Origin of the sequence: Segetibacter sp. 3557_3, from assembly GCF_004354985.1 — a bacterium.
Classification (GTDB): domain Bacteria; phylum Bacteroidota; class Bacteroidia; order Chitinophagales; family Chitinophagaceae; genus Segetibacter.
This window is the reverse complement of record NZ_SMSK01000007.1, coordinates 115,343-173,013: the sequence shown is the minus strand read 5'-3', so window position 1 is coordinate 173,013 and position 57,671 is coordinate 115,343. Positions and strand designations below refer to the sequence as shown.

The 57,671-nt window shown below is 45.5% G+C and carries 53 protein-coding genes and 1 pseudogene (2 of these 54 running past the window's edge); 23 read left to right on the top strand and 31 right to left on the bottom strand.

The window, feature by feature from the left end; all coding sequences use genetic code 11:
* From EXU57_RS12980 to EXU57_RS12945, 8 genes are all read right to left on the bottom strand, one after another.
* Window positions 1-502: the 5' portion of a PhzF family phenazine biosynthesis protein gene (locus EXU57_RS12980; RefSeq protein WP_133268645.1), read on the bottom strand. 281 nt of this gene lie to the left of the window's left edge; 502 of the gene's 783 nt are visible here — the first part of the coding sequence; the start codon lies at window positions 500-502; its stop codon lies beyond the left edge, outside the window.
* 39 nt (window positions 503-541) lie between these two features.
* A complete protein-coding gene (locus tag EXU57_RS12975) occupies window positions 542-1,258 on the bottom strand; it encodes a YiiX/YebB-like N1pC/P60 family cysteine hydrolase (RefSeq protein ID WP_133268644.1) in 717 nt (238 codons plus the stop codon).
* 74 nt (window positions 1,259-1,332) lie between these two features.
* Window positions 1,333-2,157 carry a choice-of-anchor J domain-containing protein gene (locus EXU57_RS12970; RefSeq protein WP_133268643.1) on the bottom strand — a complete coding sequence of 275 codons (825 nt, stop codon included), beginning with the start codon at window positions 2,155-2,157 and terminating at the stop codon, window positions 1,333-1,335.
* Window positions 2,158-2,181: 24 nt separating this feature from the next.
* Complete coding sequence (locus tag EXU57_RS12965; protein ID WP_133268642.1) at window positions 2,182-2,916, bottom strand: choice-of-anchor J domain-containing protein; 735 nt, start codon at window positions 2,914-2,916, stop codon at window positions 2,182-2,184.
* A gap of 103 nt (window positions 2,917-3,019) precedes the next feature.
* Window positions 3,020-4,648, bottom strand: coding sequence for an acyl-CoA carboxylase subunit beta (locus tag EXU57_RS12960; RefSeq protein ID WP_133268641.1), 1,629 nt, complete (start codon window positions 4,646-4,648; stop codon window positions 3,020-3,022).
* 280 nt (window positions 4,649-4,928) lie between these two features.
* A complete protein-coding gene (locus tag EXU57_RS12955; protein ID WP_133268640.1) occupies window positions 4,929-5,681 on the bottom strand; it encodes an NYN domain-containing protein in 753 nt (250 codons plus the stop codon).
* A gap of 2 nt (window positions 5,682-5,683) precedes the next feature.
* Window positions 5,684-6,415: an EcsC family protein gene (locus tag EXU57_RS12950; protein ID WP_133268639.1), complete on the bottom strand. Its 732-nt coding sequence runs from the start codon at window positions 6,413-6,415 to the stop codon at window positions 5,684-5,686.
* A gap of 36 nt (window positions 6,416-6,451) precedes the next feature.
* Entirely contained in the window at window positions 6,452-7,195 is a 744-nt protein-coding gene (locus tag EXU57_RS12945) for a M15 family metallopeptidase (RefSeq protein WP_133268638.1), read from the bottom strand.
* Window positions 7,196-7,227: 32 nt separating this feature from the next.
* Between EXU57_RS12945 and EXU57_RS12940 the strand changes: the two genes are divergently transcribed.
* Entirely contained in the window at window positions 7,228-7,620 is a 393-nt protein-coding gene (locus tag EXU57_RS12940) for a septal ring lytic transglycosylase RlpA family protein (protein ID WP_165958130.1), read from the top strand.
* Window positions 7,621-7,689: 69 nt separating this feature from the next.
* Window positions 7,690-8,283, top strand: coding sequence for a hypothetical protein (locus EXU57_RS12935; protein WP_133268636.1), 594 nt, complete (start codon window positions 7,690-7,692; stop codon window positions 8,281-8,283).
* Between the two features lie 103 nt (window positions 8,284-8,386).
* Here the strand turns inward: EXU57_RS12935 and EXU57_RS12930 are convergent, their stop codons facing one another.
* From EXU57_RS12930 to EXU57_RS12920, 3 genes are all read right to left on the bottom strand, one after another.
* Window positions 8,387-9,028, bottom strand: a complete 642-nt coding sequence (locus EXU57_RS12930) for a DUF72 domain-containing protein (protein WP_207955473.1) — start codon at window positions 9,026-9,028, stop codon at window positions 8,387-8,389.
* A 209-nt stretch (window positions 9,029-9,237) separates the two neighbouring features.
* Window positions 9,238-11,772 (bottom strand): transglycosylase domain-containing protein, encoded by a 2,535-nt coding sequence (locus EXU57_RS12925; protein WP_243745587.1) that lies wholly within the window; start codon window positions 11,770-11,772, stop codon window positions 9,238-9,240.
* 137 nt (window positions 11,773-11,909) lie between these two features.
* On the bottom strand, window positions 11,910-15,026 hold the full coding sequence (locus EXU57_RS12920) for a tetratricopeptide repeat protein (RefSeq protein ID WP_165958129.1): 3,117 nt from the start codon (window positions 15,024-15,026) through the stop codon (window positions 11,910-11,912).
* A 107-nt stretch (window positions 15,027-15,133) separates the two neighbouring features.
* On the opposite strand from EXU57_RS12920, the gene EXU57_RS12915 reads away from it, so the two are divergent.
* The 4 genes from EXU57_RS12915 to EXU57_RS12905 all read left to right on the top strand — a co-directional run bounded on the left by EXU57_RS12915 (window position 15,134) and on the right by EXU57_RS12905 (window position 16,840).
* A complete protein-coding gene (locus EXU57_RS12915) occupies window positions 15,134-15,529 on the top strand; it encodes a hypothetical protein (protein ID WP_133268634.1) in 396 nt (131 codons plus the stop codon).
* A gap of 81 nt (window positions 15,530-15,610) precedes the next feature.
* Window positions 15,611-15,832: an AtpZ/AtpI family protein gene (locus tag EXU57_RS25890; protein ID WP_410528412.1), complete on the top strand. Its 222-nt coding sequence runs from the start codon at window positions 15,611-15,613 to the stop codon at window positions 15,830-15,832.
* Complete coding sequence (locus EXU57_RS12910) at window positions 15,832-16,230, top strand: hypothetical protein (RefSeq protein ID WP_133268633.1); 399 nt, start codon at window positions 15,832-15,834, stop codon at window positions 16,228-16,230. The genes EXU57_RS25890 and EXU57_RS12910 overlap by 1 nt, the downstream gene beginning before the upstream one ends.
* Window positions 16,217-16,840: a SprT-like domain-containing protein gene (locus EXU57_RS12905; protein ID WP_133268632.1), complete on the top strand. Its 624-nt coding sequence runs from the start codon at window positions 16,217-16,219 to the stop codon at window positions 16,838-16,840. Before EXU57_RS12910 ends, EXU57_RS12905 begins: the two co-directional genes overlap by 14 nt.
* Before the next feature lie 705 nt (window positions 16,841-17,545).
* Here the strand turns inward: EXU57_RS12905 and EXU57_RS12900 are convergent.
* On the bottom strand, window positions 17,546-18,052 hold the full coding sequence (locus tag EXU57_RS12900) for a GNAT family N-acetyltransferase (protein WP_133268631.1): 507 nt from the start codon (window positions 18,050-18,052) through the stop codon (window positions 17,546-17,548).
* 227 nt (window positions 18,053-18,279) lie between these two features.
* Window positions 18,280-19,491: an ADP-forming succinate--CoA ligase subunit beta gene (sucC, locus tag EXU57_RS12895; RefSeq protein WP_133268630.1), complete on the bottom strand. Its 1,212-nt coding sequence runs from the start codon at window positions 19,489-19,491 to the stop codon at window positions 18,280-18,282.
* A 242-nt stretch (window positions 19,492-19,733) separates the two neighbouring features.
* On the opposite strand from sucC, the gene EXU57_RS12890 reads away from it, so the two are divergent.
* The 6 genes and pseudogenes from EXU57_RS12890 (at window position 19,734) to EXU57_RS12860 (ending at window position 27,108) form a co-directional block, all read left to right on the top strand.
* Entirely contained in the window at window positions 19,734-20,315 is a 582-nt protein-coding gene (locus EXU57_RS12890) for a YceI family protein (protein ID WP_165958128.1), read from the top strand.
* Window positions 20,316-20,512: 197 nt separating this feature from the next.
* The gene (locus EXU57_RS12885) at window positions 20,513-21,331 is read left to right on the top strand and encodes a purine-nucleoside phosphorylase (RefSeq protein WP_133268628.1); all 819 of its coding nucleotides are present in this window, start codon (window positions 20,513-20,515) and stop codon (window positions 21,329-21,331) included.
* Between the two features lie 128 nt (window positions 21,332-21,459).
* Complete coding sequence (locus EXU57_RS12880; protein WP_133268627.1) at window positions 21,460-23,526, top strand: putative porin; 2,067 nt, start codon at window positions 21,460-21,462, stop codon at window positions 23,524-23,526.
* A 636-nt stretch (window positions 23,527-24,162) separates the two neighbouring features.
* Complete coding sequence (locus EXU57_RS12875; RefSeq protein WP_133268626.1) at window positions 24,163-24,618, top strand: DUF1801 domain-containing protein; 456 nt, start codon at window positions 24,163-24,165, stop codon at window positions 24,616-24,618.
* A 221-nt stretch (window positions 24,619-24,839) separates the two neighbouring features.
* Window positions 24,840-26,246, top strand: a pseudogene (locus tag EXU57_RS12865) (chloride channel protein).
* Between the two features lie 73 nt (window positions 26,247-26,319).
* Complete coding sequence (locus EXU57_RS12860) at window positions 26,320-27,108, top strand: mechanosensitive ion channel family protein (RefSeq protein WP_133268623.1); 789 nt, start codon at window positions 26,320-26,322, stop codon at window positions 27,106-27,108.
* A gap of 150 nt (window positions 27,109-27,258) precedes the next feature.
* On the opposite strand, the gene EXU57_RS12855 is transcribed toward EXU57_RS12860, so the two are convergent.
* The 5 genes from EXU57_RS12855 to EXU57_RS12835 form a co-directional block, all read right to left on the bottom strand.
* Complete coding sequence (locus EXU57_RS12855) at window positions 27,259-28,302, bottom strand: nucleoid-associated protein (protein ID WP_133268622.1); 1,044 nt, start codon at window positions 28,300-28,302, stop codon at window positions 27,259-27,261.
* 252 nt (window positions 28,303-28,554) lie between these two features.
* Complete coding sequence (locus EXU57_RS12850) at window positions 28,555-29,544, bottom strand: Gfo/Idh/MocA family protein (protein WP_133268621.1); 990 nt, start codon at window positions 29,542-29,544, stop codon at window positions 28,555-28,557.
* A gap of 471 nt (window positions 29,545-30,015) precedes the next feature.
* Window positions 30,016-31,137, bottom strand: coding sequence for a M42 family metallopeptidase (locus tag EXU57_RS12845; protein ID WP_133268620.1), 1,122 nt, complete (start codon window positions 31,135-31,137; stop codon window positions 30,016-30,018).
* Window positions 31,138-31,144: 7 nt separating this feature from the next.
* The gene (locus tag EXU57_RS12840) at window positions 31,145-32,041 is read right to left on the bottom strand and encodes a UbiA family prenyltransferase (RefSeq protein WP_165958127.1); all 897 of its coding nucleotides are present in this window, start codon (window positions 32,039-32,041) and stop codon (window positions 31,145-31,147) included.
* Between the two features lie 5 nt (window positions 32,042-32,046).
* Window positions 32,047-32,508, bottom strand: coding sequence for a hypothetical protein (locus tag EXU57_RS12835; protein ID WP_133268618.1), 462 nt, complete (start codon window positions 32,506-32,508; stop codon window positions 32,047-32,049).
* 49 nt (window positions 32,509-32,557) lie between these two features.
* On the opposite strand from EXU57_RS12835, the gene EXU57_RS12830 reads away from it, so the two are divergent.
* The 5 genes from EXU57_RS12830 to pyrF all read left to right on the top strand — a co-directional run bounded on the left by EXU57_RS12830 (window position 32,558) and on the right by pyrF (window position 36,875).
* Window positions 32,558-33,538 (top strand): acyl transferase, encoded by a 981-nt coding sequence (locus EXU57_RS12830; protein WP_207955472.1) that lies wholly within the window; start codon window positions 32,558-32,560, stop codon window positions 33,536-33,538.
* 382 nt (window positions 33,539-33,920) lie between these two features.
* On the top strand, window positions 33,921-34,217 hold the full coding sequence (locus EXU57_RS12825) for a hypothetical protein (RefSeq protein ID WP_133268617.1): 297 nt from the start codon (window positions 33,921-33,923) through the stop codon (window positions 34,215-34,217).
* Between the two features lie 62 nt (window positions 34,218-34,279).
* Complete coding sequence (locus tag EXU57_RS12820; RefSeq protein WP_133268616.1) at window positions 34,280-34,918, top strand: FMN-binding negative transcriptional regulator; 639 nt, start codon at window positions 34,280-34,282, stop codon at window positions 34,916-34,918.
* A gap of 350 nt (window positions 34,919-35,268) precedes the next feature.
* Window positions 35,269-36,054 carry an SDR family oxidoreductase gene (locus EXU57_RS12815; RefSeq protein ID WP_133268615.1) on the top strand — a complete coding sequence of 262 codons (786 nt, stop codon included), beginning with the start codon at window positions 35,269-35,271 and terminating at the stop codon, window positions 36,052-36,054.
* A gap of 11 nt (window positions 36,055-36,065) precedes the next feature.
* Entirely contained in the window at window positions 36,066-36,875 is an 810-nt protein-coding gene (pyrF, locus tag EXU57_RS12810) for an orotidine-5'-phosphate decarboxylase (RefSeq protein ID WP_133268614.1), read from the top strand.
* Here the strand turns inward: pyrF and EXU57_RS12805 are convergent.
* Both EXU57_RS12805 and kynU read right to left on the bottom strand, forming a co-directional pair.
* Entirely contained in the window at window positions 36,872-37,483 is a 612-nt protein-coding gene (locus tag EXU57_RS12805; protein ID WP_165958126.1) for an SGNH/GDSL hydrolase family protein, read from the bottom strand. The genes pyrF and EXU57_RS12805 overlap by 4 nt on opposite strands.
* A gap of 226 nt (window positions 37,484-37,709) precedes the next feature.
* On the bottom strand, window positions 37,710-38,975 hold the full coding sequence (gene kynU / locus EXU57_RS12800) for a kynureninase (protein ID WP_133268612.1): 1,266 nt from the start codon (window positions 38,973-38,975) through the stop codon (window positions 37,710-37,712).
* Between the two features lie 107 nt (window positions 38,976-39,082).
* On the opposite strand from kynU, the gene EXU57_RS12795 reads away from it, so the two are divergent.
* A complete protein-coding gene (locus EXU57_RS12795) occupies window positions 39,083-41,563 on the top strand; it encodes a S9 family peptidase (protein WP_133268611.1) in 2,481 nt (826 codons plus the stop codon).
* A gap of 195 nt (window positions 41,564-41,758) precedes the next feature.
* A complete protein-coding gene (locus EXU57_RS12790; protein WP_133268610.1) occupies window positions 41,759-42,004 on the top strand; it encodes a hypothetical protein in 246 nt (81 codons plus the stop codon).
* A 246-nt stretch (window positions 42,005-42,250) separates the two neighbouring features.
* Here EXU57_RS12790 and EXU57_RS12785 read toward each other — a convergent pair whose 3' ends face one another.
* Window positions 42,251-44,518, bottom strand: coding sequence for an aconitate hydratase (locus EXU57_RS12785; RefSeq protein ID WP_133268609.1), 2,268 nt, complete (start codon window positions 44,516-44,518; stop codon window positions 42,251-42,253).
* Window positions 44,519-44,910: 392 nt separating this feature from the next.
* Between EXU57_RS12785 and EXU57_RS12775 the strand changes: the two genes are divergently transcribed.
* Together EXU57_RS12775 and EXU57_RS12770 are read left to right on the top strand one after the other, a co-directional pair.
* Complete coding sequence (locus EXU57_RS12775; protein ID WP_133268607.1) at window positions 44,911-45,918, top strand: helix-turn-helix transcriptional regulator; 1,008 nt, start codon at window positions 44,911-44,913, stop codon at window positions 45,916-45,918.
* Between the two features lie 37 nt (window positions 45,919-45,955).
* Window positions 45,956-46,966 carry a helix-turn-helix domain-containing protein gene (locus EXU57_RS12770; protein WP_133268606.1) on the top strand — a complete coding sequence of 337 codons (1,011 nt, stop codon included), beginning with the start codon at window positions 45,956-45,958 and terminating at the stop codon, window positions 46,964-46,966.
* A 1-nt stretch (window position 46,967) separates the two neighbouring features.
* On the opposite strand, the gene kdsA is transcribed toward EXU57_RS12770, so the two are convergent.
* Window positions 46,968-47,792 carry a 3-deoxy-8-phosphooctulonate synthase gene (gene kdsA, locus EXU57_RS12765; RefSeq protein WP_133268605.1) on the bottom strand — a complete coding sequence of 275 codons (825 nt, stop codon included), beginning with the start codon at window positions 47,790-47,792 and terminating at the stop codon, window positions 46,968-46,970.
* 223 nt (window positions 47,793-48,015) lie between these two features.
* Here kdsA and EXU57_RS12760 point away from each other — a divergent pair, with 223 nt between their 5' ends.
* Window positions 48,016-48,957, top strand: a complete 942-nt coding sequence (locus EXU57_RS12760) for an NAD-dependent epimerase/dehydratase family protein (protein ID WP_133268604.1) — start codon at window positions 48,016-48,018, stop codon at window positions 48,955-48,957.
* A gap of 213 nt (window positions 48,958-49,170) precedes the next feature.
* Here the strand turns inward: EXU57_RS12760 and dapB are convergent, their stop codons facing one another.
* The 5 genes from dapB to EXU57_RS12735 form a co-directional block, all read right to left on the bottom strand.
* Complete coding sequence (gene dapB / locus EXU57_RS12755) at window positions 49,171-49,890, bottom strand: 4-hydroxy-tetrahydrodipicolinate reductase (protein WP_133268603.1); 720 nt, start codon at window positions 49,888-49,890, stop codon at window positions 49,171-49,173.
* A gap of 34 nt (window positions 49,891-49,924) precedes the next feature.
* Window positions 49,925-50,572 carry a DUF5683 domain-containing protein gene (locus EXU57_RS12750; protein ID WP_133268602.1) on the bottom strand — a complete coding sequence of 216 codons (648 nt, stop codon included), beginning with the start codon at window positions 50,570-50,572 and terminating at the stop codon, window positions 49,925-49,927.
* 5 nt (window positions 50,573-50,577) lie between these two features.
* Entirely contained in the window at window positions 50,578-51,492 is a 915-nt protein-coding gene (locus EXU57_RS12745) for a ParB/RepB/Spo0J family partition protein (RefSeq protein WP_133268601.1), read from the bottom strand.
* 82 nt (window positions 51,493-51,574) lie between these two features.
* On the bottom strand, window positions 51,575-52,390 hold the full coding sequence (locus tag EXU57_RS12740; protein ID WP_133268600.1) for a ParA family protein: 816 nt from the start codon (window positions 52,388-52,390) through the stop codon (window positions 51,575-51,577).
* A gap of 29 nt (window positions 52,391-52,419) precedes the next feature.
* Complete coding sequence (locus tag EXU57_RS12735) at window positions 52,420-53,100, bottom strand: metal-dependent hydrolase (protein ID WP_133268599.1); 681 nt, start codon at window positions 53,098-53,100, stop codon at window positions 52,420-52,422.
* A gap of 392 nt (window positions 53,101-53,492) precedes the next feature.
* Between EXU57_RS12735 and EXU57_RS12730 the strand changes: the two genes are divergently transcribed.
* Window positions 53,493-54,134: a hypothetical protein gene (locus EXU57_RS12730; RefSeq protein ID WP_133268598.1), complete on the top strand. Its 642-nt coding sequence runs from the start codon at window positions 53,493-53,495 to the stop codon at window positions 54,132-54,134.
* Window positions 54,135-54,205: 71 nt separating this feature from the next.
* On the opposite strand, the gene EXU57_RS12725 is transcribed toward EXU57_RS12730, so the two are convergent.
* The 4 genes from EXU57_RS12725 to EXU57_RS12710 form a co-directional block, all read right to left on the bottom strand.
* Complete coding sequence (locus tag EXU57_RS12725) at window positions 54,206-55,210, bottom strand: hypothetical protein (RefSeq protein WP_133268597.1); 1,005 nt, start codon at window positions 55,208-55,210, stop codon at window positions 54,206-54,208.
* Between the two features lie 120 nt (window positions 55,211-55,330).
* Window positions 55,331-56,353 carry a hypothetical protein gene (locus tag EXU57_RS12720; protein WP_133268596.1) on the bottom strand — a complete coding sequence of 341 codons (1,023 nt, stop codon included), beginning with the start codon at window positions 56,351-56,353 and terminating at the stop codon, window positions 55,331-55,333.
* Between the two features lie 20 nt (window positions 56,354-56,373).
* Entirely contained in the window at window positions 56,374-57,099 is a 726-nt protein-coding gene (locus EXU57_RS12715) for a hypothetical protein (protein ID WP_133268595.1), read from the bottom strand.
* Between the two features lie 421 nt (window positions 57,100-57,520).
* On the bottom strand, window positions 57,521-57,671 hold the end of the coding sequence (locus EXU57_RS12710; protein ID WP_133268594.1) for a c-type cytochrome. It continues 1,220 nt past the right edge of the window; only the last 151 of its 1,371 coding nucleotides appear in the window; the start codon falls outside the window, past its right edge; its stop codon occupies window positions 57,521-57,523.

Below are 57,671 nucleotides of genomic sequence, written 5' to 3'. Positions count from 1 at the left end.
TCAGGTAAGTAAAGTCGGGCCTGAAGTCGGCCACCTCGCTTTGTTGATTATACACCAGGAAATAGTCCCTTGATTTTAGGATTTGGGCAGGTTGGATATTAATTCCTTTAAGGAGGGCTTCAGGTGCTTCCGCCTGGGCCGGGATGCGGGTTGGAAAGTCTAATTGAATGAGCCCATCTTTCCTGGTTACTTCCAGTAGCCCGCTTTTACAGCTGAAACGGATGGTATCACCTTCATAGCCCAGGTGTTCAAACAGGACAAAAGCGGTTGCAAGGGTTGCATGACCGCAAAGGTCAATTTCGTATTCAGGGGTAAACCACCGAACGTGATAACCGCCTTCTTCTTTAATGAAAAAAGCTGTTTCGCTCAGGTTGTTTTCAGCAGCAAGGCGCTGCATGGTATCTTCAGGTAACCATGTCTCCAGTGGGCACACTACTGCAGGATTGCCACCGAACAGCTGATCGGTGAAGGCGTCTACGTGAAAAAGCGGGTACGATTGCATGTTAGTTTAGTCTAAAGTTTTGTTTCGCAATTCCACGGGCTATTGTTGACCTGGGAGTTGCTTAAGCGTAAATTTTGCCAGCAAGGTACATTCCGGCATTGAATAAAGGTTGTCGAGGGTAAGGATCTTTGTATCAGCCACGAGTTGGGGGCTGATTTTTTCGGCCTTTAAAAATCCGGCAACCATTACCTGCATGCGTTTTGGAACATGAACCTGCCTAAAATGTACCATTGAATCACTAGCCCGGGTAATGGCTTTAGCGATCATTTCGGAACAGTACATTAGCTGGTCTGTTTCCATACTGTATCTTCTGTCGAAACGGACACCACCTCGTTTATAGCTTTCCACTATTTTGCTTACTTCTGCTCTTTGCTCAGTTAAAAGATTATAGCGGTACAAACCGCAGCTTAAATTATGAACAGGGTTAAGGAAAGAGTCGATTGAAACAACCTGGATTGTGTCGTTGTGATTGCCATCCGGGCTGATGTGAAATACCTGCTTTTCGCCGTTGACTTCTATAATGATTCCCGCATGGGAATAAGCGTAGTCTTTCTCATTCAGGTATTTAATTCGTTCACTGATCAAGTCATCACCAAGCCGGACAACCAGGTCGCCGGTTATAGCCGTAGCGCTGAGTGCAGCTAACTTGTCTTGTAGTGTTTTTTCTTCGGGAACTACATCAGTTGAGGTGTCTGCGTTACTACACGACGAGACCACCAGAACCATTATGTAAACCATCGTCAATAATCCTTTCATGCCCGGAAACTTAAACGGTAAAAATAAAAAAGGCCGTCCGGATCAGACAGCCTTTTTTGTTTATCAACAATCGCTTAATTATGAATAAAAGCAAGGCTGTCCAAACCTACAACGGTAGGGTAGTTGCCCGATGAGCCACCAAACAAGCCCGCGTCCGCTGCCAGGTATCGAAAGGCGAACCTTGCTGCAGGTACAGCACCTGTACCCGGTATGCCAGTGATGTTTATCGTGTATTTCGTCCAATCCTGCGGGTACCCGGGCGCAGCAGGTGTATTGCCTGCAGGATCATTGTTCAGATATTGAGGGTTGATATCGAGCAACAGTGTATTGAAGTTGCCGACTGAGGTCGGCGAGCCCCCGACGTTTACCGTTCCGTTACTGAAATTAGCCCGAACCTGCATACGGTCTTTTGTATATATCGGGTAATTGGCGTCGTTTACTGCCCGGGTATAAAAAATGATCTGGTCACCATTTTTGATTGGCACCATGGGAGAAATCAACCATGCGCTAATGTCCCCGGTTCCGGTTGCCGCGTCGTTTACGGCAGAGGCGTCGCAACTAATAAAATCGTTTGGTGTAGTACTTGCCGAGTATGCCGGAAAGCCGATAAAGGGCACCGGCGCCAGGAATTTGTATTGGGCCATTGAAGCCGATTCGTACCTGCCTTGTCTCCACCCGGTTGTTCCAATCGGGTAGCTGTTGTTTTTAAAAACCCAACCCTTCCGCGTTAGGGTTCCGGCAGAGTCGAACTCCTCAACAAATGATGCGGGTGGAGCAGGTGGAAATACAGGGGTAACTAACCGCTGTGTTGGTGCTTCCTCTTTGTTACAGGAGACTACAACTATGCTTGCAGCAAAGGATAACAATAAAGCACAGGTGACCAGGTTTAGTTTTTTCATAAAATCTCCATTTAGTTGTGCGGCTTATTGTTGGCGTTTGCTTTTGTAAGTAACCAAATCTACTCCCACCCCGCTGCCAATGCCATTTGAACCTGCACCTTCAACAAAGTAACGAAACGCAAAGCGGCCCCGAACCGGTTCTTGCAGTCCAAACAAGGTAACCTGGAAACGTGTCCAACGGTAGGGGAATGCTGTTGCTATTGGATTAAGTAAACTAAATGCCTCAAGGTTTGGATTGATATCGATCAGGCCGCGGGTAAAGTCGCCAGGGTCGGCGGCGCTGCCTACGTTAGTACTTTCGCCATTGGTGCTCAGCCGCAGTTGAAGCCGGTTGGCATAATCAGTGGAGTCGCCCGCACCATCAGCATAAATGACAGCCCGGGTATAGAAGCTAATGGTATCACCATTTTGCAATGTTACCACGGGAGACACGAGCCAGTTGCTGATAATAGCAGCAGCAGCGGAAGTAGAGGTATAGTCGGCACCGATAAATCCAACATTGGATCCATGCGATGAATAAGCTTCGAACCATGGTGTAACTGCACCGGCCTGTTGCCAGATGTTTGGCCCTTTGGACTCGCTGACGTTGAGAAATTTCCAGCCACGATTTGAAGCAGCTGACACCGTATCAAATTCTTCCACAAACGACTGGTCAGCAACGGGAGGAGGAGCAATAAGGTATTTATCGTTTACACAAGAGGAAAATAGGAGAGCAGGTATACCTGCCCACAGGAAAAGTTTGGGCAACATTTTTTTCATGATACGGATTATTCAGGTATTCCGGTGGTTTTTAAGGAACATGTGGCTTGTGAAATTAACAAATTTTGGCCAACAGAAAACAGGGGATCAAACGTATTAAGACTTATACCTGGAAGACACCGGTTTTAAATTCAGGCATTTGCGTTGAACTATTCGCCGCGGTAAGCCCTTCTGAAATAACTCTCCTCGTGTCTGCAGGTTTGATCAGGCCATCGACCCAAAGCCTGGCTGCTGCGTAGAACGGGCTGGTTTGTTTTTCGTATCGATCTTTGATCTCGTCGAGCAGCCTCTTTTCCTCAACAGGATCAATGACCTGCCCTTTGGCTTTTAGACCCGCCACTTGTATCTGCATGAGGGTTTTTGCTGCCTGGTCGCCGCCCATAACAGCAATCTTTGCGCTTGGCCACGCATAGATAAACCTGGGATCATATGCCTTGCCACACATCGCGTAATTTCCCGCGCCATAACTGTTGCCAATGATGATGGTAATTTTTGGGACCACTGAATTTGCAACCGCATTAACGAGCTTAGCACCGTCTTTGATTATTCCGGCGTGTTCACTCCTGCTGCCAACCATAAAACCGGTAACATCCTGCAAGAAAATCAATGGTATCTTCTTTTGATTACAGTTCATGATAAAACGGGCAGCCTTATCCGCGCTGTCGTTATAAATTACCCCACCAAGTTGCATCTCGCCTTTTTTGGTTTTTGTAATCAAACGCTGATTGGCTACTATCCCCACTGCCCAGCCATCAATGCGTGCATAGCCGCAAAGCATAGTTTTACCATAGTCGGCTTTAAACTGCTCAAAGGCACTGTCGTCGATAATCCTTTCGATAATTTCAAGCATATCGTAAGGCTTCAGGTTTCCTGCAGGCAGAATACCATTAAGTTCAGCGGGATCTTTCTTGGGTGGAACAGGTGTTGCGCGGTTTAACAGGCCGGGCGCATTATTGCCAAGTTTACTGATGATCTTTTTAACCTGGTCGAGACATTCCTGTTCGGTTTTAAACTTGTAATCAGCTATCCCGCTGATCTCGGTATGGGTAACCGCACCACCCAATGATTCATTGTCGATGTCTTCACCGATGGCTGCTTTAACAAGGTATGGACCAGCAAGGTAAATACTGCCATTGCCTTCCACCATCAGCGTTTCGTCGCTCATGATCGGCAGGTAGGCACCTCCTGCAACGCATGCACCCATCACCGCCGCAATCTGGGTAATTCCCATAGCACTCATCTTTGCATTGTTTCGGAAAACACGACCGAAATGTTCTTTGTCGGGAAAGATTTCGTCCTGCAAGGGCAGAAATACGCCCGCACTGTCGACAAGGTAGATGATAGGCAAATTGTTTTCCATTGAGATTTCCTGCATGCGAAGGTTTTTCTTGCCCGTAATGGGAAACCATGCCCCGGCTTTAACCGTTTGATCGTTTGCCACGATTACGCACTGCCTTCCACTAATGTAGCCTAAGCCCGCAACTGTTCCTCCGGCAGGGCAGCCGCCATATTCTTCATACATTTCGAAGCCGGCAAAAGCACCAAGCTCCAGGAAGGTGGAGTCTTTATCGACGAGGTAGTCGATCCTTTCTCTTGCCGTTAACTTGTTTTTCTCGTGCTGTTTTTCAATGGCCTTTTTTCCGCCACCGAGCTGAATTTTTTCGAGGTGATTTCGCATTTTGCTGATGGCCTGCTTCATTTCATCCTCGTTTCGATTGAATTCGATATTCATAGGGGTGGGTTTATAACAAAGATAAGGTAGGGTTGAGCTCAGAAATTGGTGATCGGCAATACACAATTTGATAAGGCTTTCTTTTACAGGGCAGAATAGACTCCGCCGTATCTCTGTAGCTTTAGGATGGAACCCGAAAATTTTGAAGGATCGGGATCGGCCGCATATAGAACAAACAGTAAAAGTGAGTGACACCCGTCCGAGCCGGTTCATCCGGGCGGGCAACGATGTTGGGTTCGGAACGAATGCCGGCTACCAAAAAAATCCATCGTAGGAGGGGTTATACCCTTTTTAGCAAAGGATGATTTAGTCCGTTGATCATATTGTCGATCAGTACAAAGCCCTTAAGGTTTTTAAAGAGCGTTGTAAGGGTTTTGTAGCCATAGGTGCGGCAATCAAAACTTGGATCGAGCTTTCGAAGATTAAAGCCGATAGTAGAGATGTACACCTCGTCGCTTTCGTTTGCAGACATGTCGAAGGCTTTATTGATGAGTTTCATATCAAGCGCCTGCTTTTCCTCTTTTTTTTCCGCCTTTTTTGTCGTTGGCTTTTCTACCCTTGTCTCAGTTTGCTCCAGGTTTTCCACGAGCGTGAAGATCTCACATGACTTGATAAAAGCATTAGGCGTTTTCTTTTCACCTATACCCATTACGAAAATGCCCTCTTCCCTGATGCGCTTTGCAAGGCCTGTATAATCGCTATCACTCGAAACAATGCAAAAACCATCAACCAGTTCGTCGTGCAGGATATCCATCGCGTCGATGATCAGTGCACTATCGGTGGAATTTTTGCCACTTGTATAGGAAAACTTTTGGATAGGGTTAAATGCAAGTTCATTGAGTATCCCCTTCCAGGTATTCATGTGCTGGGTGGTCCAGTCGCCATAGATTCTTCTGATGGTTACTTTGCCATATTTAGATGCTTCTTCAAGGATCAGCATGAGTAGCTTGGCAGGGGCGTTGTCGCCGTCAACCAATAAAGCTATGCGGTTAGACTTTTCCCTGCTTAGGTTCGTTTCGATGCTTTTTGCCATAATTATCCGATTTGTTTTGTTTCGAGCCGGCGCATTCTATAAGCATTCATTGCAGTCGCGCCTAATTTCTTTAGGAGCTGGTAATTTACAACTACGCCAACTACGGCACCAACCCCTGGTATCAATTGTGCAAGTTTTGCAAGATCGATATAGTCCCTGTATTCCTGTTGAAAGGACCGCCAGTCGAAGTCGTGTACATCGGCTGGCATCTCATTAAGCTTAGCCTTCCAATTAGTGATTTGTTCGAAAACCTTTTGCCGGTGCTGCTGGCTGGAAAAAGCAAGCTGGAAAATATGAAGGATGTACACCCGCTCGCGGTAATCGTTTACATCAAAGCCGTACAAGGCAGCAATATCAAACAACATCTTTATTTTAATGGCAAGTAATACGGGAAAGTCTGCTACGGCAAGCAGGAATCCCCCCGCACCCGCTATTCCGCCTTCAGCAGCAGCGGTATGCTTGTAAAACTTAATACGGTCCTGAACCCTTTGTTCAATTTCTTCAATGCCGATGTTTCCCGGAGGATTAAGGGTGGTGTGTTTTGCACCAAACAATACGCCGCGGACCATTTCTTTTATGGTACGGGTAATTGCGGCGTGCACTTTCTCGGGAATGATGCGATTAATACGGTCCTGCACTTTTTTAGCGACTGCATTTAAAACCGAGGGTCGCCGCTGCATTTGCTTTTGCCACGTGGCTAACTCCGACATAATCTGATCGTGGTATGCGTACATTCCGGGTTGATGGTTTATGTTACTTCATCCATTTTCTTACAACCGACACTTTTTGCGCACAACTCGCTTCATCTGCCTGAAATTTAGATCAAGTAAGTCATACTTCCGACTGGCTTCAGGTAAAAAGTAGTGCCACCACTCCGTATCGAGCGCCAGGAAGCCATGTTTCTCCATGGTCGTTCTGAGTAGTTTGCGGTTCTGTATAATGTTCTCCGGTAAGTTAAGGTAGTTATGGTGCGCTTTTTCGCTAAAGTCGTCAAACAGGGTAGGCATTGCAAGCTCTTTCCCGGTTTTGAGATCGACCAATGTGAGGTCCACGGCTGCCCCCCGGTTGTGCCCGCTACCTTTTGCAGGGTTGGCGGCATAACGGTCGTCGGGTACAACCCGCCACATTTCTATGGTAACGCTGTAAGGGCGATAGGCATCATAAATTAATAGTCCGATCCCCTGGGGTTTCAGCTCACTTTGTACCGCAGCCAGGGCCATGGCGGCGGGAAGTCGCAAGTAAGCACCCGGGTTTTGATATAGAACTTTATGGGTGAAGTTGTCGGAAGTTGCATATTTGAAGTCGGTTTTAATGTCCGGAACATACGATTTCACCTTAACCATACGTTTATTGTTATCTGTTTGGAGGGTAAGACAATAAGATTTACCTTCGCCGGCCACCTGCAAGCCGAATTCATTGGGTAAAACCTTATTTGGCCTGGGGGAGCAAGAGAGTATAAAGCCAGACATCAAACAGTAAATAGGTAGCAACAATTTATTTTTTTGATCGATCATGGCTTTTATTATTTCATCTAAAATCAGTTCTTTTGGCTAAAACGTATTTGATTCTGTTATTCCTTTTGCCCCTGAGGGTATTATCACAGGGCAAACTTAAGACAGCAGCCGTTCACGCAGAAGGTACTGCAAGTTTTTACAACGACAACTTCGAAGGATCTCCAACCGCCAGTGGAGAGTCGTTTCAAACCAGGTTACTTACCGCAGCAAGCAATTCTTTTAAGCTTCATACCTGGGTTCGGGTTACCAATCTTCAAAACAACATATCTGTAATTGTAAGGATCATCGATCGCATGCACCCCCGCATGGCAAAAAGAGGCAGAATAGTTGATCTGAGTAAAAAGGCGGCGAGAAAGATCAGAATGATTAGCGATGGACTGGCAAAAGTAAAAGTAGAAGTGGTTCCTGCCGGTACTGAGCATTAATGCATCAGCATTAACTTAAATTTACGATATTGCGGCGGTGTCGAATTAAGCCGACCGAAAAAAACTGTTATGAGGAAGATCTCCCTTGTTGTAATTATTTCGATGCTCGCCGGGTCGGTTAATAGCCAGGAAATATCGTATAAAAAGAAACCAACTTTATCGGTAAACTTCATACTAAACGACTTTCGTACTGCCGACCTTATCAGGGCTAATACATTAGCGGGAGTGCTGAAAAACAAGCAATGGAGCAAGTTTAGTGAAATGGGACCTGGCCTGGCTGTTAATTACTACCAGGGGATTACAGAGTATGTTGATTTTATGGCTACGATGGGTGCTTCGATTGTAGATTATACTTTCAAAAATCGCCAAAGCTTAGGCTCCGACAACTTCCTTCTTGAGACTGATGCCAATGTACTGGTGAAGTTGCTTTCTGATAAATACCGGGTCACCCCTTACCTGAGTGCAGGCGCAGGGGTGTCGATGTATAAGGTTTACTGGGGTGCCTATATCCCTTTTGGCTTTGGGTTACAGGTTAAACTTGCTGAAAATACTTTTCTTCATACCCAGGTTCAGTACAGAACCGGTATAACAGAACTGGCAAATAACCACTTCAACTATTCGCTCGGCTTCGGAACCCCCATCGGCAACGGCGGTAAGAAATAAGTTGTTCCGCCTCACGACCTGGTTTCAAAATAAGCCTGCAATTGCCTGGCATTGCCAATGGCTGATGCATCTATGTCGTTATTGAAGTAGAAATAGGCTTCTTTTACTTTTCCCAAATCCTCCGTTTGTTCTGCGATCCGGTAGAGTTCCTCTCTGTATAGGCCGACTTATATAACAGGGGAACACCGTGAAAGCGGTAGTAGGCCGTTCCCGTGGTAGCGATAAGGTTGTCGGGGTACTCCGGGTGGCTCATTCCGCAAAAGCCTACATTATGCTTCGACATGGTAGCAAAAACATCAGCATCCCACCAGCTGTTATGCCTGAATTCCAAAACGTTGTTAAAGGCAAGATCCAGGCTGTTGATAATTTTATCAAGTCGTTCCGGGGTATACTTTGTTCTTGGTGGCAATTGAAACAGTACGCATCCCAATTTTTCTTTTAATCCTTCCTTTATGGTTCCGTAAAAGTCTGCTATCATTCCGGCAGTGTCGTTAAACTGCTTGTAATGGGTTATGGCTTTATTCATCTTCACCGAAAATTTAAATTCGGCCGGGCTCTTTTCGTAGCAATTCTCCATTAGTGCCGGTCGGGGAAACCGGTAAAAGGTAACATTCAGTTCCAGGGTATTAAAGTGTTGCAGGTAGAACTCAAACCAATTCTTTTGTGGAACCCCTTTTGGATAGAACAAGCCGCGCCAATGCTTATAATGAAACCCGGAACAACCCACCCAGTACCTCGTCGTCATTTGAAATGATTATGCTCACCAGGTGCAAATATGGAACCACCTGTTTTGTTCTCCGTGTACAAGTAAGTGGTAGCCGGCAAAGCAGGAAAGGTGCACATTCCTGATTTGCCCGGGCTCACCGTGCTATAAACCCGTTCAGCACTTTGCTCAGGCTATGGTACAAAAAAAGCCGCCTTGTTTAGGGGCAGCTTCGAAAAATAGATTGTTGTTTAGCGTTGTCGGGGCATTACCGCTTTTGGTGTGGTGGCAGGTGCCTCATCATTTTCTTTTTCGCGGCGCTCCTGCCTTTTTTTCTTCCGCCTTTCTCTTGGAGAAAGGTTTTCATCGTCTTCTTCTTCAGGCTTTACAACATTAGTTTTCTCCTCTTTTTTCACGGCTGGATCGTCCACCGGTTTTGGTTGGGTACCCGGCTTGGTTTTCTCAGCGGGAATATCGCTTTCTGCGCCAATTTCCTGCGGAGGCGCAACAGGAATATCATAATCGTCCGAATTACCATTGCCGACGTCTTCACCCTCAGCACCAAACTGCTGGTTATTAGCAGGCAAACGGTTTAGGTAATCGAAGATGACATCGTTGTCCATTACTTCAGGTTTCGAAAACTTGGCATTTCTGTCGAGCGCCAGGCTTTTATCGTTCAATGCTTTGTTGTAAAAATAAGCCCAGATTGGAAGTGCAGCTGAGGAGCCCTGGCCAACGTCGGTACTGTTGAAACGGATAAAACGGTCGTCGCAGCCTACCCACGCGCCCGCAAGTAGTTGCGGTGTATAGCCCATAAACCATGCGTCGCTGTTATCGTTTGTTGTACCTGTTTTACCTGCAATCTCACCCGATACCCCATAGCTGTTCATTCTTCGGCCTGTACCAAACTGGATTACGCCCTGCATCATCAGCGCCATTTCATAAGCAGTCACTTCACTGATCACTTCTTTTCTGCGCGCAGGCAAAAAGTTCTCAAGCACGTTGCCATTTCTGTCCTCAATCCGTGCGATCATCAGTGGCTTTGAATTGAAACCTCTACCCGGGAACATGCTGTATCCCTGCATCATTTCGTATAAGGATATTTCGCAACTTCCCAACGCGATTGCAGGGTAAGGTTCAATCTTGGTTTGCAGGTTACAGTTTTTCAGGAACTCAACAAAACGTTTAGGTCCGTCGTTGCCGTTATTGCCCAACTGTTTCATAATGTATGCTGATGCACAGTTCCGCGAAAATGCAAGTGCCTGCGACATCGGCATTGACCGGCCGGTACAGGTACCTGTAGTTGCAGGCACCTGGCCATAGGTACCAAAGTTTTGCTGCATATCAGTTACAGTCGTATTTGGATTGAAGCCTGCCTCTTCAATTGCAAGTGCATACAACAGGGGTTTTATGGTTGAACCTACCTGCCGCTTGGTGTTTACATTAACGTGGTCGAACTTAAAGGTTTTAAAATCAATGCCGCCAACCCAGGCCTTAATTTCTCCGCTAAGCGGATCCATTACCATAAAGCCAGCCTGCAGCATTTGCCGGTGGTATTTGATCGAGTCGTATGGAGTCATAGTGGTATCCGCCTCACGTTTGTTGTTCCAGGCGAATATCTTCATCCTTGTTTTTTTATGGAAGGTCTTTTTGAGATCGGCATCTGCTACACCGTCGCGCTTACCGTTTTTCCACCGATCACTGTTGCGCATGGCCGTTTCAAGTACATTTTCAAAACCCTTCCAAACAGTGCCCTTTCTGACATTTGATTGGGAGTTCAATATCTTCTGCATGTAGCTTACATGCTTCGAAACAGCCTCCTCAGCGTACACCTGCATTCTTGGATTGATCGTGGTGTAAATCTTTAAACCATCGCGATATAGGTTATACTGATCACCATTGGGTTTGGTATGTTCCTTACACCACTTCTTCATTTCTTCGCCCAATACCATCCTGAAATATGGACCGAGACCGGCTGTCTCGTTCATCTTTTTGTAGTTCAGTTCTATAGGCTGTTTTTTCAGGCGTTCAGCTTCAGAATCACCAATAAATTTGTTTCTGACCATTTGGTCAAGAACGGTATTTCGGCGATCGAGGGCAAGTTTGGGATTAACTCTTGGGTTATATAGCGTTGAACCTTTAAGCATACCAATCAGAACAGCTGCTTCCTCTATGGTAACCACATCAGGATCCTTTTGAAAGAATGTGCGGGAGGCATTCCGAATACCATAAACATTGTCGCCAAATGGTACGGTGTTCAGGTACAGGGCAAGTATTTCGTCTTTAGTAAAGTTCCGCTCAAGTTTAATGGCAATGATCCATTCTTTCAACTTCTGCATCGCCCTGGAAAAGGGGTTCCGTGCCCGGTTGCCGTTAAAAAGATTAAAAGCAAGCTGCTGCGAAATTGTACTGGCGCCACCATCCCGGCCAAGCTTAAAGATGGCCCTGCCTACAGAACGTGCATCAATACCGCTATGGCTGTAAAAGCGCTCATCTTCGGTAGCGATCAGTGCGTTAACAATGTGCTTGTTAATGTCTTTGAATTCGGCATTGCTCCTGTCCTGCAACAGGTACTTTCCCATCACCGTTCCATCGTCTGCAATTACCTCGCTCGCAAGCGAGGCAGAGGGATTTTCAAGGTCTTCGATCGAAGGCATCTTTCCAAACATTCCCCAATTGGCGAGCAGTAATACCAAAATGAATGATGCGAAGCCAATCAGCACCACTCTCCAGAATATCTTAACAGAGGTGCGCATACCAGATTTCCTGGCTACTTTTTTTGCCATTTGTAAGTTTTTAAGATCCAGGCCTGTGAAAATCAGTTGAATTCATGGGCCTGGATGAAGCCGTTTGAGCACTAGAGCCGGGTTACAGATAAGGGCTGTAAAGCTATAAAAGTACTTACAGATTGCGGCGGTAATCGTTAAAATTTACCGGGGAAAGCCTGTTGAAGTAATTGCCTGTAAGCAGCCATGTCTTTGTTCGCTTTTAGTAGTTCCAGGTTTGCAGCACTGATTAGTAAAAACGTATACTTGTCCCTGCTTAACCACGGAACAATACGGCTTCCGGCAATTGGTTGTACGTTGTCGATGTAGGTCATTGCCGTTGTGGCATCTGTTAACGGACCCTGCAGTACCATATGATAACGAGGATCAAGTTGCAACCCGGTGATGTCAATTTTTTGATTACCCAGGTTTTGACGGTTGTACCTGTTGAAGGCATTCCTCGCCTCACTTGCATAAACCTCATCAACCTTGTCAAGCAGCACCACTACGTAGTGTGCATCCGAAGGAACAAAAGTAAAGTTCTTGTTTACGACTGGCGGCCGGGCAACGCTATCCTTTTTTACAGGCGTGGTTACGGGAGGATTAGTTGGTGTTGTGGTTGGTGGGGTGGTAACGGTGGCCGGGGGTTTCGTTGTAACAACCGGCGGGTTGTTGGTAACCGGCTGGTTGTTGGTAACTGGCTGGTTTTTTGTAACCGGCGGATTGTTGGTGACCGGCGGGTTCGTAATGGTTTGTGCAGGCTTTGTAGCCGGTGGGAGGGTGGTTGTCTTCGCTACAGAGTCTCTGGCAGGTATTTTGATTTCCGGGATAATCGAAACCGGTGGGTTGGTATTGCCTACAGCCACAGCCGGCCGTTCTTCAGCTCGGGTAACATCCAGCTTGGTTAAATAGTCTTCAATGTACAGGCGGCGACCCAGTACATCAATCATCGTAAATGCCTTATCTGCCATGGGTGTTCCGCGATACATACTTGTTAGGCTTCGCAGCGACTTAAGTGCTGTGCTATCTTCCCGCTGTTTTATGTAGTAAATCGCCTCTATGTACAACAATTGTGGTGTCCAGTAGTTTTTGCCATAGATACTGTCGGCAGTCCGCTTCTCGTTTTTGGCCCTTTCAAAAGAACCTTCAAGAAACAGGTTATAGATTTCTTCGTACTTTTTAGTTGCGGGATTTGTGGCCAGTTCAGTTTTTGTGGATGCAGGATTTTTTAGCATTTGCGACCACTTTCCTGTGGGATCGGTAGCAAGCAATTGTTTTGCATAAGCATCCGATCTTTCAACATTGCCCATTTTCCGGTAACAGTAAACCAGGCTAAATAATGATTCGCTGGTATAATCCGAGTCGGGGAACCGGCGTAACAGTTCTTCGTAAGCTTCGATTGCTGATGGAAAATCTTCAAGCTTAAGGTGAAAGGTTTGTGCAGTGCTGAAAAGCGCATCACGTACGCTTTTGTTACTAACTGAAAGCTTTTCTTCGGTAAGCGGCACAGCACCTGCCAGGCCTTCGTAAGAAATGTCCTGTTGTGCGCCCGCCCCGGGAGTGATGTTCGGGCTCAGAATGTCGGGCACGCTGGTCATCTGGTTAGCCTGAACCCTAACTGCCGATTGCCTTCTCCAGTTATCTACATTCGGCCGTTGACCCCAACGACTCTTGAACTCGCTAAAGCCCCGCGCCTTTGAAGAAGCATTATAAAAGTAGAAGTCTGTTGACTTTGAATCATCTGCAAACAGGTTCGCAGCGGTTTCACGAACAACCGCGCTATTCTGTGTTTGTGTATCGTCCTCCTTAAGGCCGCTTTCGCGGCGAAGCTGCCGGCTCTTTTTGCGGATAATCGCTTCGCGTTGTTCGGCGGGCAACTTCGCCAGGGCTTGCAGGCTATCCTGGGTGTAAACCGCAAGAATGTTATCGCTGATGGTTTTCAATGGCGGCTTACGAAGGGTTGCCCGCTGCTTATCTTCTTCAAGGGCCAACATGCCTACAACGGTACTGTCATAGTAGTTATAAGCATTGGTATAGTTTTTCCGGTCATAATTAATGTCGGCAAGTAGCAGGAACGACTCACTGCGTTGTACCGGGTTGTTGTTGGTATACTTAACACTCTTCAGCAAATGCTCTTCTGCAGCTGCAAAACCTTTTCGCTCCAACTCCATTTTTGCCGCAGCATAATAGATGATGTCGCGGTAATTTTCATATTTGTCTTTTTTCGCCAGCTTGAGCAATTCCGATATGTTCTCCTGCAGTACGTCTTTTTTGTCGTTGTCGCGATGAATGCGGATAGCGTTGAGCCGGGCATAAACATCCATCACCGGGTCATTGGTGTGTTTTATACAGCGTGCGTAGTAGTCGATTGCTTGTTCCGGCATGTTGGCCAGCTGGTACATTTGTCCTATAAGGAACTCCCACCGGGCATACTCCTGGCGGTTGCCCGCCTCGTTAAGTGCTTTGGAAAGGTAATAAGCCGAACTGTCGTAAACCTGCTGCTTATAAAACCAGTACGACATTACCTCGTTAAGGTCAGTGTCCAGGCGTTTCGGAAAGTTGGGGTCAGTCCGCAAAATTTCGATGATTCCAGCAGCCTCGGCAAGTTCATTAAGTTCAATGTGGTTGCGGATCTGCCAGATAAAGCTCTCATTCCGGCTAGGTGGCCGGCTGATTGCCCTTTTAAAGATGTTTCCTTTCTCCTTTGTCGCAATACTAAATTCACCCGACTCATTGCTCGAATTACTTCCAATTGGAATGTCGTAACCGCCGTCTTCTTTTGGAGCAAAAGCAAAATTCAGGTACTGCAGGGTCAAAGCTGCTGAATCGAAATCCTTTTTGTAGAAGTATGCTTTTGCAAGTATCAGGTACATATTATCGATCCAGTCGTTTCGCAGATCGTGTAACAGAATGCCGGCAGTCGACTTATAGATTACGGAGTCAAGTTCGGGAGCTTCTTCTTTGGTTGCTTCAAGTGAATAATTGTAAAAAGGTAACAGGTGGGCGTAATCGTCTTTGTTTGCAGCTTTTGCCCGCTCCAAAACTTCGTTCAGCCGCAGGTTTGCATTAAAATAATAGTTGTAATGGGTAAAGGTATTTTGGGCAATCCTTCTTGGTAGGGTAAACTTTTTCTCGCCGGTTTTCTCAGAACGTAATTTGCGGTTTTCGTACTTCTGTGGCTTTTGTAATTCAACATCGGTACCCACCTGGGCGGTAGCCGGAAGGCATAAAGCAGCCAGCAAAATCAAGAGAAAACAACACCTGATATCCTTCATGAACTGACTCAGATTTAGCAAATAGAACAGCATAGAAATAATTTAAAAGTAAGGTTATTTTTCGGTTCGGCTGTACATTCCAGTACCTTTAACCTTTGCAAAACACTATGGCAAAACCCCAGGCGCACAGTACACTTAAACGGTTGCGAAACCGCTACCGGCTCGTTATCATGAACGATGATACCTATGAAGAAGTTGTGACGTTTAAACTTTCCCGTTTCAGTGTTTATGCCATGTTTAGCAGCATATTTGTTATCCTGGTTGGTTTTACCGTTGCAATAATTGTATTTACCCCTCTCAAACAGTATGTTCCCGGCTATGGCAGTCAAACAGCACGCAAGGATCTGCAACTGTTGAAGTTTCGAACCGATTCGCTCGAAAGCGCTATGAGAATGAAGGATCAGTACATGAACAATCTCCGGCAGGTATTAACCGGCGACGCAGGTTTAAACCTCGATACTACGATCATAAAGGTCCCCCGGCCCGAGCGGTCTACCGATTGATCCGGGGCTGATTGGCGTTCCCAAAACTTTTCCCCCGCCTGTACCCCTTCGTTTCGCATCTTTGCAGAACAACAGATATTTATGGCTAGCCAGCAACGCGGAAGTTCTAACAACAACTTATTGCTGAAGTACGCAGGCTTAACAATGCAGCTTCTGGTTGGGCTCGCACTGGCCGTGTGGATAGGGATGAAATTGGATGCGTGGTTAGCATTCTCAACCCCTTTATTCGTTTGGATCCTGCCCTTGCTTGTCATCACTGCCATGATTTACCAAATCATAAAAGACACCTCAAAAAAGAATTGATGTTCAATAAAACAATGTTGCCCCTGGTGGTGATTTTCCTGGTATTGGGGGCGCTCATTATCCTGTTCCGGAATTTCCTGCAGGCAAGAGGCATAGACTGGCAAATATTAAGTGGCGGAAACCTGGTCATTTACCTGATCACAGTTGTGTCACTGCATATGCTCACCAAGGGGCTCAATGCCCAAAGTACCCAGGCCTTTCTACGCAACGCTTACGGGGGAATTTTATTGAAATTAATGGCTTGTGCGACGGCAGCTTTTTTTTATATTCTATCTGCCGGCAAACAGGTAAATAAGCCGGCCATTTTTATCATGATGGGTCTTTACTTGCTTTACACATTTATCGAAATGTCGATTGTGATGAAGCAAAGCAAATTAAACAAAGATGCCAAAAACTGAGCAGCCGCTCCAGGCGCTTAGCGCTTTCATTCCTGAAAACACTTTCGAACAGGTTGCGGCTTACATCCAAAAATATAAGGTCCACCTCACCATTTCCCGGGAACGCGCAAGCATTCTTGGCGACTACCGCAATGCACACAACAACCGCAATCACCGGATTAGTGTTAATGGCAATCTCAACCCATACGCATTCCTGATTACCCTGTTACACGAGCTTGCACACCTGCTCACCTTCGATCAGTATGGGCATAAAGTACAGTCGCATGGCAGGGAATGGAAAAAGATCTTCGGCGACCTGCTCGCCAGGTTCCTGGGCAAAAACATCTTTCCGCCCGACGTTGAAAAAGAGCTTGCCGCATCCCTTGTTAACCCTGCCGCAAGCAGCTGTGCCGAAGACGGCCTCATGCGTATCCTCCGCAGGTACGATAAACAGAAACTCAATCACCTGCTGATTGAAGACCTGCAAACCGGCCAGCTGTTCCGGCTAAAAGATGGCAGGGTGTTCAAAAAAGGGGAGAAGCTCAGAAAACGCTATCGCTGCCAGGAAATGGCTACCGGAAAATACTACCTGTTTAGCCCTGTTTACGAGGTTGAAGTAATTAATGCATAGGCTTGCATCCTGGCCTGTCAACAATCCTTCAAGGGTTTACATTCCAAACCGGCATCGCCAGGATTTCGGGCATAAATGCAACCATATTCCTTGCTTCCGCATGAAAGCTCGGTCAACAATATTCCTGGACGCGTACTATGTTATTATGGAGTTGTATTCGCCTTTTGCTACGCTGGGTGCTGTATTCCCTGTATTGCTGTTACAAGACGTTGGGCGTTCCCCAAGCTGCGCAAGGGTCAGGCTTTGCGCTCCTACTCCGCCACAAGTCCGCGCTGCACAACCTTCAGCGGGGTATCCGCTTCAATCCTTAACGCAAGCCGGTGCAAGAAACGCGTTTGGTGCGCATTGTACCGGGGAATACCAGTTGTTTGCTAATCGCCTGCCGAAGCACCCGTGCCGGGCATAAAGTGCCGTACCGCTATACAACTACAGATATCCTTTCTGATACCCTCGTGTAGGTGGCGTTCTTTGCAATGTTTTAAAATATAGGTAGTAGCCCCATATGCGCTAAACTACAGAGGGTTGTTTACACGAACCCCGTTTAACCATGCCTACTCACTCGAAGGCGGGAGGGTTGAAACAACCCTGTAACAATTGTACGCGAGTTAAAATCGAAGAACCATCAGAGCGTAAGAATAGCAAACCTGTATGTGGATATAAGTACGACCTATTCGGCACTGGTAGATGGGAATGGGTAAAAGCGGGTTACGGTTGCGACTCTTGAGTGTCCAGTTTTTTTAGCATCCATACATCGCAACCAAAATGACCGGTATTTCCAAGCGGGCCATCAAGGTAATTGAAACCAAACTTTTCATAAACGGTTACAGCTTTTCTTAATTCAGGCATGGTTTCGATGTACACCTGCCTGTAGCCGGTTTCTGTTGCGAATTGCAGGCATTTATCAATGAGCAACCTGCCGAGCCCCAGGCCCCTAACTCCCGGGGAAAGGTACATTTTCACCAATTCGCAAGTGGCTTCCGGCAGGCCCGGCGACGGAAATATACCTGCACCACCAACCAGTTCCCCCTGTTTTTCAGCGATGTAGTAAATGCTTCCAGGCTCATGGAACAACTCAAAAAGATGATCGGTAGACTCGTCGTAATAAACCGTCCCTGGCTTATTGGCGCCGAACTCTGCTAACGAGGACCGGATAATCCGCGCCAATCCGGCATTATCTTCAAGTTGAATCTTCCGGATAACTACGTCTAGCATAATAGATGGGTAATGGTAAGCTTCTTTTTACAATGCGAATATAAGCCCATAAAACACCAGGCAGGATTGGCCATTTACGATTCCACCTGGCCATCGCAGGTTCGCCTGCCTAAAATATTAAAATAAAAAAATCCCACCGCTTGGGTGGGATCTATTGTAAGATTTGCTCGTCTAGCAATTAAAGAGCAATAGTAACAACCGGTTTGTTTAAGCTAAGAGTAACGCAATTAAGCTACTGCTTTCTTCACCAGGTCTGCTGCTTCACTAAGCAGGATAGCGCTTTGCACCTTCAATCCGCTTTCGTCTATCAATTTTTTTGCTTCCTCTGCATTGGTACCTTGTAAACGTACGATGATGGGGATGTTGATGTTTCCAAGTTTATTAAAAGCTTCGATAACACCGGCAGCAACCCTGTCGCAACGAACAATACCACCAAAGATGTTAATCAGTATAGCTTTAACATTGGGGTCTTTAAGGATGATCTTAAATCCTGCTTCAACAGTTTGTGCGTTTGCGCTACCACCTACATCCAGGAAGTTAGCTGGCTCACCACCACTAAGTTTGATCATATCCATCGTCGCCATCGCAAGTCCGGCACCATTAACCATGCAACCCACGTTACCATCCAGCTTAACAAAGTTCAGGTTGTATTGGCCTGCTTCAACTTCGGTAGGATCCTCTTCAGAAACGTCGCGCATGGCGGCCAGGTCGTTATGGCGCATCAACGCATTTTCGTCAAGGTTCATTTTGCAGTCCACCGCAATAATCTTGTCATCGCTGGTTTTGAAAAGCGGGTTTATCTCCAGCATGCTGCAATCCAGTCCAACATAGGCATTGTAAAGGCTGGTCACAAATTTAACGCAGCTCTTAAACGACTCTCCGCTAAGACCAAGGTTGAAGGCAATTTTTCGTGCCTGGAAACCTTGTAATGCGCCACCCGGGTGAACCCACTCTTTAAATATTTTTTCAGGAGTGTTGTGCGCAACTTCTTCGATATCCATGCCGCCTTCAGTGCTGTACATAATTACATTCTGCCCTTTGGTTCTGTCGAGCAAAATACTGAGGTAAAATTCTTTAGTTGGATTTGGTCCGCTATAATATACGTCCTGCGCGATCAGGATCTTGTTTACCTTTTTACCGGCAGGACCTGTTTGAATGGTTACAAGTGTGCCGCCAAGAATGTTCTTCGCAATATTGGTGATGTCGTCAACGCTTTTTCCGACTGCCACGCCACGTTGTTCTTTTCCCTCGATCTTTCCCTTTCCGCGACCACCCGCATGTATCTGGGCTTTAACTACGGCGAAGTTATTGCCGGTATCAATTTTGATTTTCCGGTAAGCTTCTTCGGCAGCCATTACCGTATCAACGGCAACACCTTCCTGTACCGGTACATTGTACTTTTTCAGCAGTTCCTTAGCCTGGTATTCATGCAAGTTCATATAGCATAATTTTGGCGAAGATAACAGAATTACAAATTGCTTATCCTGTGCTATAATTTTTTTTGACCCTTAAGAATTTGTCCGGGAGAGGCGCCGGGATATAATGCTTCCACCACGGAATTTTCCATGCCAGATACCCCCGAGCTGAGATTTCCGGATTTTAGTCAATGAATTGTCAAAGTTTCGTTGTTGCGCCATTGATATCTGAATTCTACTATCTTTATGTCCAAAAAAAACCACAAATGAGAATCCTATTTGCAGTCGTAATTATGGCTTTGGCAGGCTGGGCATTTACCAACCGTGCAGAAGTTACGAAAATGAGTATTTCAACCGATGCCAGTAAAATCGACTGGGCGGCCACTAAGAAAACAGGCTACCACAATGGTATCATCAAGCTTAAAAGCGGCGAAGTTCAACTGGAGAACAACAAGCTTGTTGGCGGAACTTTCGTGATTGATGTTACTTCACTGAATGCAACGGACTTCGTTGACAATCCAAAAGAGAACAGTCTTGTAAAGCACTTAATGGGAAAAGATTTTCTTGAAACAGAAAAGTTTCCTGAAGCTACTTTCGAAATTACTAAGGTTGACTACAAGGACGCAACAAATGCAACCCTTACCGGCAACTTCACTTTAAAAGGAAACACCTTGCCACTAAGTTTCCCTGTTACCATCAATAGTGCTGATGAAAAACGTTTTTTTGGATTTGCCCATTTCTCATTTGACAGAACGATGTGGGGTGTCACTTACGATCCTAACAGGGCTTCAAAAGACGTAAATATTGGCGTTTACCTGCTTGCCAGCGCACCAGCTCCGGCAAAATAAATCTGCTATCTTATTTTAAAGGCCTTCCCCCCGGAAGGCTTTTTTGTTTTTAAAAACTTGCTTTCGACAGTTTTTGTTCAGGTATACCGCGCTGATGAGTCTTTCTGCCTTCCTGCGGGTTAGGGCCTGTTCCGGGCGACCATCGGGAGTACAATGTTCATTACCATTATATTTGTTGGAATTCTAAAAAATCATTTATGCTGCTAACAGATCAACTAAAGGAAACCGTTGCTTATATCCGTCAACAATATGCGATTACTCCGCAGATCGGGATAGTGCTCGGAAGTGGCCTCGGAAACTTTGTAAGCGAAATGCAGGTTGAAACCGAAATTGCTTACAACCAGGTTCCGCATTTTCCGGTGAGTACCGTCGAGGGCCACAGCGGCAAATTGATCTTTGGTGAGCTGGGAGGCAAAAAAGTTGTGGCGATGGCAGGTCGTTTTCACTTTTACGAAGGTTATACGGCTGCACAGGTTTGCTATCCAATTAGGGTGATGAAAGCGCTGGGCGTTGAAACGTTGTTATTATCCAATGCAGCCGGTGGTACCAACAAAAACTTTGCAGTTGGCGAATTGATGATCATCAAGGACCATATTAGCTTTTTTACCAACAATCCGCTGGTGGGCAAAAACGAAGACCAACTTGGTCCCCGTTTTCCTGATATGAGTGAACCTTATAGCAAACGCCTGGTTGAAAAGGCGAAGACTATCGCGGAGACCATGCGACTGCCGATTCACACGGGGGTATATGTAGGAGTAACGGGTCCCACTTTCGAAACACGCGCTGAGTATAACCTAATACATCTCCTCGGCGGCGATGCCGTTGGCATGAGCACCGTACAGGAAACGATAGCCGCCCGGCATATGGGCATGGAGGTGTTTGCCGTTAGTGTAATCACCGACCTGGGCATTCGCGACGACGAAAACATTATTACCCACGAAGAAGTACTGATGGCTGCGAAGGAAGCCGAACCAAAGTTGACAGCATTATTTGTCAGGCTGGTCCAGGAAGTTTAGCCTGCTATTCGGCAGCACTATGCTCATCAAATGATCCAAAGTGCCACCATGGTAGATGGTGATGATTTAGCCTTTTCTTAGCAGCAATACCTTTATTTTGCACGTTTCTTTTCTCCATAGCCCTATTCATGAAGCCTAAACCCTACCTGCGAATCCTATGTGTCCTGTTGGCGATATTTATGGGTCTCCAATTGGTAGATGGCCAGGAAGGTCCCCGTCGAACAGAAAGACTTCGCGGAGTTGGCGAAAACACCAACGAAACACAGTACGACCGGAATGGCAGGCCCATACCAAATAACAATCGCGGTAACGACTCACTAAAGCGCAGGGATAACAACGATGACTCAATTACCATTTATTTCCGGTATTTCGACTCTACCCGCATCCGCACCATAGACTCGTCGATCAGCAATTTCTATAACCGGTTTCCGGTTACACCGCAGTATGTAAATCTTGGTAACCTGGGGACCGCTTCGCGTTCACTTGTTTTCAGGCCATTACTCAAGGCAGGCTGGGATCCGGGATTTCATGCACTGGACCTTTACCGGTTTAGCCTGGAAGACACGCGCTTTTACCAAACTACCCGCCCATATTCCGAATTGGGGTATATGATCGGGGGTAAGGCCGAGCAAATGGTAAACATCATACACACACAGAACAGAAAGTCCGATTTTAATATGGCTTTCCAGTACCGGTTTATCAATGCCCCCGGCAACTATCAAAACCAGAATGCCAGTCACAATAACTTCAGGATAAATGGGGTTTATCAAAGCAATAATAAGCGATACACCGTTTACGGTATCTTCTTTAGTAACCGGCTGCACGTATCTGAAAATGGCGGCATTATAAACCCGGCGGATCTTGACAAAACGGGCTTAAACGATCCATTTACTATTCCTACAAGGCTTGGTGGAACCACGAATCCCCAAAGAAATCCTTTTAATACCAGGATCGTCACCGGAAATTTGTATGATGAAACCACTGTGCTTTTGCGCCAGCAATACGACATTGGTCAAAAGGACTCCATACGTGTAAACGACAGTACCCTGATCCGGTTGTTTTACCCGCGCTTACGCCTGCAACACAATATTCGCTATACGAGCCAAAATTATCGGTACCAGGATTATTCTATAAACGACTCGCAACGCATAAATAATTATAAAAACTACTTTGGAATTGCCGGCCTGCCAGACACGGTTTTATTTGCAGACAACTGGAAAGAGGTAATGAATGATTTTAGCCTGATTACCTTTCCTGAGAAAAACAACCTGAACCAGTTTTTTAAAGTGGGGATTGCATTGCAAAACCTCCAACTATCAGGTATATCGTCGGGTACGCGATCTTTTTACAACCTGATCGCGAATGGCGAATACCGGAACAGGACGCGAAACCAGAAGTGGAACATCGAGGCCCAGGGCCAGATTTTTTTCGCAGGATTAAACAGTGGTGATTATTCGGCACAGGTAAGTTTAAAGCGTTTGTTAAGCCAAAAACTCGGTTACCTTGAAGCCGGTTTTCAAAACGTTAACCGAACGCCTTCTTTCATCTATAGCGGCCAAACCAACTACCCGGTTACCACTGTAGGAAACCTGAACAAAGAAAATATTAGCAGGGCATATGGATCGCTCTCAAATGCAGCACGCGGTTTTACCCTCTCAGGTGAATACTACCTCGTAAGCAACTATACCTATTTTAACGACTTCCTGAAAGCCAACCAGGAAGCAACCCTTTTTAATGTACTGCATGTATCGGCAGAAAAGAAATTTCAGCTCAGCCGGAAATGGAACCTGTATTCAGAACTACATGTGCAACAAACACAGGGTAATCCCCCGTTAAACCTGCCGCTTGCATTTACCGTAAACAGGATCGCACATGAAACAACACCCTTCAAAAACCTGGTGCTATCCTATGGCCTGGAGTTCAGGTATGCCACACCTTACCGAATCGATAATTATTCACCGGTTACCGGCCAGTTCTTTTACCAGGATACAAGTACAGTGAGTAATCGACCGGAGGTGGCCGCTTTCTTAAACTTCCGGATACGAAGCTTCAAGGCATTTGTCAGGGCTGAAAATCTGAACACGTTGAGAAATAATGAAGGACTGGCTTTTACCAAAAGCAATTTCTATGTGCCATTTTATCCAACACCGGGTTTATGGGTGCGGGTAGGCATATGGTGGTCGTTTGTGAACTAACGATGGCAGCCCAACATTCATTTTGTAGCACTAGGTTCTAAAATCGTTGTTTTTTTCCTTAATCAAACAGGGGAGTTAATTGGCGTTTGCTTTTTAGCTGTAGCAAACGGGAAAGAAGTTAGTCTTTGTAACCAGCCTATCGAACCTTGCTTCTAAAATGCACGCATTAAAGGCAAAGAAAGTAAAACCTGGGGGTATCTTCAGCTAGACGACAGCTTGGTGAATAGTTGTGAAGTTGAGTTAGGAGTGTTAACCCGGGCAACGTAACACTTTGTCCCGTACAAGAATGACGATCTGGATTCGACAACAGCGATCATCAAGGGCAGGTGTTTTCCATTTGGTTTGATAAAGGACTGGGGTAAAAAAAAGAAGGGCCAGGATAGAAATCCAGCCCCGTTTTTAATCCAATATTCTATGAAAAACCACTTATATAGACTGGGTTCTGTTTTGAAAGGTTGCAGTATGATCTAAGTTAGTTTTCGTAACACATTTTAAAGGCAGGGTCGCCTTTATCTGCACTTAACGCACCTTATATCAAGCAGCATATCGATTAGGTAGTGGTGAACACACTTGCAGGCAATTTGTAGCTGTTAGCTTGCAATTTTTGCGATCTTAGGGTCACCAAAATATAACGTTATGACTTCTCAGGCAACCAGTGCAGCGGAATACCTGCAGCAATTACCGGAAGATCGCAAGGCCACCATAGCCAAACTGCGCGACAGCATTTTATTAAACCTGCCCCCGGGTTTCGAGGAAACTATGGGAAGTGGGATGCTGAATTATGTTGTGCCGCACAGCTTGTACCCGGCAGGGTACCACTGTGATCCAAAACAGCCTTTGCCTTTTGCTGCGCTCGCTTCGCAAAAAAACTTCATTGCATTTTACCACATGGGAATATATGCGATGCCCGACCTGCTGGAGTGGTTTACCTCGGCATATGCAAACCATTCTACCGCAAAACTTGATATGGGCAAAAGCTGTATCCGCTTTAAAAAACCTGAACACATTCCGTATAAACTTATCGGTGAGCTCGTAAGCAAGGTTAGCGTAAGCGATTGGATTAATGTTTACGAGCAACATTTAAGGCGATAGGTAAATGAAGGTCACCTTTTTGCTGTAGCTTAATCTAGCGGGCGACCATTATGTCTTTTCACAGAGGAATATTTAATATCCAAAATTTACCTGGTTTGCAGTAAAAGACAAGACATCAACCGGAGTGTCCTTCATCAACTGGCTAGAAATTTTAGGGAAACACTTTTCTATGCAGCCACTAATTACGCTAGGTACTTGTATAATGATTTTCAAAAAGTAGTATGCATTCAATTTGGGAGAATGTGTTAAATGTGCTTCAAGGGCTCCGGGTTAAGCTGACCAATGGAAACAGACAATTCTGGAAAAGAGCACTCGTGCCTTTGCCATATTGGATAGCATCGTTGATTACCGGCTTAGTGGCGGTGTTTTATGCAAAGCTTTTTAGCCTCGGTGAGCAATTAAACCGGTATATATACGAATTGCATAGCTGGCTGCTATTGCTTGTTTCACCCGTTTGCTTTGTAGTAGCATGGTGGCTTGTAAAACGTTTTGCAAAGTTTGCAAAGGGTAGCGGAATCCCTCAGGTGATGGCAGCAATTGAATATGCAACTCCAAGATTCAACTATCGTGTAGACCGTTTGCTTAGCATAAATGTGCTTGCCATTTAAATTGCTTCAAGCTTGCTAATGGTAGTTGGCGGCGCAGCTATTGGCCGTGAAGGCCCAACGATCCAGATTGCCGGATGTATTTTCAGGAAGGTGAACCAATTGATCCCAAAATCGTGGCCCCAGGTTTCGAAAAAAAATATGATTATGACCGGGGCGGCTGCAGGTCTTGCCGCGGCATTTAATACCCCGCTGGGGGGAATTGTGTTTGCAGTGGAGGAACTCACCCGTACACATATCAACTACTTCAAAATTGCCATACTTTCAGCTGTGATCATCGCAGGATTAACTGCGCAGGCGTTGCTCGGCCCATATCTTTACCTGGGGTTCCCGAATGTGAGCAACCTCTCGCCTTATATTTTTTTCGCGGTAATTGCAGCTTCTACGATAGCCGGGTTTGCCGGCGGGCTAATGTCGAAGTGGATTGTAGGTATACTTAAATGGAAGAGCAGACTTAAGAAAATCTCGTGGGAGATAGCCTATGTTCTTGGTTGTGCCGTTGTATTGGTACTGATAGCAATGTTTCTCAACGACTCAGTCCTGGGTTCAGGCAAGGAGCAGATGACGAACCTGTTGTTCACCGATGAAAAGTATGGCGGCTGGCTCGCACCGGTGCTGCGGATTATCGGCCCACTGTTATCATTTACCACGGGAGCAGCTGGAGGTGTATTTGCACCCTCGTTAAGTGCAGGAGCATGTATAGGATCGTGGTGTGCTGAAATGTTTGAACTTTCGAATACGAACAGCAACCTGCTGATCTTAGCCGGGATGGTGGCTTTTCTTACCGGTGTCACCAGGTCTCCATTTACCTCAGCAATACTTGTTCTTGAAATGACCGACCGGCACAGCGTTATATTCCACCTGATGCTTGCCGGAATAGTGGCTGTAGTAGTTGCATCTTTGGTGGACAGGCGGTCGCTATACGATCATCTAAAACATCAGTATATGAACGACCTGGAAAACGATGACATACGAGCAGGCGGAGTTGATGATAAAACAAAAGACAAAGGTGCAGCGCGCTGATACATGGAAAGCCAGGGTAGTTACCCTGCTAAATGGCATAGATTTTTAATACCGAGCAAAAACCAGGACAAGAATGAATATTAAAGATTTTTACCGGCAGGCTTATGTATGGCTTTTAAGTTTCGGGCCACGATTGTTGATTTCCATTGTGCTGTTGCTGGTAGGTTTCTGGTTGATCAGGACCCTTTCGAAAACGCTGAACAATACACTTACACGAAGAAATGTTGATCCGTCGCTACGGCCTTTCCTGATTAGTACCCTTGGGCTTGCAGCACAGGTACTCCTGATACTGGCGTGTATGCAGATGATTGGCATCGAACTAACCATTTTTGCTGCCCTGATCGGTGCATTTGGCGTTGCTGCCGGCCTGGCTTTATCGGGAACCCTTCAGAATTTCACGAGTGGAATACTTATCCTGTTATTAAAACCATTTGAAGTAAATGATATTATTATAGCGCAAGGCCAGGAAGGTGTAGTTACGTTCATTAAAATATTTTATACGGTTGTGAGAACGATAGACAACAAAACCGTAATTATTCCAAACAGCAAATTATCAAACGAGGTTATCACCAACCTTAGCCGCGAAGGCCGGAGGCGACTGGATATAGAACTCAAATTCAGCTTTGGGATTCCGTTTGAACAGGTTAAGTCGATACTGTCTAATGCTATCAACGAACATAAGGGCCTGCTGAAGGAGCCAACGTTCCAGGTAGGTGTGTCGGGGATCGACCCGGATGGCTATAAGGTGGTGACAAATGTTTGGGTAAATGCCTATGGGTTCCAGGAGGTGAAAATGGACCTGCAGGAGATATTTGTTAGAGACGTGCTTGCTGCAGGCATTAAACTACCGGGTGTTGCTTAGCGCAGCTTACCAGCTTAGTCTCATTTGTACATTTATTGCTTTTGAGTGATCGTGGGTTTTAGCCAGCTTTGTTGTAATTACTGTTTGCAGGAGGTTCACCCCGACTATTGTGCTATCCTATACTTCCAAGAAGCCTCGGCCTAAGCATGTTTAAGATTCCTCGTCGAAGTATAACTTGTAAAAATGTTTGCCTTTCATTTCGTCGTAACCCTTCTCAATTAGGTCTTTCCTGCCATGAATATAAACGTGAAAGTTTTTATCGAGTTTTAGGATGCTTTTATAAGCACGTTCCTGCTTTTTAACAGCAGACAGGTGAATGTCGAAGTCGTCATGGATCTCTACTTCTTTAGCCTGTTGATAGGTTTGCTTGTATTGTTTAAACGCATCCTGCACTTCCGGATGGTAGATTACCTCGTCGCTAAACTCATCGAGGTTAAACTGGTCCTTTGTTTTAAAGTATTCCATACTCCGGTTCAGCATGTCTATCTGGTCGCTTTTATTGACCTCGAATTTTTCCTGCATTTCGTTGCTGATAAACAATTTGCACATGCCCATCAGCTGATCCGTTTGATGGTAACTGTTTGCATATGGTTTCAGCTGCAAAAAGTCGTTTACCCAATACTGCGCATCCTGTTTATTGGTGCTGTCGACAACGCAACAAACATATCCTTCACCCCGGTTTACCTTAAATACCAGGCATCCTTTATCGAGCTTGTTGATATTTATACCATCTTCCGCACCTACTTCCCAACTCTGCCCATGTGAAAACACCTTGAGAAAGGTTTCGCGGGTTTCACTCTTAAAGATACCGATGGCTTCGATATATTCGGTTCCGAAAGGCACATTGTGAAACAGGGCAACATACAGTTCACCTTCCTTTACCCGGGCATGGGTGCTTTTTGAATATAGAAACTGAGCGAGTAAGGCTGACTGGCCCGTAAAGCTCTTAGGATCGTCGAAAATTGCGCTGACATAATTATAAACGGTATTCAGGGCAACATCGCTGTTGTGCGTAAAAAAGTGCTGGTCGTTTTCGTTGAAGGGAGCGAGGAAGTATTTCGCGAGTAAACCTCTTACAATTTCATCATTTAGGGTGAGGTTGTTGGCGGATAATTTCAATTCTTCACCCCGGGTTGGATTGCCCACTTTATGAATAATGGCCTGCCTTATTTCAACGCTGTCGATACCTGTCATGCGGCGAAAATAACGTTAGTTTTTGTTTGTACGTTCTTGCGCGCAGGGGTTCGTTGCTATGGAAGGCAAATGCCGAAGGGCTGCGGGATACGAAGGGTTTAGCCACGCCTTAGCGTGGCCGGAGCGAAGCGGAGCCCGGAGAAGCCCGAACCAATGTAGCTCAATTAACAACGGGTGAAAGCCCCAAAGCATCTTAGGCACTTAACGAGGCAACAGCGAACGAAAGGTGTACAGTTGTCTGATTGATTTTCGTTACAGGGTTACCCACGCGTTTTCGTCGGCACTTTGGAAGATGGCTTCGATAACCTGCATATTGTTGACAGCGTCGATTAATGGGGTGGGCACAGCGGAGTTGTTCAGGATGGCGGCTGAAAATGCATCGCCCTGCAGGGTATATTGATCAACGGGTTCATATACGATCTCTTCGGTGCCATCTTTTGTAACAACAATCGACCGGACCCCTGCATTTGCCGGGGCGTTGAAAGGGATCTCCAGTTCGATACGACCCTCGGTGCCAAAGATGTTTACGCGCTGGTAAGCGGTTAACTGGGTGGAGCAGCTGAAAGTGGAAGTGCCCCGACCAAAGTCGAGCATTGCTGAAGTGAGGCGGTCGGTGCCGGTTGAAGGGTCACGTTCGGCGATCCCGATTGCGCGTTGAGGTTCTGCCCCAAAAATGAAACGCGATAAAGAAACGCAATAGCAACCAATGTCCATGAGTCCGCCACCGCCCGCGTCAACCTGGTTACGGATGTTCCCCGGATCGTTGTTGAAGTAGGAAAAGAAGCTTTGAATTGTTTTTAAAGTACCGATGCGACCGTCGCTGACCATTTGTGTGGCACCGAGCCACTGAGGGTGAAAGCGGTACATAAACGCCTCCATAATTTTTATATTGGGATGCTGTTCAGCGACTTGCATCAAAACCCTAGCTTGTGACCCGGAGAGCGCGACAGGCTTTTCGCAAAGCACATGTTTGCCGGCCTGCATTGCTTTGATACACCATTCGACATGGAGGTGGTTTGGCAGCGGGATATATACGGCATCCACATCGGGGCTGGCGAGCAATTCGTTGTAGGAGCCAAATGCCATCGGAATATTTAGCCTTGCTGTTACTTCTTCAGCATGTTGCTGATTTCTTGAAGCCAATGCAACAACCTGGGAATATTGGCCCAATTGCATAGCCGGAATTACTTTTTCGCGGGCGATTTTTGCGGCGCCCAAAATGCCCCAACGTACTTTTTGCATGCGTAAACTTTATGGCAGTAAATATCCTGTTTTTAACGGGTTATATGCAAAAAGCAATCTGATGCAGCATGATTGTGACAAAAAAAATCCCGCACGAATGCGGGATCAAGTTCTTTTGTTTTCGATTAGCCCTGGTTTTTCAAAGTAATGGAAACAAAAAACGGTTAGTCAGATATTGGATTTTGGTTTGGCTTTTCAGCTATATGATATTGGATATTTTGATAACACAAAACTAGGTGATCTCCCGGAAAGCAAAAGGCTGACAAAGGTTAGCGAATAACCGAATGGGACAAATGATAGTGCCAGAACTTTCATTTATTTAACAAGAAGCCCCTGAAACAGGCTTCTGCGAAGTTTAAGTATAGCCGCATCAGACAAATGGAAGAGTGTTTCTTGTAGCACTGCCTGGAACAAAGAGGCCTCGTGCAATTGCACAAGGCCTGAGAATTTGCTTTCTTAATTACGAGCCTGTTAGAAGTACCGTAAGTTAATTTCGGGTGTGATCTTTAGCAATGTTTCATACATGAGCCGGATCGTATTTTCGACATCACTTTTGTGCAACATTTCCACGGTGGTATGCATATAACGGAGCGGGATAGAGATCAGTACAGATGGACAACCATCATTTGCGTATGCAAAGCTGTCGGTATCGGTACCTGTACTGCGGCTTAAGGTGCGCATCTGGTAAGGAATGCTGTTGTTGTTTGCAACCTCCTCGGTGAAGTGAAGCAGCTTGGTATGTACAGCAGGTGCATAACACAGGGCGGGGCCTTTTCCGCAGCTACAATCACCTTCAATCATCTTGTTGATCATTGGGGTACTGGTATCATGTGTAACGTCGGTGACGATCGCAATATTGGGTTTGATTCTCCTGGCGATCATCTCGGCACCCCGCAGGCCGATCTCTTCCTGCACGGCGTTTACCACATATAAGCCAAAGGGCAGTTCTACATTGTTTTCGCGGAGCAGCCTTGCAACTTCGGCGATCATGAAGCCGCCGATGCGGTTGTCCATTGCGCGGCCGATATAGTAATTATAGGCGAGTTCATCAAACCCCTCTTCGTAAGTAACTACGGCGCCGATGTGTATACCGAGGTCTTCCACCTCTTTCTTGTTGCGCGCGCCACAATCCAGAAAAAGGTTGTCTACTTTGGGCGCCTGTTCTTTTTGATCGGGGTTGCCCAGCCGGGTATGAATGGCGGGCCATCCAAAAACTGCTTTTACCGGACCTTTTTTGCCGTGGACGATAACCCGCATGGAGGGTGCAATCTGGTGATCCACGCCACCATTTCTTTTCAGGTAAATAAGCCCCTGGTCGGTAACGTAGTTAACAAACCAGCTGATTTCATCGGCATGTGCCTCGATGACTACCTTAAACGGGTGATCAGGATTGATTATGCCCACCGCTGTTCCATATGGATCCAACAATTCGGTATGGATAAAAGGACGAATATAGTCGAGCCATAATTTCTGCCCGCTGCTTTCGAAACCTACAGGTGAGGCGTTATTCAGGTAGCTGCGAAGAAAGGTGTGCGAGGTTTCCGTAAGTATGGAAGGCACATCGGGTGTTGTTTCTTGTGTATTGTCTGACATAGATTGATTATAAAAATGTAATGCTAAGGATCCCGCAAACGCCTTTCAAAAACATCAGGCCATCGATTGCAGCAAGATAGAAAAGCAGGTTTTTACGTTCACTGATGTTTCTAAGACAAAGCAGTAATAAAATGTAAGGAATAAGCTGTATGCCCACCACGATGAATGAACGGCCCTGCAGCTGCAAAAAAACATAGAGTACGATAAAACTGAGTGCGGCCAGCGGAACAACAACGAGGGTTACGGTATTGTGTACGCCGAGTTTTGCAGGAATGGTAATTAGTCCGTGCGCCTTGTCGGTTGTATGATCTTTAATATCGAATACAACGGCAAGTGAGGAAATGAATAAGAGATTCTGAAACCAGAAAATCAAAGCCGGAAGCAATGATCCCGCAGGCTGACCAGGGTTGCGGACCTGCCAGAACAGGACGGGAAATAAGGTTACAATGCCCACCCAAACAAAGCCAATAACAAATGGTTTTAACCAGCCTACGTGCCGCAACTTTCTAAAAGAGAAGATTGGGATCGTGTAAAGTAAGCCGGCAATAGGTACAAGAAAAAGCAACAACCATAATGTTGGTGAAAGGGTGAGCAGGGCAGGGTAGTTCTTAGCCGCTATGTAAACGATCACCCCTGCAATGGCAAGCGAAAACGTTAGCAGAATGCGGCGTATCAATGCCCGGTGTTTTGCAAACCACGCAGAACGCTCATCGCCCGTAAAGTGAAAACTGGTGTTGTAATAAATACGGCTGTAATAAACAACCGTTGCTAAAAATATAAGGAGGTAAAACGGCGGGCGATTAAGGGTTATGCCCAATTGAAGGTTGGTTTCAATACTTAGTGCAACAGTACAAAGACCATAGAAAACATTTCCGAAATAAAGAATCCTGGTGAACGTACTCACGAATGTTATTGCCGCCTGATAACAATGGGCTCGCTCGTAAAGGTATCACTTAAATTTTTTCCTTTGTCTTTCAGTGCAAATTTAAAAACCAGGGTATCATTTTCACGAACAGGTGGATTGCCTGTACTGGGTGGATTAATGGCAGAAATCAGGTGATTGTTAAAGCCCATGTCGATGGATACAAAGGTTTTCTGGGTATTTGGAACAGCGGGTATCCTGAAGGCAAAAGAGTCGCGGATGGTTGCAACAACCCTCCTGTTTAACCTTACTTTCTTGATATACAGGGAGTCACTAATGTCGCCTTCTTTGTCGGTGACTTCAAATTCAAAATTCAGTGATCCGTTAAATGGAACCACAGTTGAACTTACCGACTTTAGCGATAATGTCGGCTTTGTATTGAACTTGTCTTTACTGCAAGCATACAATACGCCGACGAACAAAAGGGTTACCAATATCTTTGTTTTCATTTATAGCGTTTACCTTTCAAATTTAGCTAAAAGAGCCAATCATTAAGTAGTGGAGACTCACATTGTTAACAATATTTTCTCAGTAACTCACCAGGGTTTTGATGCACTGGCAATTGCTGTGTTTCGCTACCAATACCAACATAATCCGGTATATCAACAATGGGTGAACTTGCTGAATATAATCCCAGCAGCAGTAACTTCCCCAGGTGAGATACCATTTATGCCGGTTTCTTTTTTTAAAACGCATAAGGTTTATGCAGCGGCTGAGCCGCCGGATATCACTTTTGAAAGCAGTGGTACAACGCAAAGCTCAAATAGTCAACACCACGTCAGGCACCTCGACCTTTATATGAAAAGCTGTATAAAGGGTTTCGAAGAATTGTATGGTGATCTTGCCAATTATGCGATTTTAGGCTTGCTACCTTCCTACCTTGAACGAAAAGGTTCTTCACTCGTTGTTATGGTTGAAGAGTTCATTAAACGTTCCAATGATGCCCGGAGTGGTTTTTATTTATATGAACACGATCGGCTGTCGCACACCCTTCGTGAACTTGAGAGCGAACAAAAGAAAACGCTTTTAATTGGAGTGACCTTTGGACTACTTGATTTTGTAGCGCAATACCCCTTGCGATTGCGTTACACAATCGTAATGGAGACCGGTGGAATGAAGGGGCGCCGAAAAGAGATGATTCGTTCGGAGGTACATGATATACTCAGGAAAGGCTTTGCAACAGACAATGTTCATTCGGAATATGGAATGACGGAGATGTTGTCGCAGGCTTACTCCATGGGGAATGGGTTATTTAAACCTGTTCCATGGTTGAAAGTACTTGTGCGGGATGAAGAGGATCCGTTGTCTATTTCCGGGATAGGTCGCGGGATCATCAATATCATAGACCTGGCGAATGTTTATAGTTGTTCTTTCCTGGCTACTGACGATGCCGGACTGATATATCCAGACGGAACTTTCGAGGTTCTTGGCCGGGTAGACAACAGTGATATACGTGGTTGCAGTCTTATGCTCGCGTAGGAGTTACTATTAACCCACCACAATTTGCAAGCTTATTATAATTGAGATCAGCTGTGGTGGAGTACTATGTTCGATAACGTATCCTTTCAGCTTATTGCCCAGTTGAAATCACCATTATTTTGTTAACCGCCAAGGTGTTTACTCCCAACTTGTTTGATCTGGTCAAGACCGGCACCTATTTCAGTTGAACAATATGCCCATGTTACTGATAAGTGAGATCAACACTAATAATTTCATCATGTTTTCGTTTTGATTTGGTAATAGAATTTACCCATATCGGGGATTAAGCTACACAAGAATATAGCTGTAAAAAATTGTTGGTAAACGTCAGAATACGGCTTATTAATTGTTGTTTCTTAAAGTATCCCCAAAATGTTTGAAAATGATAAAGTTGAATATGGAGGTTAGAAAAAATGCTGAGTCGGATCATAGAAAAACAGATGCCGAGTTCTTTGGATTGTATGATAAGTATGGTGCTGAAGTGTATCGGGAGATTTGTAAATGGGTTGAAGATAAATTTCTTGCGAAAGAAATCTTGTTCAAGTCGTTTTTGCAGATACACCGCCGGCTCGACGACGTACAAAATGAGCCGGTACAATTACCCTTAATGCTGGAGATAAGCCAGGATGTGTGCAGGAATATGACGGAGGAAGTGTATGGTGAACGACGTTGTTGTTAACGAGTACCTGTTAAAATTACCTGAGCCATTGGAAAACCCGATGGCTTTTTTATTTTTAGGGCATGTACGATCTGCCGCAATATAAAACCAGCAATCAACAGGTTATAGGGATCATGAAGACTTATCCATTTGTGATGCTTACCGGAGTTGATCGCAATCGTTCGCCCGTAGTCTCCCATATCCCGGTGTTGATCGAGGAGAGAGGCGATGAGCTGTGTCTTGTCGGGCACATTATGAAGTCGACAGATCATTATGAGGCCTTCCTGCAGAATGACCAGGCGCTGGTTGTTTTTTCCGGCCCTCATGCGTATATCAGTGCAAGCTGGTACGTGAATCCGAAACAGGCCTCAACCTGGAATTATATTACGGTGCATGCGGGCGGAACGCTCACCTTTCTGGACGATGACAGGCTTTTGGAGGTACTCCAAAAGACAACTGCCCACTTTGAACAAGATCCTGGCTCTCCTGCTGCCTTTGAGGCATTAGATCCGACTTATATCAACCGCCTTCTGAAGGCCATTGTTGCCTTTGAGATCAAGGTGAAAACGCTCAAGCACGTTTTTAAACTTAGTCAGAACCGTGACGAGAAAAGTTTTAAGCAAATTGTAGATAAGCTGATGGAAGGGGATGAAAACGAGCGTGCAGTTGCTTCATTGATGGTGGAGTATGCTGGACAGAAAGCCAGCCTCTCCCCGGTTTGATTTAACCCGAAGACATTAGTTTACCATTTTCTCCGCAACCGATATTTGCTATCGTTTATTTAAGCAAAATTACTATCCGCCCGGCACCAGGAATTCTATCGAAAATCGTTCCTGCGCGGTTGCGCCAGACGGACCGGCCTCGCACCTTGTGCAGCATAGTATCCTGGGCAAACCCATCCAGCATTTGGCTAAATAAACAACTGGATTAGCATTCACTTTTCTGCTTTAAGCACCCTTTGCTAAATACTTCGGCAAGTGGACTTACTACAGCCCTACAGGACAAAGTTCCTCTTCACCACCAATAAACAGGTCAGAGCTACTTCTCGGCATTTTTCTTTAGGTTTGGCACCATGAATCTATCGCTCGAAGGCAGAAATGCAATTATCTGCGGAAGCACACAGGGTATCGGTTTGGCGATTGCACAAGAGCTTGCCCTTATGGGTGCGTCGTGTACGCTCGTAGCACGGAATGCTGAAAGTTTAAGTGAAGCCATACTGCAGCTCGACAGCACACTCCAGCAACAGCACGGGTATCTCGTTGCCGACTTCTCGAACCCTGAGGAAGTTCGGAATATGATCCATGAACATGTTCAAAAACTGGTCGTACACATCCTGGTGAATAACACGGGCGGACCACCTGCCGGACCAATTGTAGACGCTACTGAAGAAGCCTTTCTCGCTGCATTCAACCAGCACCTGATCTGTAATCATATTCTTACCAAAGCCGTTGTGCCGGGTATGAAAATCGAACAATTCGGACGCATCGTTAACATCGTCTCTACTTCTGTTAAAGTACCGATAGCCAACCTTGGCGTTTCAAATACCATTCGTGGTGCTGTTGCTTCCTGGGCGAAAACAATGGCGAATGAGTTGGGTGAATACCAGATTACGGTGAACAATGTATTGCCGGGTCTTACAACAACGCAACGACTGGAGAGCCTGGTAAAAACCACTGCAGGAAAAAGCGGGGTATCGGAAGCGAATGTAAAAGAGCAGATGCTTAAAGAAATACCGGCAAGGCGGTTTGCCGACCCCGCGGAGGTAGCCGCAGTAGCTGCTTTCCTGGCATCTCCGGCAGCAGCTTATGTAAATGGGGTAAGTATCGCTGTTGACGGCGGAAAAACAGGTTCTATATAACATCAACAACAATGACCAGAAAACAGCTGATCGAAGAAATAGGCCGGAAGCAAAGTTTTTTATGTGTAGGACTTGATACTGATCCGGGGAAAATACCGCAACACTTATTGTCGGCTCCCGATCCTGTATTTGAATTTAATAAGGAGATTATCGACGCAACTAAGCCCTACTGTGTCAGCTATAAAATAAATACCGCGTTTTATGAGGCCATGGGGATAAAAGGGTGGGAGTTGCTGGAAAAGACTGTTGATTACATTCCTGAAGGATACCTGAAAATTGCGGATGCCAAGAGAGGTGATATCGGGAATACGTCGGCGCAATATGCAAAAACCTTCTTTGAAGTTTACAACTTCGATGCGGTGACGGTAGCCCCATATATGGGTGAAGACAGTATAAGGCCTTTTCTCGATTATAGCGATAAATGGACGATTGTACTTGGACTAACCTCAAACAAGGGTGCTAACGATTTCGAAATGTTAAGCACAGGCAGCTCTTTTTTGTTTGAAAAGGTTTTAACAACAGTAAGTAGTTGGGGCACCACTGAAAACCTGATGTTTGTAACCGGTGCTACACAGGCAAGCCAGTTTGAACAGATACGTAAACTTGTGCCTGATCATTTTTTGTTGGTCCCGGGAGTGGGTACACAGGGCGGAAGCCTTGATGAGGTTTCAAGGTACGGTCTCATTCCTGATGTTGGCCTGCTGGTAAATGCCAGTCGCGCTATCCTATACGCGGGCAATAACCATGATTTTGCGGGGAAAGCTGCTACTGTTGCCGAGGACTATAGCCGGGAAATGGCTGGTTACTTGTCCCGGGTTTAGCGGGCCTCCCTGCTAATAACGTCTGCAACTTCCAACGCCCAGGTTGTGTAGGCCTTTGCCGATGGATGCAGCTTATCTGCTACAACAGGGCTTTCATCGATGCCGAAGTTCCGAAGCGGGGTCGTTACGTCGAGATATTGACAACGATAACGGGATGTGATCTCATGATTTAGCTCGTTAAATAAATCTATTTCTTCGCTTATTTTTCTGCGGTTTCTTCCATGGGCAAAAGGAGTATGGCCCCAGTCGGGGATGGAAAGCACAATAACCCTCGAGGACTGTTCCGTGGTAAAATGAAGCGCCTTCCGGATCAAAAATTCAAAGTCGCTCCTGTAGTCTGCCGGAAGAAGGTTCCGGTATTGATTGTTTACGCCTATTGCAAGTGTTACAAAATCGTAGTGTGGCGCAAGTGACATATGCAACAGTTGGTCGGCGAGTTCAAAAGTGGTCCAGCCTGTTTTAGCGACAATCTCGGGAGCATGAATGGTTAAGCCTTTCTTGCGCAGCAGTTGTACAACCTGGCAGGGAAAGCTCTCAAATAGGGCAACCCCTTCTCCTATGGTATAAGAGTCGCCAAGTGCCAGGTAGTTAAAGCTGTGTTTCGACATAAGCAGAAGTTGGTGACAATTGCCATAACGGAAGCTCAGCATCCAGGGCTGTTTCGTTTACCTAAGGGCATTGCACATTTGGACATTCATCAAGCCGTTTCCTGATGGTCCGTATAACCATTCCTTCCATTGACCGTGGCGCCGATCTGCGTCCTGAAGCAAGAATTCTGCCCGGTAGTATAAAGCACAAACCAGGAGATGTCCGTGGAAACTTTCTTGTTTGCAACTAATTCATGGACTGCAAAATCTGGTAGAACTTGTAAACATCTTCGAATGAGCAATACATTGGTGCCGGTGCAACCCGTATAACCCCAGGTTCCCGATAATCGACAACGATACCGTTGTCAAGCATTTTGGTATGGATCTCTTTTCCTCGGGCCTTGAAGTACAAAGAAAGTTGTGCCCCCCTTGCTTCAGGGTCGCCAGGTGTTATAATCTCGAAATCAAGATTTTTCAACTGTTTTAACAAGTATTCCAGGTAAGCTGTTAACTGCTTACTTTTTTGTACGAGTTGCTCAAATCCGACTTGTTCAAACAAAACGAGTGAGGCCCTGAGTGCAGCCATGTTCATCACCTGGGCGGTACTCACGTTCCACCCACTTGCATTTGGCTTGGCTATAAAGCCCTTTTCCATTCTAAATCTTGACTCCTCGTCGTTACCCCACCAGCCTGCCAGCCGTGGTGTTTGTGGGTCGGCTGCAAACCGCTCATGCACATATGCACCACCAACCGCCCCGGGTCCCCCATTGAGGTATTTGTAGGTACACCAAACAGCAAAATCAACTTGCCAGTCGTGTAGTTTTAATGACACATTTCCAGCGGCATGTGCAAGGTCGAAACCGGCAATCGCACCTGTTTCATGAGCAGCTGCTGTTATTGCCTTAAGATCAAAAAGCTGACCACTGTAATAATTGATTCCCCCAAAGAGCACCATTGCAAGTTCGTTGCCGGCGAGGTTGATTGCTGCGATGATGTCTTCAGTATGGAGGGTTTTCTCGCCATCCCTGGGCTTGATCTCAATAATCGCGTCAGCAGGATCGTAGCCATATTGTTTAACCTGTGTTTCAACTGCGTATTGATCAGACGGGAAAGCTCCGGCTTCCATCATCACCTTGAATCTGCCGTTAGCAGGCTTATAAAAAGTGTTCATCAGCAGGTGGAGGTTCACGGTGAGTCCATTCATAATGGTGACCTCTGTTTCAAGACAACCCATTAATTTGGCCAAAACAGGTTTATACGGCTCCTGGTACTGCAGCCATGGATATTTCGCCTTTGAAAATCCTGCGATTGCATGGTCCTTCCAATCGTTCAATTCTTGCTGCACGGCTTCCTGCACCCCTTTGGATTGGAGCCCAAGCGAATTGCCGCAGAAATAGATGGTATCTGTTCCGTTATGTTGAGGAAAGTAAAATTCTTGTTTATAACCTGCCATTGAGTCCTGCTGGTCTAACCTGAGTGCCGTTTCGCGCGTCGTATCGAAAGAATGATCCATGACTGATTTTATTGCAAAATACACCCATCATTCCGAAATGGAGATTTGGTTTTTACCATTAACTTTTTCCGGCATATATTTCAATCTTCAAATTTTCAAAGAAACACATGAGAAAGATTTTGTTGCTAATGAGCCTGGTTCTGGGCGCTACGAGCTGCTTTGCCCAGCAAACGGCAGCTTCAAAAGCAAACTACCAACTTGCATCGAGGTTTTCACCTAAGAAACTCGATAAACTTGTTTTTACAACTTCTGTGGATCCGCATTGGTTGAAACAAAGTGATCGCTTCTGGTACGTTTATGAAACATCTGCGGGCCGTAAATGGTACATCGTTGACCCCACCAAAGCCGAAAAAAGGGTGATGTTCGACAATGCAAAGCTTGCAGCTGAACTTACCCGCATCGTTAAGGACCCTTTTGATGAACAACACCTGCTGATTGATAGTTTACGCTTTATCAAAGATGAAAACTGGATACAGTTTGAAGTAAAAAGCTCCCAGGACGTTGAACGCAAGGACACCACGGTAAAAAAGGGAACCCCGGCCCCCAAAGTAAAAAAAGTCCACTATTTCGAGTACAACCTTAACACCAATCAACTGGTTGAACTGGCCGACTTCAAGAAGCCAAAACGCAAACCAACCTGGGCATCAGTGTCGCCAGATGGCCAAACAGTTGTGTTCGCAAAAGCACACAACCTGTATTGGATGGATAAGGCGAATTATGAAAAAGCTTTGCAGAAAGAAGACGACAGTACAATTGTTGAAAACAAGCTTACCACTAATGGAATTGAAAATTTTGGTTATGGCTTTGCGTTAAATGAAACTAACGTTGACAAAGAAAAAAACAAGAACAAGCGCAAGCCGGTACAACTTTATTGGTCGCCAAACTCGAAGTATTTCTCCACCACGTTAACCGATCAACGTTCGGTTAAGGATATGTGGGTGATAAATAGTGTTGCTGAGCCAAGACCAACACTGGAGACATATAAATATCATATGCCTGGTGAGAAAGAGTCGCCCGTAGAATATATGCTGCTCTTCGACATGAGTAATAAGACCAGTCGTGAGCTGAACGTAAAACAATTTAAAGATCAGTCGATCGATATCTGGTCAGGACGTAGTGCCATAAACACCAGGGATGACGACTTCAGACCCATCATGTGGCTTGGAACAATTGATAAACTCTATTTCAGTCGTACGAGCCGCGACCTTAAGCGCATTGACATTTGTACCGTTGACATCAACACAGGCGAAGTAAAACCCCTGATTGAAGAGCGGATGAATACCTATGTTGAAACCAGGAAACCAGGGCTGGTAAATGGCGGTGATGAAATCATTCAGTGGAGCGAGCGGGATGGTTGGGCGCATTTTTACTTATACGACAGTAAAGGAAAACTAAAGAACCAGATTACGTCGGGTGCGTTTCACAGTGAAGACATTGTTGGTATCGACGACAAAAAAAGGGTTTTGTACTTTACCGCAAACGGTCGCGAACAGAATGAAGATCCTTATTATACCCACGTTTACCGCATCAATTTCGACGGAAGTGGCCTTCGATTGCTGAACGGCGGAGAGTTTGAACATACGACCAGTATGAATGATTCAAGGTCGTTTTTCGTCGACAACTTTTCACGTGTGAACAGTGTGCCCAAATCGGCGCTGTACAATTCAGAAGGGCGGAAAGTTATGGATCTTGAAACAGCGGACCTTTCCTCCCTGTTTGCGGCAGGCTACAAGTTTCCCCAGATCTTCAAGGTAAAAGCTGATGATGGTATCACTGATCTTTATGGGGTTATGTACAAGCCGTTCGACTTTGACTCGACAAAGAAATACCCTGTTGTGGAGTATGTATATCCCGGCCCACAAACCGAGGCTGTAAATAAGTCGTTCTCAAAAGGTATGGACAGGGTAGATCGTCTCGCACAGGTTGGACTGATTGTAGTTACGGTTGGTAACCGCGGTGGCAATCCAAGCAGGTCAAAATGGTATCATACTTATGGATATGGCAATCTCAGGAATTATGGTCTTGCTGATAAAAAAGCGGCCATTGAGCAGCTCTCGGACCGCTACTCATACATTGACATCAGCAAAGTAGGTATTCATGGGCATTCCGGGGGCGGTTTCATGAGTACTGCAGCTATGCTTGTTTATCCCGACTTTTTTAAGGTAGCCGTATCCTCATCGGGTAACCACGATAACAGTATCTATAATCGGTGGTGGAGCGAAAAACACCATGGCGTTAAGGAAAACATTGGTGAAAATGCCGACACCTCCTTTATCTACAACATTGAGAAAAACCAGGATCTGGCTAAAAACCTGAAAGGTCACCTGATGCTTACAACGGGCGACATCGATAATAATGTGAGTCCTGCAAATACCATCCGGGTTGTTAATGCATTGATTAAGGCCAATAAGCGTTTTGACCTCGTGATCTTACCCGGACAGCGCCATGCCTACGGCGATATGCAGGAATATTTCTTCTGGTCACTTGCAGATTATTATAGCAAGTGGTTAATCGGCGATTTCTCCCAGCCGGTAGACATCGAGCAGATGAACCGGGAGCTTGAACTTGGTGCTCCTGCACGCAGGTAGCCCGGACTGAGATTAGTGATATGTACTTGAATATTCAGCTGCCCTTCAATTTAGGAGGGCAGTTTTGTTTTAAAGAAATAAAAAACATTGGCCTTATGGTTTAGGACTGCGTACCCATGTTGTTCCCTCATAAAGGTGCATACTGTTGGAAAGTATGGGTGGTCTCCATTTTGTATATTTTATGCTAAAAAGCATATGATTGAGAAACAGCTGATCAATGATAAAACATTTTGGATAAAGGTAGATCCACATCCTGTTGAGCGGGCAAATCCCAACATTATACCTACGGAGTATTTTACCGCTACCTGGTATCAGCAGGATCCGGAAACAGACGGTGGAGTAGGGATGATTATCGAGGACGAGGATGGAGAAGTGAAGTTGTTTGAGTCGCCTGTTGCAGCCTTGAGCTATGCGGGAAAGATTCTGCAGAAGGGAGCTTAAAATGATAACCAATTTCCCTGATGTAAAACCCGGGAAAGTTCAGGCTGATGCCATAATTAAAGTAAACCATACGTTGGCGGGGGAATGCCTCGACAGCGCACAGCGGGCACATCACGGTTACAGCCACCACACCTGGCTGGTGCACGAGAGGCATTACTAACGTCAATGGGCTAGTCCACTATCCCAATAACAAAAGAGCGAAACCATTGCTGATTTCGCTCTTTCATTTTAAATATTATTCAAGGATTACCTTATTGCCTGTTTGCGGATGATGTTCAGTGCCGCACCTGCCTTGAACCATTCAATTTGTTGATCATTGTAGGTATGGTTTACCGGGATCCTTTCTTCAGAGCCATCTTTGTGATTCAGCACCACATACAACTGGCTGCCTGGAGCAAATGAAGTTAGACCTTCAATATCGATCACGTCGTCCTCCTGTATCTTGTTGTAGTCTTCTTTTTGTGCAAAGATCAGCGCCAACATACCCTGTTTCTTCAGGTTGGTCTCGTGGATACGCGCAAACGATTTTACCAGGATTGCCCGCACACCAAGGTGACGTGGTTCCATAGCGGCATGTTCCCTTGAAGAACCTTCGCCATAATTCTCGTCACCAACCACGATGCTTCCGATTCCCGCCGCTTTGTAAGCCCTTGCGGTGGCGGGAACCGGACCATATTCGCCGGTGAGCTGGTTTTTTACATTATCGGTACTGTCGTTGAAGCTATTTAGTGCGCCGATTAACATATTGTTTGATATGTTGTCGAGGTGGCCCCTGAACTTAAGCCATGGTCCGGCCATGGAGATGTGGTCGGTGGTACACTTACCCTTTGCCTTGATCAAAAGCCTGAGGCCTTTTAGATCAGTTCCTTCCCAGGCAGGAAACGGGGCAAGTAATTGGAGGCGCTGCGAGTCAGGACTAACAAGAACGTCAACTTCGTCAGGGTTTTCAGCCGGTGCCTGGTAGCCCGCGTCCTCAACAGAAAAGCCATTTGGTGGCAGTTCATATCCTGTTGGTTCATCAAGCATCACCTCTTCACCATTTTCATTAATCAGTTTATCGGTAAGCGGGTTAAACGTAAGGTCACCTGCAATTGCAAAGGCCGTAACCAGTTCAGGTGAAGCAACAAAAGCGTGTGTTCCCGAGTAGCTGTCGTTACGTTTTGCAAAGTTCCTGTTGAACGACGTTACAATGGTATTCTTGCGGTGTGGGTCATCAATATGACGTGCCCACTGCCCAATGCACGGGCCGCATGCGTTTGCCAGCACTACTCCGCCAATGTCGTCAAACGTTCCCAGGAAGCCGTCTTTTTCAACGGTATACCGCACCAATTCAGAACCGGGTGTTATGGTAAATTCAGAACGGGTTTTAAGCTTTTTATCAATTGCCTGCTGCGCAATGGAGGCAGAGCGACTGATGTCTTCGTAAGAAGAGTTGGTACACGATCCGATTAGTGCAACTTCAATTTTTTCGGGCCAGTTGTTTGCTTTGGCTGCTTCTGCAAGCTTGCTGATCGGCCATGCCAAATCGGGTGTGAATGGTCCGTTTACATGTGGTTCAAGTTCACTCAGGTTAATTTCGATCAACTGATCGTAATAAGAGGCCGGATCTGCGTAAACTTCATCATCGGGTCTAAGGTGTTCGCTAACGCTGTCTGCAAGCTCAGCTACATCAGCGCGGTCTGTGCTCTTCAGGTATGCACTCATTCGATCATCGTAAGTAAAGATCGAGCAGGTAGCACCCACTTCGGCACCCATATTACAGATGGTTGCCTTACCGGTAGCGCTAAGCGCATCGGCACCTTCACCAAAGTATTCGACAATGGCACCGGTTCCACCTTTTACGGTTAAGATACCCGCAACTTTAAGAATTACGTCTTTTGCACTTGACCAGCCACTCAATTTGCCGGTCAACTTGATACCAATCAACTTGGGCCATTTAAGTTCCCAGGCAAGACCAGCCATTACGTCGCTGGCGTCAGCACCACCAACCCCGATTGCAATCATTCCTAAACCACCCGCATTTGGCGTATGGCTATCGGTACCGATCATCATACCACCGGGAAAAGCATAGTTTTCAAGAACAACCTGGTGAATGATTCCTCCACCTGGTCTCCAAAATCCAAGACCATATTTATTCGAAACTGAAGAAAGGAAATCGTAAACTTCTTTATTGGTGTTAAGGGCGGTAGCAAGGTCTTCCTGGGCCCCTGTTTTAGCCTGTACCAGGTGGTCGCAATGCACGGTACTTGGAACGGCAACCTGCGGCCTTCCTGCTTGCATAAACTGTAAAAGAGCCATCTGCGCAGTTGCATCCTGCATGGCAACACGGTCTGGTGCAAAATCAACATAATCTCTTCCTCTTTCAAACGACTTCGCCTGCATCCCTTTGTGAAGGTGTGCATGTAAAATCTTTTCAGCTAAAGTTAGTGGACGGCCTACTGTTTCACGAGCCTGTTTAATTTTTCCGGGCAATGCAGCATATACCTCTTTTATCATTTCTATGTCAAAAGCCATGATGTAAGGAAGATTTAAATGTGAGAAAAAAGTTATGCAAATTTATATGAATTCTAGGCTCAAGCGAAATGAGTTTTTTTGCGGTTTACCCGTGTAATTTGACTAAATTGCGATAGGCTGACGTTACCAAAACAGGAAAGCACTACTATGAAAAAGCTTAGAAGAATTATAGAATTGCAGGCCTTTGGTGTTTGCTCGTTAATCGGCGAGAAAATGGGAATAGCAACGAGCCGGATTCGTATGTGGTTCATTTATATTTCTTTTCTAACATTGGGCTCTCCTGTACTTGTTTATATGATTTTAGCGTTTTGGATCAATATCAAGAATTACATCTACTCAGCAAAACGAAATCCACTCCGATATTTATAACAGAAAAACCAAAATCCAATACGTTGTTAAAACTTGAATACGACCACACCAACTATGAAGAACTACTCCAATTTTTTGCAAAAACCTTTAAGCATAAACTTAAGGACAACACCTTAACACTCCCTCCCGAAATTGGAACAGGTTACTTCAAATATATACAGCTCTCCAACGGTTTACAGGGGCTGATATCCGACTATACCGTTCATAAAGACATCACCTTTCAACGAACCAAAATAAAGGATGACTATTTCTCCCTGAGGTTTGATGAGGTTTATACCCCCGACAGCGGCGACGAAAATGGAACAACGGCACTCAGTTCGATGCCTGTGCCAACCATAATCAATCCTGCAAAATCAGCCGTTTTTCTTGGCAGTACCCGTTTCGACTGGTTGTTTATCACACCTGAAAATTCAAGAGTAAAAGGTGTAGACTTCATCTTTAGCAAAGAGTGGATGAGCAACTTCATTGGTATGGAGAGTGTAGGCGGCATGATAAAAAAATACCTCAGTCTTAAGATGAGCGCATTTAATTATGAGCCCATGGACGTTGAGTACAAACGCATCCTTTCGGAGATCGTAACACCCGATGTAGATCCGTCGTACGAACGACTGGTTGTGCAAAACAGGGTTATGTTACTGCTTGAAAGGTTCTTCACGCGCATCAACGATAAGATGAGCGACATGCATTTTGACGTAAAAGTCAGCAACGAAGACATCGCCAGGCTTAAGAAGATAGAAGGTGAACTGGTAAAGGATTTTTCTGTAGAACCGCTTGGCATTGCAAAGCTTGCACGCTTGGCTGCCATGAGTCCATCGAAACTAAAGAACAGTTTCAAAGAAATTTATGGTCTTCCCATATACCAATACTACCAGAAACAACGTATGAATAAGGCCAAAGCAATGCTGCTTTCGCAGAAGTATACGGTCAGGGACGTGGGCATCGAAGTTGGATTTAGTAACCTCAGCAACTTTGCCAAAGCATTCAAAAAGTCCTTTGATCAATTACCAAGCGATCTACTTTACAACAGGTAGCAGACATTATCTTTGTTGAAGAAATCAACTATATTCTGTGATAAATTTTGAACTAAGTAAAGCTGACTATGTAGAAGTATGCCAGTCACTTGCCGCCGAGCTAAATGTAAAGGCGCCGGGTAACAGCTTCGCCATCCCTCAGTCGAAAGGAACGGGGTTTGTTTGGGCAGAGCGACTTCCACTGGGTATTACGGTAATGGTTTCCGAAACTTCGATGAACGAAGATTTTATCTTTTCTTACGAGGTTCGTTCAGACTATTCTTTTTGCCTGCAGTTTAGCGACGCCCAGGTCGACAACCATTCAATTGCCAAAAAGGAGCATAGAAACCGTAATGCCATCCTGGTACATACTTCGGTAAAAATTACGGATACCTTAAAGCCCATAACATTCCTGCTTCCTGCAGGGATCACGCTTCGATCCGTAAAATTCTTCTTCAACCGCGAGCACCTTGCCCGTTTACTCGGCAAGGCTGAAATCGAACACGTGCTCAGCCAATACTTCTCGTTCCTGATAAAAAACGAAAGTATCGCGCCTATAGATACCATCTACAGGGTTACGCTTAACGAGCTGTTGATGGAACAAATCAATCACCCGCTGCGGTTCAACTATATCCAGAACAGGATCCTTTTGCTGATCGAAAAATTCATCCTGAAACTTCACAGCAAAAAAGACCTGCTCTTTACTAAGTTAAAAAACAACGACGATGAAATTGCCCGGTTAATGCGGGTAGAAGCATTGCTGGTAAAAGACTTTTCTGTAAACCCGCCGACCATCATCGAGCTTTCGAAGATTTCAGCAATGAGCCCAACCAAACTAAAAACCGATTTTAAGTCGTTGTACGGTTTGCCGATATACGAATACTATCAGAAGAACCGGATGCTCAAAGCCAAATCATTGCTGGCACTGTCGAAATACTCCATAAAAGAAGTGGGCATAATGGTGGGTTATTGCAACCTTAGTCATTTTGCAAATACCTTTCGCAAAGAGTTTGGTATGTTGCCGAGCGAGATGGCTTATCGTGGCGGTATGGTGGTGTACAATGCTTGACTCACATCACCGCCTTTCGCAGTTTTACCAGCTTTATCAACAGGTTTTCTAGCAGGTCGAGCCGTAACATATTTGCACCATCGCTTTTTGCAACAGCAGGGTTTGGATGAGTTTCTATAAACAAGCCTTCAGCGCCGGCAGCAATCGCAGCCTTTGCAATGGTTTCAATCATTTGTGGGTTGCCGCCCGTTACACCACTGGTTTGATTGGGTTGTTGCAGGCTATGGGTACAATCCATTACCACCGGAACTCCATGTGACTGCATAACCGGAATGTTGCGGTAGTCCACAATCAGGTCCTGGTAACCAAAGGTGGTACCCCTTTCAGTTAGCAATACCTTGTCGTTTCCAGCTTTTCGGATTTTATCAACCGCAAATTTCATTGCTTCGCCACTTACAAATTGCCCCTTCTTTACATTAACCACTTTGCCCGTTTCTGCAGCTGCAACCAGTAGGTCTGTCTGCCTGCACAAAAACGCTGGTATCTGCAATACATCAATGTATTTTGCTGCGGGTGCAGCTTCATCGTGCGCATGAATATCACTGGTAGTTGGTAAGCCATAGGTTTGGCCGGTTTTCCGGATTAACTCCATCGCAGCTTCATCACCAATGCCCGTGAAACTTGATGCGCTGGTGCGGTTGCCTTTGCGATACGAGGCTTTAAACATGTACGGTATACCCAGGTTTTTACATATGGAAAACACCTTTTCCGCAACTTCCATAACCAATGCCTCATCTTCAACAACACAGGGCCCGCAAATCAGGAAAAATTGATTGCGATCATAATCCTGTCCTGAAAACAATTCGTTTAAAAAAGCGCTACTCATAGGCCGAAATTAGCGCTTACTACCGAGAAGGCGCATACCTTCAATTATATTTAATCTAAGTGTCCAAACAGCAATTCGCAAGTGCACCCTTAAAGTTTTTTTGGGAACGAGCAGTTGAACCCATCCCGGCTCCGGTTGTGTCACTCCCTTGTACGGTAACAAAATAATGAGCCGGTATAATCCATCCTGGTTGGCTAATTTTGCCCGCCTGATCCAATAAAACATGAGCAAAGAAAAGATACTCGTAATCGGTGCCTCAGGGCAGATAGGTGTGGAGCTTACGCTTGCACTAAGAAGAATATATGGAAACAACAATGTTGTCGCTTCCGATCTTCGTGAAGAGAACGACCTGTTAAAAGGAACCGGTCCATATGTAAGCATCGATGTGATGAACAAGGAAATGCTGCATGTTCAGGTAATCCGGCAAAACGTTACGCAGATATACCTGCTTGCCGCTATACTTAGTGCAACCGGTGAAAAAAATCCTACGCTCGCCTGGAACCTCAACATGCAGGGTCTGCTCAACGTGCTCGACATTGCAAGGGAAGAACAAATCAGGAAAGTATATTGGCCCAGCAGTATTGCGGTGTTTGGTCCCACGTCGCCAAAAGTAAACTGCCCGCAGCAAACGATTATCGAACCAATAACAGTGTATGGCATCAGTAAATATGCCGGCGAATTCTGGTGTAATTACTACAATAAACGTTATGGTGTTGATGTCAGAAGCCTGCGTTATCCCGGCTTGATCAGTTATAAGTCGTCCCCCGGTGGCGGTACCACTGATTATGCCGTAGATATTTTTCACCAGGCCCTGGAAGATAAAGCGTATACCTGTTTTTTAAAGGAAGACACCCGTTTGCCAATGATGTATATGCCCGATGCCATTCGGGCGACTATCGAACTTATGGAGGCTCCGGCAGAGCATATATCGATACGTACCTCGTATAATCTTTCGGGTGTAAGCTTTTCGCCCAGTGAAATCGCCGCAGAAATCAAGAAACATATACCTGAATTTACCATTAGCTATAAGCCCGACTCAAGGCAGGACATCGCCGATAGCTGGCCCCAAAGCATCGATGATAGTGTGGCAACCAGCGACTGGAACTGGAAGCCGGAATACGACCTTCAGATGATGACAAAAGATATGTTCGCCAATCTGCATTAGCGTTGTCTATTGCCGGATTACGGATTGGCGAATTACGGATTGGGAAGTTCGAGGTATTTTTATGGGTGTTCAGATTGGCGATGGGTCCGACGGCTTACCCCTGTCAACCAGTCAACTTATCAACTGATCAACAAGTCAACCAGTCAACCAATCAACCAGTCAACTAGTCAACCTATCAACTAGTCAACCTATCAAATCCCCAACTCCCCCAACTCAGCTAAAACCCAGCACATCTTTCATCGTAAAGATCCCCTTCTTACCCAAAACAAATTCTGCAGCGAGCACAGCTCCTCCAGCGAAACCTTTCCGGTTATGCGCAGTATGAATGATTTCGATGTCATCGATTTCGGAACTGTACTTTATGCTATGGGTTCCCGGTGCAGGATCAATCCGTTTGCTGGTAATCAATAGTTCGTCAGCGTTTGACGAAGGAGTGTTTATCCAGGATTTCTTGGTTTTAATGTGTTGAAGCACCTGTTCAGCCAGGCTAATCGCCGTGCCACTTGGAGCATCCTTTTTTTCCGTGTGGTGGATCTCCTCCATGCTGACTTCATAATCCGGGTACGGGGCCATGAGTGAAGCCAGGTAGCTGTTGACCTCGAAGAACAGGTTTACGCCTATGCTGTAATTACTCGCATACAGCAGTGTGCCGTTTCGTTCTTCACAAAAAGTCTTTACTTCCTCCCATTGAGCCAGCCAACCAGTTGAGCCGCTTACCACGGGTACACCCGCAGAAATACATTTCCGGATGTTGTCGGTTGCACTGTGTGGACTTGTAAATTCAATCGCAACATCGGCCTGTGCTACTGCAGCTTCCGTAAACTCCTCCGTATTATCAATATGTATTTTAAGTACGATTTCATGGCCTTTTTTGAGGGCAATTTCTTCAATTGCCTTTCCCATTTTTCCGTACCCGATAAGTGCTATTTTCATGCAGTTGGTTTTTCTGGAAAGTTCCAAATAGAAGTTAGCGAAGCGGCTGTAATAACCTGCGTTGAGAGGGGGACTTTACCGCAAGTACAAGTCCCAGACCGATGCTGTTACCCTGGCCGCTGATACCCGGCTTCAGCTGAAGGGTGAGGTCATCGCTGACATCGAAGTCTTTAAGATGTGCAAACACTGTTGCGTCAGCAACCTGGATACCCCAGGCGATTAAAAAATATAAGATGGAGTAGTCCCGGTTTTTACGAAATGAATTCCGTAGGTATTGCAGGTCCTCAGCCCGGAATGTTCTTAGCTGCGGATCTATTTCATTAACCCGGTTGGTGTCGTTATTCACAATAATCTGGTAGGCAAGTTTTGTTCTTTTATACCAGGTCGTATTGTAGATGTAAAAGCCGGCTGGCACCCCAATGACACCGTAAACCAAAGGGATCTTCCAATACTCCCGGTTATATGCCTGTCCCCACCCTGGCAATACAGCTGAACGAAACGTTGCTTTACGAGGAATGTGTTTTATCCTGACAATGGTATCAGGTGCGGTAAGGGTTCTTCCGGTGTCCGTTTGCCGGGACACCGTATCCAACCGTCCACGGGCAAGTTGTTCTTTTTCAGACTGTGCATAGGCACCGACGGATAAAGACAGAGATATGAAAAGCGAATAAAACCACTTCATGGTATTTAACTGGCAGACACATTCATTTGCTCGAGAATTTTGTTCAATTCCTGCAAAGAGTAGTATTCAATTGATATGCTTCCAAAGCCTTTTTTGTTGTGTGCCAGGTTTACTTTGGTACCAAAATGTGTCGCTAAGGTATCTTCAATTCTTTTGTACGCTGGCGGCAGCTCAGCTTTTACCGAAGATTTAACGGCCTCAGTATCTGTTTTGTACATCTTCCGAACCAACTCTTCGGTTTGCCTTACACTCAGCCCTTTACCTCTAATTTCATTATAGATAAAGAGCTGTTTATCTACCGTGTCCACATTTATCAAAGCCCTGGCATGACCCATACTAAGCGTTCCATTTCGAACCGCAAGCTGGATATCGGGTGGAAGGCGAAGCAGGCGAATGTAGTTGGTTACCGTACTCCGTTCTTTTCCCATTCTTTCAGCTACCTGCTCCTGGGTATAATTCAGTTCTTCCATCATACGCTTATAACTCAAGCCGATTTCTATGGCATTAAGGTCTTCGCGCTGCAGGTTTTCCAGCAAGGCAAGTTCCAGCAATTCCTGGTCATTTGCCTGCCTGATGTAGGCTGGAATATCTGTGAGTCCAGCAAGTTTAGCTGCACGAAAACGGCGTTCACCGCTGATGAGCTGAAACTTTCCATTTTCAATGGCTGAAACGGTAACCGGCTGGATTATGTCGTGCAACTTTATAGAAGCAGCCAATTCACTCATCGCCTGCTCATCGAAGTCGCGACGGGGTTGTCGTGGATTGACTTCGATATTTGTCAGCGGAATACGGTTGATTCCTGTTGCAGTTTCAATTACCGGCTGTTTTAGATTTCCGGTGGTCGTCTTAAGGTCTGAGTCGATATTCTGTAAAAGGCTCCTGATGCCTTTGCCCAGGAGATCTTTTTTATTGTTGGTCATGTATATTCCTGTTTCGGGTAGCTTAAAGTCACTACCAAATCGTAATTAAGTACAGGTGAATTAGGCTCAACCTGCACGATGGTTAAACCGGGTCGGGAGTATCCAATATCCTGTCTTCCCGTGCAATTTTTGTAAGGTCGTTTTTTTGCAACACCTCTTTTGCGAGGTTCAGATAATTTACTGCGCCTTTACTGTCAGAGTCATAGAGTATTACCGGCTTTCCAAAACTTGGTGCTTCGCTTAAACGGGTGTTGCGGTGGATGATCGTAGTAAATACCATTTCATCAAAATGTCTCCTCACCTCGCTAACCACCTGGTTGCAGAGCCTTAACCGGCCATCATACATCGTCATGAGGATACCCTCAATTTGCAATTCCGGGTTAAGGCGATTTTGGACAATCTTAATCGTATTCAGCAATTTGCCCAAACCTTCAAGGGCAAAAAACTCGCATTGAACAGGTACAATAACACTGTCGGCAGCTACCAAAGCATTTACGGTAATCAAACCCAGAGACGGAGAACAGTCGATTACAATAAAGTCGTACCTGTCTTTCACCGCATCAAGCATATTCTTCATCACCGTTTCGCGGTTCGGATAATTGATCATTTCGATTTCTGCACCTACAAGATCAATATGTGACGGAATAACATCAAGATGAGGGATGTCGCTTTTTAGAATAACATCCTGCGAAGTAGCATTGTTGATCATGCAGTCGTAAAGGCTGCTGGTGACGTTATGTAAATCAAAGCCAACCCCGGTTGTACTATTTGCTTGCGGGTCGGCGTCTACAAGAAGCGTTTTGTATTCGAGCACAGCAAAACTTGCTGCCAGGTTTATGGCTGTGGTAGTTTTTCCTACGCCTCCCTTTTGATTTGCAACACCTATAATTCTACCCATGTAAATAAACTTGTATTTTATGCTTGAACCTAAATATCAATGGTTTCGCCAATACCCGGCAATAGTAACATTTTTCCGGCAGCCTCAAATTCTGCCTTTGCTTTTTCTGTATCAATCTTTATATAGCCAAAGGTGTCATAATGAACCCCAATCACTTTGGCAGTGTTCACAAACTCAGCAGCTACAACTGCATCCGCTATGTCCATGGTAAAGTTGTCGCCAATGGGGAGCACCGAAAAATCGATTTTGGCCCAACGGGGGATCAGTTGCATATCAAGCGTGAGGGCAGTGTCTCCGGCATAATAAAAGTTGCCATCATTCGTGATAAACACAAATCCCAACGGATTTCCGCCATATGACCCATCAGGTAAACCGCCGCTGTGATGTGCAACGACGCACTTAACCGTACCGAAGTCAAATTTCCATTTGCCCCCGGTGTTCATGGGGTGGGTATTGGAAACGCCCTTGCCGTTTAGCCATTCGTGTACTTCAAAGGCACAAACAACCTTAGCTCCGGTACGTTTTGCGATGGCCTCGCAATCTGCGATGTGGTCAGCATGGCCATGGCTTAGGAAGATAAAGTCGGCTTGGATTGTATCAATATCAATATTCCGCGCCAGCTCATTTGGCGTAATAAATGGATCGAACAGGATATTCTTACCCGCGATCTCCACACTGAAACAGGAATGTCCGTAATAGCTAAACTTCATCACCTTAGTTTATATTTCTCTGCAATTGATTATATCTTCCGAAACGCAATCCCGGTACCGGCATAAGTTGATTTCGAATTTCTTCGCCAGCAATAACAGCACTCAATGGTTGCCCTAAGATCCATCGAAAAACATCCCGGACTTTACACGTAACAAAACTGGTAACTAAATGCCCAAAAGTACGTTCTACAGGGCATTCAGGGGAGTCAAGTTTTCAACAGCAAATACATCTAAACGATTTCTGCAAATAATACCTCCTGCCAGCTGCACAAGAAGGTCCCACGCGCGCCATAAAAGCAAGAAAAGTTGTAATATCAACAGGGCGAATCGCTACACAAGGGTACATAAAAGCTGGCGTAATTATTATGCAGCTATCTATAAACCAATTTTTTATGTTAGAAAGACGCACAATATCCGGGGATGCTGACACCATCTTTCAGCAGGTTACCAGCGACATCGCAACAAATGGATCGCAGGACTACCATGTAGTGCTGCAAACAGATAAAGGCAACATTGAAATGGACATCGTGAGTTCGCCAGGCGGGAATGCAGAAGGTGGCTATGAACAAACAAACCTATTGGCAGAGTTGCCGGCAAATTCAACCTTCCGTTTTGCCATTTATCCCGAGGACGTAATCAACAGGATCGGAAAGCTCTTTGGAATGCAGGATGTCAAAATAGGCTATCCTGAGTTTGACGACAAGGTAATTGTGCAAACGAATGACCAGGGGAAGCTGAAATCCCTGTTTGCTGACCAGGCCATCCGTCACGTGTTCGAATCCCTTTCGGGTTATTCCTTCCATATTGATAAACACAAAGAGCAGGAAGGCGATCACCTGCACCTGGTGATTCAACGCGTAATTTCAACGCCTACAGATTTGCAACAGATCTTTCACGCGTTTATGCATGTACTTGGTTCTTTTAGCAAGCAAAATATCCCCGAGCAGGTGCACCTTCATAACATTTCAATTCCTACAAACGGAACATCCTCACCGGTAGAAAACCGGGAACATGGGTTTGATCAAGTTACTTAGGAAGGTAGCCATAATAAAAGAGGGGTTGATCATTTATCGTGATCAACCCCTCTTTTATTATAAAATTTACTTTAGCGAAGGTTAAGCAAGAAACCGATAGTGAAGTTACTGTCCCAATCAAAAACGAAAGTGTCGGTATTGGTCCCGTCTTGTATGGCTTTGTAAATGTTTAGGCCTGATCCCATCTTTTTGTCTGCGGCTTTGTAGTCTCCCGGGTTTTTCAAAACGGTATAGCGTTCCTCGCCATTACGGTGTTGCTTCGCAAGCGTAAAAGGAACCCCTCCGATGATAAAACAAACATTTCTTTTACCAGACGGTATTTTACCAATCTGGCCCTTGACCTGGTTGTAAACAGCATCATCTGTCTGGTTATCAGAATAGTATTTGGCACCCGGTAATTCGATCGACTTCAGCTGGCTGTTTTCCTGCCATGAAATTTTTGTATTACCTGATCCGATGTCAACCAAAAATGAGTTGTCCTGGAATGCTCGCGGAACTGTTGCCTGGAAGGCGAATTTACCTTCCTGGTCTGGGGTAACCAGGTTAACAACATAGCCCATTTTCTTAAGTTCATTCGCGATAAGTTCCGTTTTTGGTTCTTTTTGCGCTCCGGAGGAGATAACGAAGTGCATGTTGTTTTTAGATACTCCCTTATCAAACATGCCAGCGAGGTACTTTTTCAAACCTGCACGGATATCGTCTGTCGTAGCTAAGCCTTCATAAGCCAGGCTTTCCCCGAAATCTTTGGACACGATCTCCCAACGTTTGTCTTTGTCCATATTAATTACAAAGGAGTTGAAGCCGGTTGCGCCAACCTCAACCACACCTCTTAAGATACCTTCAACCGGCTTTTCTGCTGTATAATCAAACGTACGTCCATCAGCGGATGTATTGGAGGCAGAGGGTGTAGTTTTTTCGTTTGCCGTACCGGGTTCTTTTGCATCGGCATTCCAGGCACTGTCATTTGTGTTAGCTGTACTTGTACCTGATGAGGGAAGGTATTTTCGTATCAGGAAAAAGGCAATTACACCAATGATTAAAAAAATGGCAATTTTTCCACCGGGCTTTAGTTTCATTGTTTTTGTTTTAGCGTTGAGTTTATGCAGTCATCCAATTGCTGCTTATCGTTTTAAATGGTTGTTAAGAAGATTTTTGCCAGGGCTGCACTGCGAACCCATTCGAGCGAGGCTTACAGGCTATTTATTAAGGTAATCGAGGTATTTGTTTTTGTCACCATCTTTACCGGTGGCAGTACTGTTGATCCCGGTCGCCGTACCCTGGATAGTATCGGCGTAGTTAAACGTCTTGTCTACATCCAGGCGGGTAGCGGTCTGCGCGGCAATAGAGACTTTTGCTGCGTCTTTAAGATCCTGTGCATTCATGGCCTGCGAGGTAATCTGGATAGCTGACTTAATTCCACCAATCTTATTTGCAACGTCTTCCCTGATTTTCTGGATGGCCCGGTCGGCGTCATTATTAAGATCGGTATTGCCGGTGAACGCTTTCATCGCTTTGCCCATTGTGGCCGATGCAGTTGTAACCGCGTCGTATTTGGCTTTCTGGATTTTGATCGTGTTCTTTGAATTCAAAAGTGCAACCCCTGATTTACGGTAAGCCTTGTCCGCGAAGACCACCAGGTTTTTTACATCGTTAGACACCGGCTTTACTGCATCGATAAAATCTTTTGCATTATTAAAGTTTGTTGCTGCAGTTTCCAGGGCGAGCTGGGTATCGAAATCGTCAGGGTTTTTAGCCAATCGTGCCTGGCAGATCTTTACCTCTGCTTGAGCCTGCCTGAGGTTTCGCTCATTTTCTTCAAGTTGCATTTGCAGCGATGTTTCCTGAGCCTTCAATTTTTCACCATGGATGCGGAGCTGATCGCGATCTTTTTCAGCTTCTTCAACCTGGAGGTTCAAAATATTCCAGGGGTTCATTTCGATAGCCCATCCCAATAAGCCTTGTGCAATTGCTTCAGAAAAGTAATGAAGTCCCCGCCAGAATTTTTTGTTCGTTAATATCATCAGCAGCACAATTGCAACGGCAATACCGATGATTAACTGAACAGTGCCCCAAACTACCGATAGCAGAAAGGGTAAAATGTAGATGTAAAATAGTATTGCAAGACCCGCAAGGATGGCAAGGGTTAATACCGTGCCCCAGGTCTTCTTCGGGTCTGCCTTCGGGAGTTCAAAAGTGGGTTTAGCTATTTCGTTGGCCATGGTTTATACATTTATGATGGTTAAGCAAAGTATTGGTTGATTTTCAATAGTTCGCCTTCAATTTCTTTTTTCTTGTTTTCTCCCGCCTGCATAAAAGCATCCTTGTTCGCGGTAAGCGTTTGACGGCTTTGGGTAATTTCCGCTTCTGCTTGTTTGATCTCGTTGTTCAGGGTTGCTATCCGGTTGGTAAGTTCCTGGAGTTCGCGATTCTTTTGTTCCAGGCTTTTTTGCCTGAGTTCTACATTGTTCCGGTATTGCTCGTTGTAAACACCCTCAAAAGCTTTCAGGTCTTTGTCGATGATGTTTATGTATTCACGCCCGGTTTGGTTTAAACGCTCCTTGGTTAGCCCCGTGCGTTTAAGCACATTAAAAGCAGTTTTATACCTGGTCTCCTCGTCTGCAATTGCCTCAACATCAATTTTGCTATCGATGAATTCTTTGAGATCGGTTCCCTGGAACAAGGGATTGGTGGTGTTTGCTTCCTCAATCAGGTTATTGAAGTGTTGCTCGTATTGTGCGGCCGACTTGCCCGGTCCTGGTTGCACGGTTGAAGTGTTCTGGGGCTGGGGAGTGACTGCCGGAGCCGGAGATTGATGAGTAGGTGCTGTGGAAACCGGCGGCACCGGCACCTGCTGATTGAGCTCCGGGTTGTTTGGCTCCTTTGGCAAATCACCATTCTTTTTCTCTTCGGCATCCTTATCGTCGAATTCAACAAAGGGCCGTAGTATAGATTTGAAGAGACTCATGATTTTTGATTAAAAATAATCATTATTATCAGACTTGTATGCCTGCACATAGTTAGCTGGTATTTGCCGATAAGCAAAGCGGCTTTCCGGCGGCGGGCGTACCAATCGAACAAGTAAAAATAGTTGATTGTAAAAAAATAAGGCATACACCCTGGCGGTACATGCCTTATCCGTAATCCTGTTGAATATAGTTGCATTAAAGGTTAATAGCCTTCTGCTAAGTATTTTTTGCTACTACTGCTTTTAATTCCTTCACTTACAAAATAGATAGCTACTGCGCCGGCAATACCTGCAATGGCTGCGAACATTAAGATATTTTTCATGCTTTCAGAGTTTCTAATTGGAATGCAATTCGCATACCACTGCAGCCCACATGCTTTTGACAGGGCAATTGTCGCTTTAACCCCCATACGACCAACGACTATAATGTCTTTAAGTATTCAATCACTGCCTTCCTTTGCGTAGCGGTGAGCTTATCACCGAAATAGTGGCCGTAGTTGCCATAGCCGGGCAAGGTGGTATTGTATGCTTTGCGTTCCGGCTTGTCAAAAGCAGTGTACTTCCAGCCGGGA

Coding starts and splice junctions, on each gene's coding strand:
- EXU57_RS12970 (WP_133268643.1), bottom strand. CDS start 2,157: ATGAAAAAACTAAACCTGGTCACCTGTGCTTTATTGTTATCCTTTGCT.
- EXU57_RS12860 (WP_133268623.1), top strand. CDS start 26,320: ATGAATATTAAAGATTTTTACCGGCAGGCTTATGTATGGCTTTTAAGT.
- EXU57_RS12875 (WP_133268626.1), top strand. CDS start 24,163: ATGACTTCTCAGGCAACCAGTGCAGCGGAATACCTGCAGCAATTACCG.
- EXU57_RS12720 (WP_133268596.1), bottom strand. CDS start 56,353: ATGGCCAACGAAATAGCTAAACCCACTTTTGAACTCCCGAAGGCAGAC.
- EXU57_RS12885 (WP_133268628.1), top strand. CDS start 20,513: ATGCTGCTAACAGATCAACTAAAGGAAACCGTTGCTTATATCCGTCAA.
- kynU (WP_133268612.1), bottom strand. CDS start 38,975: ATGGATCATTCTTTCGATACGACGCGCGAAACGGCACTCAGGTTAGAC.
- EXU57_RS12725 (WP_133268597.1), bottom strand. CDS start 55,210: ATGAAACTAAAGCCCGGTGGAAAAATTGCCATTTTTTTAATCATTGGT.
- EXU57_RS12880 (WP_133268627.1), top strand. CDS start 21,460: ATGAAGCCTAAACCCTACCTGCGAATCCTATGTGTCCTGTTGGCGATA.
- EXU57_RS12905 (WP_133268632.1), top strand. CDS start 16,217: ATGCCAAAAACTGAGCAGCCGCTCCAGGCGCTTAGCGCTTTCATTCCT.
- EXU57_RS12910 (WP_133268633.1), top strand. CDS start 15,832: ATGTTCAATAAAACAATGTTGCCCCTGGTGGTGATTTTCCTGGTATTG.
- EXU57_RS12835 (WP_133268618.1), bottom strand. CDS start 32,508: ATGAAAACAAAGATATTGGTAACCCTTTTGTTCGTCGGCGTATTGTAT.
- EXU57_RS12975 (WP_133268644.1), bottom strand. CDS start 1,258: ATGAAAGGATTATTGACGATGGTTTACATAATGGTTCTGGTGGTCTCG.
- EXU57_RS12935 (WP_133268636.1), top strand. CDS start 7,690: ATGAGGAAGATCTCCCTTGTTGTAATTATTTCGATGCTCGCCGGGTCG.
- EXU57_RS12915 (WP_133268634.1), top strand. CDS start 15,134: ATGGCAAAACCCCAGGCGCACAGTACACTTAAACGGTTGCGAAACCGC.
- EXU57_RS12845 (WP_133268620.1), bottom strand. CDS start 31,137: ATGTCAGACAATACACAAGAAACAACACCCGATGTGCCTTCCATACTT.
- EXU57_RS12735 (WP_133268599.1), bottom strand. CDS start 53,100: ATGAAGTTTAGCTATTACGGACATTCCTGTTTCAGTGTGGAGATCGCG.
- EXU57_RS12790 (WP_133268610.1), top strand. CDS start 41,759: ATGATTGAGAAACAGCTGATCAATGATAAAACATTTTGGATAAAGGTA.
- EXU57_RS12920 (WP_165958129.1), bottom strand. CDS start 15,026: ATGAAGGATATCAGGTGTTGTTTTCTCTTGATTTTGCTGGCTGCTTTA.
- EXU57_RS12750 (WP_133268602.1), bottom strand. CDS start 50,572: ATGAAGTGGTTTTATTCGCTTTTCATATCTCTGTCTTTATCCGTCGGT.
- EXU57_RS12930 (WP_207955473.1), bottom strand. CDS start 9,028: ATGACGACGAGGTACTGGGTGGGTTGTTCCGGGTTTCATTATAAGCAT.
- EXU57_RS12965 (WP_133268642.1), bottom strand. CDS start 2,916: ATGAAAAAAATGTTGCCCAAACTTTTCCTGTGGGCAGGTATACCTGCT.
- EXU57_RS12815 (WP_133268615.1), top strand. CDS start 35,269: ATGAATCTATCGCTCGAAGGCAGAAATGCAATTATCTGCGGAAGCACA.
- EXU57_RS12960 (WP_133268641.1), bottom strand. CDS start 4,648: ATGAATATCGAATTCAATCGAAACGAGGATGAAATGAAGCAGGCCATC.
- EXU57_RS12955 (WP_133268640.1), bottom strand. CDS start 5,681: ATGGCAAAAAGCATCGAAACGAACCTAAGCAGGGAAAAGTCTAACCGC.
- EXU57_RS12730 (WP_133268598.1), top strand. CDS start 53,493: ATGTTAGAAAGACGCACAATATCCGGGGATGCTGACACCATCTTTCAG.
- EXU57_RS12715 (WP_133268595.1), bottom strand. CDS start 57,099: ATGAGTCTCTTCAAATCTATACTACGGCCCTTTGTTGAATTCGACGAT.
- EXU57_RS12925 (WP_243745587.1), bottom strand. CDS start 11,772: ATGGCAAAAAAAGTAGCCAGGAAATCTGGTATGCGCACCTCTGTTAAG.
- EXU57_RS12945 (WP_133268638.1), bottom strand. CDS start 7,195: ATGATCGATCAAAAAAATAAATTGTTGCTACCTATTTACTGTTTGATG.
- EXU57_RS12745 (WP_133268601.1), bottom strand. CDS start 51,492: ATGACCAACAATAAAAAAGATCTCCTGGGCAAAGGCATCAGGAGCCTT.
- EXU57_RS12850 (WP_133268621.1), bottom strand. CDS start 29,544: ATGCAAAAAGTACGTTGGGGCATTTTGGGCGCCGCAAAAATCGCCCGC.
- EXU57_RS12820 (WP_133268616.1), top strand. CDS start 34,280: ATGTACGATCTGCCGCAATATAAAACCAGCAATCAACAGGTTATAGGG.
- EXU57_RS25890 (WP_410528412.1), top strand. CDS start 15,611: ATGGCTAGCCAGCAACGCGGAAGTTCTAACAACAACTTATTGCTGAAG.
- dapB (WP_133268603.1), bottom strand. CDS start 49,890: ATGAAAATAGCACTTATCGGGTACGGAAAAATGGGAAAGGCAATTGAA.
- EXU57_RS12785 (WP_133268609.1), bottom strand. CDS start 44,518: ATGGCTTTTGACATAGAAATGATAAAAGAGGTATATGCTGCATTGCCC.
- EXU57_RS12825 (WP_133268617.1), top strand. CDS start 33,921: ATGATAAAGTTGAATATGGAGGTTAGAAAAAATGCTGAGTCGGATCAT.
- EXU57_RS12760 (WP_133268604.1), top strand. CDS start 48,016: ATGAGCAAAGAAAAGATACTCGTAATCGGTGCCTCAGGGCAGATAGGT.
- EXU57_RS12890 (WP_165958128.1), top strand. CDS start 19,734: ATGAGAATCCTATTTGCAGTCGTAATTATGGCTTTGGCAGGCTGGGCA.
- sucC (WP_133268630.1), bottom strand. CDS start 19,491: ATGAACTTGCATGAATACCAGGCTAAGGAACTGCTGAAAAAGTACAAT.
- kdsA (WP_133268605.1), bottom strand. CDS start 47,792: ATGAGTAGCGCTTTTTTAAACGAATTGTTTTCAGGACAGGATTATGAT.
- EXU57_RS12950 (WP_133268639.1), bottom strand. CDS start 6,415: ATGTACGCATACCACGATCAGATTATGTCGGAGTTAGCCACGTGGCAA.
- EXU57_RS12795 (WP_133268611.1), top strand. CDS start 39,083: ATGAGAAAGATTTTGTTGCTAATGAGCCTGGTTCTGGGCGCTACGAGC.
- EXU57_RS12855 (WP_133268622.1), bottom strand. CDS start 28,302: ATGACAGGTATCGACAGCGTTGAAATAAGGCAGGCCATTATTCATAAA.
- EXU57_RS12740 (WP_133268600.1), bottom strand. CDS start 52,390: ATGGGTAGAATTATAGGTGTTGCAAATCAAAAGGGAGGCGTAGGAAAA.
- pyrF (WP_133268614.1), top strand. CDS start 36,066: ATGACCAGAAAACAGCTGATCGAAGAAATAGGCCGGAAGCAAAGTTTT.
- EXU57_RS12900 (WP_133268631.1), bottom strand. CDS start 18,052: ATGCTAGACGTAGTTATCCGGAAGATTCAACTTGAAGATAATGCCGGA.
- EXU57_RS12805 (WP_165958126.1), bottom strand. CDS start 37,483: ATGTCGAAACACAGCTTTAACTACCTGGCACTTGGCGACTCTTATACC.